This is a genomic window from Nocardia sp. NPDC050793, assembly GCF_040654065.1.
In the GTDB taxonomy this organism is placed as follows: domain Bacteria; phylum Actinomycetota; class Actinomycetes; order Mycobacteriales; family Mycobacteriaceae; genus Nocardia.
The window spans coordinates 573717-631387 of record NZ_JBFAHG010000004.1; the positions used below are offsets into that span (position 1 = coordinate 573717).

A 57671-nucleotide genomic window follows, 5' to 3' on the forward strand; every position below is an offset into this window, starting at 1 on the left:
CAGGGTTCGGCGGACACCGGCCGTTCGGCGCAGGGATGGAACGAGCCCGTGCCCCCGCGGTCGACGCGGCGCGTGCCGCGGCCGATCACGATCGCGCTGCCGGACCGGGTGCGGGGGCGGATCGCGCCCACCGGGCAGGGGCAGGGAAACGGCCCGCAACCGCCCGAACCACGCCCTCCGCCATAGCTTTTCGCTATGGATGTCGCCTGGCGTACCCCGCCTCCTCGGGCACCCTTGGACCGTGCGACTGCTGCTAAGGTTTCGATGTTTTCCGTGGTCGGGTAAGCGCTGACCGCGCGTTCTTATGCTGTACGCCTGTTCCCGGCGGGTCCCGGTGCAGGCGGGAATTGGAGCAGACATGCTGGCCAGCGGTGAGGCTTTCGCCGGCTATGTCATCGAACGGCAATTGGGTCGCGGTGGCATGGGTTCGGTGTACCTGGCGAAACATCCGCGGCTGCCGCGGATGACGGCGCTGAAGCTGTTGAACCGGGAATTGTTCTTCGACAAGGAGGTGCGGGCGCGGTTCGAACGGGAGGCGGACCTGGTCGCCCGGCTCGACCACCCCGGCATCGTCACGGTCTACGACCGCGGTCTGGAAGACGAGCAGCTGTGGATCTCGATGCAGTACATCGACGGCATCGACGCCGCCTCGGTGGATCCGAAGACGCTGCCGCCCGCGCGCGCCGTGCAGATCGTCAAGGAGACCGCCGACGCGCTGGACTACGCGCACGGCATGGGCGTGCTGCACCGCGACGTGAAGCCTGCGAACATCCTGCTGGCCCGCTCCACCGGCGGCCGCGGCGAACGCGTGTACCTCACCGACTTCGGCATCGCCCGGCTCCGTGACGACACCGGCCACCTCACCCAGACCGGCACTTTCACCGCCACCCTTGCCTACGCCTCGCCCGAGCAGCTCACCGGCGCGGCGCTCGATCACCGTTCCGATCAGTACTCGCTGGCGTGCGCGCTGTTCTGGCTGTTCACCGGCAGCGGTCCGTTCGCGGCCACCAACCCGGCCCAGGTCATTCAGGGTCATCTCCAGTCGGCGCCGCCCGCGCTGAGCAGCGTGCGCCAAGGGCTGCCGTTCGCACTGGACGGCGTGCTGGCCAGGGCGATGGCCAAGCGGCCCGACGATCGTTTCGCCAGCTGTTCGGAGTTCGCCGCGGCGGCGCAGGCCGCGCTGTCGGGGCAGAGTGTGCCGTCGATGCCGCTGGCCGGCGGTCCGCGCCCGGTCACCGGTCCGCCGCAACAGATCTCGGGTCCGCATCCGGTCACCGGCGGTCCGATTCCGGTGACCGGCGGGCAGTACCAGGTCGGCCCGACGACCAGCGGTGCGCAGCCGCTGACCGGTCAGCCGATGACCACGCCGCAGGGCCCAGTGCCCACCGCGACCGGCCCGCACCAGCAGACCGGCCCCGCGGCGCAGTACCCGCAGCAGTCCGGCGGGTACGGATTCGCGTCGCCGCCAGGACCGCCGATGGGCGGGGGGCACGCGATGGGCGGTGGATACCAGCCGCCGCGCAAGTCCAACACCGGACTGATCGCCGCGCTGGCCGTCGGCGTGGTGGTGCTGATCGTCGTGGTCATCGGTATCGGCGTCGTGGTGAGCAGTAGTTCGTCCTCCGGTGGCGGCGACACCACGACTGCGTCGCCGACGAGCACCTCGACCGGCAAGCGCCCGGTGACCGCCGACGCCGCCGCGATCAGCAACGAGTTCCCGGGGATGGTTCCGGCGGACGAGGACGGCGACATCGGCTACAACGGCGCCACCTGCGGCGCCTACTCGCCGGACCGGCCCTCGGTACCCACCGACGGCACACCGGATTTCGGCAACTGGGCCTACCAGTGGGACTGCTTCGGCGGCGGCAACAACGACGACCCGTTCTTCACCATCTACGTCTACAAGTCGGCCGCCGACGTGCAGGCGGCGCTGAACAACCTGCCGTCGAACGCCAGCAAGTCGACCGACAGCAACGGCGGAAAGTCCTACACCAACTACAAATTCGACAACAGCGGCCCGAAGGTGGTCACCGTCTTCACCGGCGATCCGGATCGTGCGCAGTTCCTGATGTACACCGACGGCATCGTCGGCAGCATCGACGAGGTGCTGCGCTGGTGGCGGTCGGCGCCGCTGAACTGACGCATGCTGGACAACGGCGCGGTTTTCGCCGGGTACACCGTCGAACGCCTGCTCGGGCGCGGGGGCATGGGTTCGGTGTACCTGGCGCGGCATCCGCGATTGCCGCGATGGACGGCGTTGAAGCTGCTCAATCGAGAGCTGTTCTTCGACACCGAGATTCGAGCCCGGTTCGAGCGGGAGGCCGATCTGGTCGCCCAGCTCGACCACCCGAACATCGTCACCGTGTTCGACCGCGGGGTCGAAGGCGAGCAGCTGTGGATCTCCATGCAGTACGTCGACGGTGTCGACGCGGCGTCGCTGGACGCCCGCGCGCTGCCGCCGCAGCGCGCGGTGCAGATCGTCACCGAGACCGCAAAGGCGCTGGACTTCGCGCACGGCAAGGGCGTGCTGCACCGGGATGTGAAGCCCGCCAACATCCTGTTGGAGCGGGCCGAGGGCGGGTTGGAGCGGGTGTTCCTCACCGACTTCGGCATCGCCCGCTTCCGAGACGACACCGGAAAGCTGACCCAGACCGGAACGTTCACCGCCACACTGGCTTTCGCCTCGCCTGAACAACTCTCCGGAGCGGTGCTCGATCACCGCTCGGATCAGTATTCGCTGGCGTGCAGCCTGTTTCGGATGCTGACCGGAACAGTGCCGTTCGAGGCGAGCAACCCGGTCGCGGTCATCCAGGGGCACATGCAACAGCCGCCGCCGCGGTTGAGCGCCGTCCGGCCGGGCCTGCCGCCTGCGCTGGACGCGGTACTGTTGCGCGCCCTCGCCAAGCGCCCTGACGACCGCTTCGACTCGTGCACGGAGTTCGCCGAGGCGGCGCGGCGGGCGTTCGGCGGACCCGCGTCCGGTCCTTTTCCGCTGGCGGACAACGGTTTCGGCGACGGCTCGGGCGCCTGGCCGCAGGCGACACCTCCGCCGAGTCCGGCCCCGCCGACCACGCCCGGATACCCGGCTCCGCCCGTGGCCTCGGGACCCGCGCCCGTCTCTGGTCCCGGGTATCGCACGCACGGACCCGGAACTTCGCCCTCGCCCGGCGTGCCGGACGAGCAGGGGTCCTGGCAGGAATATCCGCCGCGCTCCGCGTTCGGTCCGGGTGAAGCCGGAGCGGACGCCTACGGTGCAGTTGCAGGCGCCCGGCGGCCCTCACCCGCGCACAGCGGTGCGATCCACGCCCCGGGTTCCGCTGGTGCGCAGCCGCATTCGAACCACGCCGGGCGACCGCACGACCGCCGCGGACGCGCACCGTCCCGCCGATCGCGCCGCACGCCGGTGATCGGCGTCGCCGTGGGCGCCGCCCTCGCGATTCTCGCCGTCACCGCGGTGGTCGCCGACCGTGGGGCGGAGCCGGGCAGCTCCGCCGCACCGACGAGCACCGTCGAACCGTCGCCGTCGACGCAACGCCCCGCGAAGACCACCGCGGCGCCCACCACCTCGGAGAAATACGACGAGTCCGACTCTCTCGTGGACGACATCGCGTCGATCAGCAAGGCATTCCCCGGCATGACCCCCGAGGTCGACAAGGACGACGTCGTGCACACCGGCCCCGGTCACAACGGAGCCACCTGCTTCGCCAAACCGGAGGGTTCGGCGAACGCGATGGACGCGGGCGCACCGGATTTCGGCACCTGGACCGCGTACTGGTACTGCTTCGGCGGCCCGAACAAGGCCAGCTACGAGCTGTTCGTCTACCGCTCGCCCGAGGACGTGCAGGCCGCCGTCGGTTCGCTGCCCGGCCACGTCCGCTCCACCGCCGAGCACGGCCGCGAGACCTATACGAACTACCTGCTCCACGGCCATCCCGCCGCCAAGCGCCCCCGCATGATCACCGTATTCACTGGCTCCGAAAAGCGGGAGAGCTTCCTGATGTACAGCGTCGGGTTCATCGCCACCCAGGAGGAATTCATGGATTGGTGGCGCACCGCACCGCTGAGTTGAACGCGCCGGATCCCGGACTTGCCTCTCCATCAAGGGGAGACGCCAGGCTGTCGGACATGGACGACGACACGCTTCTCCCGATCGGCGCGGTGGCGCGACGAACCGGCCTGACGGTCAAGACCATCCGCTTCTACGCCGATCGAGGAATCGTCGCGCCGTCCGCCATCGGCCCGAACGGCTTCCGCCGCTACGACTCCGACGCCATCGCCCGCCTGGAACTGGTCCGCACCTTGCGCGCCCTCGGCCTCGACCTGGACACCGTGCGCCAGGTGCTGGCGCGGGAACGCACCGTGCCCGAGGTGGCGGCGGCCCACGCCGACGCGCTCGACCTCCAGATCCGGATCCTGCGGCAGCGGCGGGCGGTGTTGCGCGCGGTCGCGCAGCGGGCCACCGACACCGAGGAGATGAACACCATGCACCGACTGGCCACGCTCACCGACGCCGAGCGCCGCAGGATCGTCCACGACTTCGTCGACGACGCCTTCGGCGGTGTCGACGCGAATCCCGAGCTCGTCGAACTGCTCCGCGCGACGGTGCCCGACCTGCCGGAAGATCCCACGCCCGAACAGGTTCGAGCATGGATGGAATTGGCCGAACTGGTCCAGGACGCGGATTTCCGCGCGGCCGTGCGGCGGATGGCCGAGTACCAGGCTCGCGAGCGCGCGAACGGCGACACCACCGGCCTCCACCACGAACTGACCGAGGCCGTGCGCGACCAGGTCGGGGCGGCGCTTGCCGCGGGCACGGCTCCGGACGCGCCCGGGGCGGCCGAGGTGGTCGACGAGCTGACCGCGCGCTACGCCCGCACCTTCGGCCGCGCCGACGACGCCGACCTGCGCTGCTGGCTGCTGGAGCGGCTGACGGTCGCCAACGACGCACGGGTGGAGCGGTATTGGCGGCTCGTGGCCGCCGTCAACGGGTGGCCCGCACCGCAGGAACTCGCCGAGATCTTCGACTGGTTCACCGCGGCGCTGAGAGCGGCACGGGCGACTCGCCGCTAGCGGAGCGGTATCCGAGACTTGTCGCGAGCGGAGCTGTATTGGCGACGCGCCGTCAGCGGGCAGCCCGCCCGCGCGGGACCGGACCCGGTGCGGTGCGCGGCTCACGAAAGCGGGCCGCGCACGACGGGTTCTAGAGCACCGCTTCGATGGCCGAAACCACCGCCGGGTCTTCGGGTTTCACGGTCGGGCGGAACCGCGCCGCCACCTTGCCGTCCCGGTCGATGAGGAACTTCTCGAAGTTCCACTGGATGTCGCCTGCCGCGCCCTCGGCGTCGGCGGTTTCGACAAGCTCCTGGTACAGCGGGTGCCGGTTCTCGCCGTTCACCTCGGTCTTCTCCAGCAGCGGGAAGTCGACGCCGTAGGTGGTGGAGCAGAACTCCTGGATCTCCTCGGCCGAACCGGGTTCCTGGCCCATGAACTGGTTGCACGGCACGCCGATCACGGTGAACCCGCGCTGGCCGTAGGTCCGCTGCAGCTCGACCAGCGCCGAGTACTGCGGCGTCAGACCGCATTTGGACGCCACATTGACCAGCAGCACCGCTTGGTCACCGGCCAGCTCGGCCAGCGTCGTCGGCGCACCGATCAGGGTCTGTAGCGGAATATCCCGAATGCTCACTCGTCTCGCACCTGCCAATTCTGTGATTCGGTGGGTCCACCCCGAGCGCCACGCTACCGGATCGGCGCGGCGGACGAGCCAGGGCGAAAGGGCCGTCCGGCGCGGCCCGGTCCGGTTCAGCGCAGCCGTGTTCGCCGCATCAGCCGCAGCGTGGCCAGGGTGGTCTTGACCTGCATCGCGTAGGGCAGCCGGGCGCGGGCGGCCAAGACCTGGACTTTCACCACGCCGATGTTCACCGTGTCGGTGTACTTCAGCAAGCCCTGGTCGCCGTGCCGGGTTCCGACGCCGGACTGCTTCACGCCGCCGGACGGTGTGGCCTTGGCGGAGTAGGTGGCGACGAAGCCGTCGTTGATATTGATGTTGCCCGACTCGAGCCGGTCCGCGATCCGCCTGCCCCTGGCCAGGTCGGTTGTCCACACGCTGGCATTGAGCCCATAGTCCGTGTCGTTGGCGAGGCGGACGGCCTCGGCGTCGTCGCGGAACGGATAGACGCTCACCACCGGCCCGAAGGTCTCCGCCGTCGCGTGGACCATGTCGGGGGTGACGCCGGTCAGCACGGTCGGCTCGTAGAAGGATGGCCCGATGTCGGGGCGCGCGCGGCCACCGGTGTGCACGGTCGCGCCCTTCGCGCGCGCGTCGTCCACGTGTTCGGCCACCCTGGCCAGCTGGTCGGCCGAGACCAGGGAGCCGAATTCCGGCGCGTAGTCGTAGGCGGCGCCGATCTTCGACCCGAGCTCCTCGGCCGCCGCGACCAGGCGGCGCAGGAATTCGTCGTGGATCCGCTCGTGCACGTAGATCCGCTCGATGTGCATACACGCCTGGCCGGAGTTGCCGAACACCGCGAAGACCGCGCCCGCGATCGCGTCGTCGAGATTCGCGTCGTCCAGCACGATCATCGGATTCTTGCCGCCGAGCTCGAGGCTGCATCCGATGAGGTGGCGACCTGCCTGCTCGCCGACCAGCCGCCCGGTAGCGGTGGAACCGGTGAACATGACGAAATCGGAGCCGCCGATCAGCGTCGGACCCACGTCGGGTCCGGTGCCGCAGACGACCTGGAACAGCCCGCGCGGCAAGCCCGCCCGATACAGCAGTTCGACGCCGAACAGCGCGCACAGCGCGGTCTTGTTGTCTGGCTTGAGCACTACGGCGTTGCCCGCGATGAGGGCCGGCACCGAATCGGAGAGCGCGATGGCGAAGGGGAAGTTCCACGGCGCGATCACCGCGACCGCGCCTTTGGGTCGGTGCTCCTCGAACGAGGCGGTCACCAGGGGGATCGGTCCGCCGCGCCGCCGTGGCCGCAGCACCCGGCGCGCGGTCTTCAGGTAGTGGCTGATCACCATCGGCACGTCGCAGGATTCCTCGAGCGCCATGCGCCGGGTCTTGCCGCAGCCGATCTGGACGAGGTCGGCGATCGTCTCGCCCTCCCGCAGGAACAGCTCGTGTGCCCGCTCGAACACCGCGAGCCTGCGGAGCAGCGGCCAGCTCGCCCATTCCCGCTGCGCCTCACGGGCGGTGGCGAAGGCCTCGGTGATGTCCTCGGGCCGGGATTGCGGCAGGTCGCCGACGTGGGCGCCGGTGTAGACCTCGGTCATCGGAAACGGCGGACGGGCATCCGCGCCGGACCCGGCGGCGACCATGCCGGTCAGGCGTGCGATCAGTTCCGCCGTGATCCGGGGCGGCAGAGTCGCCGTCGACTCGTCCGTGGCGTGGATTGTGCTCATGGGTGTCTCCAAGGCGTGCGATTGCGACGCGCGCCCGCGGTGCGCCGGGCGCGTCCCTCGGTATGAAATTAGAACACGTTCTTATTGTCTCACCTAGAGTTCTCGGTGATCGGTCGACGGCGCTGGTTTCTGGCGCGGCACCGCTAGAGGTTGGGCTCCGTGGCGCCGGGTATCGGACGGAGCGGCGCCTCCGGCTGCACCTCGACGAGCACCAGGTGCGCCCCGCGCGGCGCCGTCACCACGGCAAGCACCGCCGCCGCGAGATCGCCGGCCCGCAGCATGTGCGGGTGCCTGGCGAAACCCCACACCTTCCAGTCCTCGAGCAACGGTCCGACGACCTCCGGTGTCGAGTTCATGCCCATGTTGGTCAGCGTGGGGCCTGGCCGCACCACCGAGGCGCGAATCCCGCTGCCCTCCAATTCCATTCGCAACTGCACCGCCATCGCCTCCAGCCCGGCCTTGGCCGCGCTGTAGGCGCCGGTGCGGGGCCGGGGCTCGGGCGCGCAGTCGGACCCGATGAGCACCACGTCACCGCGCCGCCTGGCGAGCATGCCTGGCACTACGCGGTGCACCAGTCGCTGCGCGCCGACCAGGTGCACCTCGACCTGGTGCAGGAATCGTTCCGGATCCATCTCCTGCACCAGCGAGAATTCGATATCGCCCGCGCCGGACACCAGGATCTCGGCGGGACCGAGTTCCCGCTCGGCGGCGGTGACGAACTCGTCGACCGAGTCCGCGTCGGTGACGTCGAGCCGGTGGGCGAAGGCCGCGCCGCCGTCGGCGCGGATCTTGGCCGCCAGCTCCTCGCAAAGGTCGACGCGCCGCGCGCCTAGGGCGACCGGATGGCCCAGCTCGGCGAGCGCGAGTGCGGTCGCGGCGCCGATTCCGGAGGAGGCGCCCGCGATCAGCGAGGGCCTGCGGGCGGGGTGGGGTTCGTAACGGGGCATCTACCTCTCCACGGTCAGGGGAAGCGCGGCGAAGCCGCGGACATTGGTCGAGTGCACGCGCACGATTCCGCTGTCGACGACGCGATAGGCGGGCACCCTTGCGGCGAATTCACGAAGCGCCACAACGGCTTCCAGGCGCGCCAGGTGCGCGCCGAGGCAGAAGTGCACGCCCGCACCGAAACTGGCGAGCTTGCCCTTGTCCGGCCGGTCGATCCGGTAGGTGTCGGCGTCGTCGAAGGCCGCGGAATCGCGGTTGGCCGAACCGATCAGCAGCAGCACCTTCGCGCCCGCCGGGATCGTCGCCGCGTGGTAGTCGAGATCGACGACGGCGGTGCGCGCCACGATCTGGCTGGAGGTGTCGTAGCGCAGCGTCTCCTCCACCCAGTCCGGCACCAGGCCGGGGTCGGCCACCACCTTCGCGTACTCGCCGGGATATCGCGCCGCCCAGTACAGCGCGTTGCCGAGCAGTTTGGTGGTGGTCTCGTTGCCCGCGACCACCATCAGGAACATGAAGCCGATGATCTCCTGATCGCTGAGCCGATCGCCGTCGATGACGGCGTCCAGCAGCGCGGAGACGAGATCGTCGCCGGGTGCGCGGCGGCGCTCGGCGACCAGGTCGGTGTAGTAGCCGAACAGCTTGATCGAGGCGTCCACCGCGGGCATCGGCACGTCGAGCACGCCGTCTTCGCGGTGTACGACGAGATCGGCGAGGCGGCGGATCTCGGCGCGGTCCTGCTCCGGGACGCCCATCAGCTCCGAGATCACGTCCATCGGCAGCTTGCCCGCGAAATCCTCGATCCACTCCATGCTTTCGCGTACCAGTGCGGGTTCCAGGTAGCTGAGGGTGATTTCGCGGATGCGGTCTTCCATTTCTGCCACCCGGCGCGGGGTGAAGCCCTTGTAGACCAGCTTGCGCATCCGCATGTGCCGGGGGTCGTCCATGGCGAGGAAGGACATCACCCGGTGCGCGTGCGGGCCCCACGCGGCCGGGTCGAGCGAAACGCCGTTCGCGCTGGAGAGCCGGGTCGCGTCGCGGAACCCGGCGGTCACGTCGGCGTGCCGGGAGAGCGCCCAGAAATCCAGGTCGGGATTGTGGTAGAGCGGTGCCTCGGTCCGCAGCCTCCGGTAGGTGGGGTACGGATCGTCGTGGAAGCGGTAGTCGTACGGGTCGAAGGTCAGCGGTTCCAGCGAGGCTGCCGTCATGGTGATCTCCGATTGATCCGTAACGAGTTCTCACGCTGGACAGCGCTGAGCACCGTCCGCGAAGACACATAGCTGGACATGTGTCTGGACAGTACCAGCGCTCGAATATCGAGACAACGGATCGGCGGTATTCGCGATCTGTTCTCACGGCGATTCGGTCGTCGATAGTGAAACATGTTCTTGCAAGCCGGAGTGTGACTGGACTATATTCCGTACACCTGTCCGGACAGTATCGGAGCAACCATGAGCAGTCTCCTGCCCGCCGACGGTGCGCGCCTGTTGATCGACGGCAAACTCCGCCAGGGCGGCGACGGCGTGTTCGAGACGGTGAACCCCGCGACCGAGGAAGTCGTCGGCCTCGCCGCGAACGCGAACGCCGCCGATATGGACGCCGCGATCGCCGCCGCGCGCACCGCCTTCGACGACACCGAGTGGTCCCGCGACCACGCCTTCCGCGCTCGGTGCCTGGAACAGCTGCGGGTCGCGTTGCAGGGCGAGGTCGAGGCACTGCGCGAGATCACCGTCGCCGAGGCGGGCGCGCCCGTCATGCTCACCAAAGGCCCGCAATTGGAGGGGCCGATCGCGGATCTGGCATTCGCGGCCGGGCTGGCCGAGAACTACGAGTGGGAAACGGATCTCGGCGTCGCCGAGCCGATGGGCATCAAGACGCGCCGGACGCTGCGCCGCGAACCGGTCGGCGTCGTCGGCGCCATCATCCCGTGGAACTTCCCGCACCAGATCGGTTTCGCCAAACTGGGTCCCGCGCTCGCGGCCGGAAACACGGCGGTGCTCAAGCCCGCGCCCGATACTCCGTGGTGCGCGGCGGCGGTCGGCGCGATCATCGCCGAACAGACCGACATACCGCCCGGCGTGGTCAACATCGTGACCTCGTCCGATCACGGTCTCGGCGCCCATCTTTCGGTGGATCCGCGGGTGGATCTGATCAGCTTCACCGGCTCGACGCAGACCGGCAGGCTGGTGATGGCCGCCGCCGCGCCGACGCTGAAGAAGACCTTCCTCGAGCTGGGCGGCAAGTCCGCGTTCATCGTGCTCGATGACGCCGATATCGCCGCAGCCGTTGGCGTCGCGGCATTTTCGGTGTGCGTCCACGCCGGACAGGGGTGCGCGCTCACCACCCGGCTGCTGGTGCCGCGCGCGTCCTACGACGAGGCGGTGCAGGTGGCCGCGGCCACCATGGGACGGCTGAAGCCGGGCGATCCCACCGAACCCGGCACCGTCTGCGGGCCGCTCATCTCGCGTCGCCAACGCGATCGGGTGCTCGGCTACCTGGATACGGCGCGGGCCGAGGGCGGGCGGATCGTGGTCGGCGGCGGTCGGCCGGAGGGGCGGGAGCGCGGCTGGTTCGTCGAGCCGACGCTGATCGCCGACCTGCCCAACAGTGCGACCGTCGCGCGCGAGGAGATCTTCGGGCCGGTGCTGGTGATCATTCCGCACGACGGCGACGACGACGCCATCCGCATCGCCAACGATTCCCCCTACGGGTTGTCGGGTTCGGTGTGGGGCGTCGACCCGGAACGAATCCGGCGCGTCACCGAGGGGGTGCGGACCGGGACGCTCAGCGTCAACGGCGGCGTGTGGTACTCCGCCGACGCGCCGTTCGGCGGTTACAAGCAGTCCGGCATCGGCCGCGAGATGGGCGTGGCCGGCTTCGAGGAATACCTGGAAACCAAGCTGATCGCCACCGCGGGCTGAAACCCGCTGGACGGCAATCCGATCGGCACAGATGTGGAGGAGCCGACCCCATGGGACGATTCACAGGAAGATCCGTCATCGTCACCGGCGCCGCTCAGGGCATCGGCGCGGTGTACGCCAAAGCGCTGGCCGATGAGGGCGCCAAAGTCGTTGTGGCCGACCGCAATGTCGAGCGCGGCAAGACCGTCGCCGCCGAGATCGCGGCGGCGGGCGGCACCGCCGTGTTCGGCGAGGTCGACGTCGCCGATCCCGAATCCGCCTCGGCGCTGGCCGAATTCACCGTCGGCGAGTTCGGCGCGATCAACCACCTGGTCAACAACGCCGCCATCTACGGCGAGATGAAACTCGACCTGCTGCTCACCGTGCCGTGGGACTACTACAAGAAGTTCATGTCGGTGAACATGGACGGCGCGCTCAACATGACCAGGGCGGTGTTCCAGCACCTGGTGCGCGCGGGCGGCGGCTCGATCGTCAACCAGTCGTCCACCGCCGCCTGGGTGTACTCCGGCTTCTACGGCCTGGCCAAGGTCGGCGTCAACGGACTCACCCAGCAATTGGCCTTCGAATTGGGCGCATCGAAGATCCGGATCAACGCCATCGCGCCGGGACCCATCGACACCGAGGCGACCAAGACGGTGACACCGGGCGTCATCGTGGACGACATGATCAAGCGGCTGCCGCTCAAACGCATGGGCACGCCGGAGGATCTCGTCGGCGCCTGCCTGTACCTGCTCTCCGACGACGCGGCGTGGGTCACCGGGCAGATCTTCAACGTCGACGGCGGACAGATCTTCCGCTCATGAACGCACCGCTACGCGTCGGATTCATCGGCCTCGGCAACATGGGCGCGCCGATGGCCCAGCGGTTGCTGTCCTGGCCGGGTGGGCTCACGGTGTGCGACACCAGGCCCGAGGCGGTACGCCCGTTCGCCGAAGCCGGTGCGGCGGTGGCGGATTCGATCACCGATATCGCCGCGGCGGCCGACATCGTCTGCGTCGCGGTGCTCGACGACGCGCAAGTGCGCGCCGTGGTCACCGAGCTGTCGGGCACCGCCGCGCGGGGGACCGTGATCGCGGTGCATTCCACAATCGCCGACCGGACCGCCGAGGACCTGGCGGTCAGCTGCGCCGAACACGGCATCGACCTCATCGACGCACCCGTCAGCGGCGGCGGACCCGGTGCCACAATGGGTCGGCTCGCGGTCATGATCGGCGGTAGCGCGACGGCGTTCGAGCGGGTGCGCGAGCCCTTCGGTTGTTTCGCCGATCTCGTCGTGCACGCGGGCGAGGTGGGCGCGGGGACGCGAATGAAGCTGGCGCGCAACCTCTTGCACTTCGTCGCGTTCAGCGCGGCGAGCGAGGCGCAACGGCTGGCCGAGGCCGCGGGACTCGACATCATCACCCTGGGCAAGATCGTCCGGCACTCCGACGCGGTGACCGGCGGCCCCGGCGCCATCATGCTGCGCGACCGCACCGCGCCGATCGAGCCGGACGACTTCTGGCTGCCCATCCTGCGCCACGTGCGCGACCTCGGCGAGAAGGACCTCGGTCTTGCGCTGGAACTCGGCGACCGGCTGGATCTCGACTTGCCGCTGGCCCGCCTGGCGCTGGAGCGCCTCGGTCCCGGTCTCGGCGTCGGCGACAACACCTTCGAAAGGCAGAATCCATGACCGACAACGGATCCGACACCGTCCGGCAGCGCGGGCTGGCCAAGATGGCCGAGGTCTACGGCACCGAATTCCAGGAGTACCCCGGCGACCACTTCGCGATGACCGCCGATCACCTCTTCGCGAACGTGTGGTCGCGTCCCGGCCTCACCGTGCGCGACCGCCGCCTGCTGCTGCTCGGCGCGCTGACCGCGCAGGGGTTGATGGACACCGCGGGCATCCAGATCGGCGCCGCGTTGCGCAACGCGGAGCTCACCGAGGAGCAGCTGCACGAGATCGCGCTGTTCCTGTGCCACTACGTGGGTTGGCCGAACGGCACCAAACTCGACCTGCTGGTGGGAACAATCGTGGCACAGCAGAAGAAGGCCGCCAGAGCCGAGCGCGCCGCCGCCGACCAGCCCGAGAACTCTTGACAGCCCGAGGAAGCGAAGCCATGACCGACGCCAAGTCCATCCGTCCACTGCGTGCCAGCCAAGTCTCCGAATGGGGGCACGCCGCCGATGTCGTCGTCGCGGGGTACGGCATCGCCGGCGTGTGCGCCGCCATCGAGGCCGCGCGGGCCGGAGCCGAGGTGCTGATCCTGGAACGCTCCGGCGGCTGGGGCGGCGCGGCGGCGATGGCGGGCGGGTTCATCTACCTCGGCGGCGGCACGCCGCTGCAACGGGCACTCGGCTTCGAGGACAGCCCGGAGAACATGGAGAAGTTCCTGCTCGCCGCGCTCGGCCCCGGCGTCGACGCGGCCAAGATCGCCGACTACTGCCGCAACAGCGTCGAGCACTACAACTGGCTGGTCGCCTGCGGCGTGCCGTTCCGCGAGGCGTTCTGGGGCGAGCCAGGCTGGGAGCCGCCGCACGACGAGGGCCTGATGTACTCCGGCGGCGAGAACGCCGCGCCGTTCAACACCCTGGCCACACCCGCGCCGCGCGGACACGTTCCGCAGTACGCCGACAAGCGGATCGGGCAGCGCAGCGGCGGCTACATGCTCATGAAGCCGCTCGCCGAGACCGCCGAAAGCCTCGGCGTGCGAGTCGAATACGACACCCGCATCCGGCGGCTGATCGTGGACGACGACGATCGGGTGGTCGGCGTGGTCGCCGCGCATTTCGGCAAGGAGGTCGCGGTGCGCGCCGAGCGGGGCGTCGTGCTCGCCACGGGCAGCTTCGCCTATGCCGCGCAGATGGTGGAGGGGTACGCGCCGCGCCTGATCGGCAGGCCGGCCGCCGCGATCGAGGAGCACGACGGCATCGGTATCAGGGTGGCGCAGGCGCTCGGCGCCGACCTGGCCCACATGGACGCCACCGAGGTCGCCTTCTTCGGCGACCCGCAGCTGCTGGTGCGCGGCATCCTGGTGAACGGGCGCGGCCAGCGCTACATCCCGGAGGACACTTATCCGGGCCGGATCGGGCAGGCCACGCTGATCCAGCAGGAGAACCAGGCGTACCTGGTGATCGACGAGGCGTCCTATGAGGAGGCGCTGAAGACGGTGACGTCGACGCCGTTCTTCCGGCAGCCGCCGACCTGGGCGGCGGAATCGGTCGCCGAGTTGGAGGCGGAGATGGGACTTCCGGAGAGGGCGCTGCAATCCACGGTCGAGACCTACAACCGGCACGCGGCCGAGGGCAAGGATCCGCTGCTCGGCAAGAAGCCGGAATGGGTGCGCCCGATCGGCACCCCGTTGGCGGCCTTCGACATGCGCAACTTCACGGCGGGGTTCACCCTCGGCGGTCTGCGCACCGATCTGGACTCGCGGGTGCTGCACGTCTCCGGTGAGCCGATCGCCGGGCTGTATGCCGCTGGGCGCTGCACCTCGGGGTTGTGCGCGGGTGGGTATGTCAGCGGGGCCTCGCTCGGCGACGGCAGCTTCTACGGCCGCCGGGCCGGGGTGGCAGCCGCCAAGAATTGAACAGAGGCTGATAGTGTCTGGACACATGTCCGAAGGTGATTCCATCATGCTGGAGGCGACCCGGCGTCGCCTCAGCGGGAAACAGGCCGACACTGTCGACAAGCTCACCAAGGCGGCCGTGGAGGTGCTGGCCCGCGAGGGCTTCGCCGGCATGACCATCCGGTTGGTCGCCGCGGCCGCCGGGGTAGGCACCGCCACGGCCTACACCTATTTCTCCTCCAAGGAACACCTGGTCGCGGAGATCTTCTGGCGTCGCCTGATCGCCTCGCCGTCCCCGGCAAGCGAATCCGACGACCCGCACGCTCGCGTCGTCGCCGAGCTGCGCAACATCGCCATGCTCGTCGCCGACGAACAGGAACTCTCCGGCGCCGTCACCAGCGCCCTGCTCGGCCGCGACCCCGACGTCGCGCACCTGCGCGACCGCATCGGCGCCGAGATCCGCAAACGCGTCCTGCGGGCCCTCGGCCCCGACGCCGACCCCGACGTCGTCGAATCCCTCGAACTCCTCTACGCGGGCGCCCTCGTCCGCGCGGGCATGGGCTACGCCTCGTACTCCGAAATCGCCGACCGCATAGAGAAATCCGCCCTTTTGATCCTGAAATAGGCGTATCTCCGCCTTCGTTCCGGCCACGCGCGGTTTCGGACGGACTTCGTCCGGCTGCGTCGACTGGGCTGGCCCCGAGAGCGACGCCGAGGTACCGGTTGATCGTTCGATGGAGGCAGAGATGGCGAAGACTTTCCTCTATGATCCGGATCGCTCGTCCTATCTCCTCTACAGTGCGAGCACCAGCAGTTTCGACGAGCTGAAGAGTGGTGGCGGTCCGCGCCGCTGCGTTGGGCCGCGGGCAGGGCATACGACCCGGGTATTCGGGGGAATCCCTGATGGCGCAGGGCGGGGTTCGCAGACAGACTGGAGGGCATGACTTCGCAAGCTGTGGGGGCCGATACCGCCGAGACGGTGGCTCCGTCCGAAATCGCGGCGCGGGCCGTCGACCTGTCCAAGGTGTACGGGTCGGGTGATACCCGGGTCAAGGCGCTGGACGGCGTCTCGGTGGAGTTTGCGAGACGGGAGTTCACCGCGATCATGGGGCCCTCCGGCTCCGGCAAATCGACCCTGATGCACTGCCTGGCCGGGTTGGACAGCGCCAGCTCCGGCACCGTGCGCATCGGCGAGACCGATCTGACCGACCTCACCGACAAGCAGATGACCCGCCTGCGCCGCGACCGCATCGGCTTCGTCTTCCAGGCGTTCAACCTGGTGCCCACGCTCACCGCGCTGGAGAACATCACGCTGCCGCTGGACATCGCGGGCCGCAAGGCCGACGAGGACTGGCTCGACACGGTGATCAAGCGGCTCGGTATCGGCGACCGGCTCGACCACCGGCCCAGCGAACTGTCCGGCGGCCAGCAGCAGCGAGTGGCCTGCGCGCGGGCCCTGGCGGGCAAGCCCGAGATCATCTTCGGCGACGAGCCGACCGGCAACCTGGATTCGCGCGCCTCGGAAGAGGTGCTGTCCATCCTGCGCGCCGCGGTGGACGAGTTCGGTCAGACGGTCGTCATCGTCACCCACGAGCCGCACGCGGCGTCCTTCGCCGACCGGGTGATCTTCCTCGGCGACGGCCGTATCGTGTCCGAACTGCGCGATCCCACCGCGCAATCGGTGCTGGACCGGATGAAGTCGCTGGAGCAGGCGTGAATACGACGTCGGGCAGCCCGATGCGGAAGGTCGCGCTGCGCAACCTTGCCGCGCACAAGGTCCGGCTGGCGTTGACGCTGCTCTCGGTCGTGCTCGGCACCGCCTTCATAGCCGGATCGTTCGTCTTCACCGACACTTTGCAGCGCACGTTCGACGGCTTGTTCGCCAGCCAGGCCAAGGGCGTCGACGTGCGGGTGAGCCCGAAGGAGCAGCAGTCCTTCGGCGTTCCGCTCGGCGTGGTGGACATGGTCTCGCAGATGGAGGGCGTGCGCGCGGTCGCGCCGAGCGTGGATGGTCCGCTGGTGGTGCTCGACCCGGAGGGTAAGAAGCCGGTGCAGACCGGCGGCGTGCCGAGCTGGGGCCAGTCCTACATTCCGCCGGAGCGCGCGGTCGCCGAGCCGGAGACCTTTCTCGAGGGCGTGCCGCCTGCCGCCGCGGGCGAGGTCGCACTCAACAGCGGCGGCGCGGAGCGCGCCGGGTTGAAGGTCGGTGACAAGACCAAGGTCCTGATCCCGTCGCAGAGCACCCAGCAGCGTCCGGTGATCGACGTGACCGTCACCGGCATCTACGAGGTGCCCTCCGACACCGGCGGTTTCATCGGCGTGCTGTTCTCCGACGCGCAGGCCCGCCAGCTGTTCACCGACGGCTCGCACGTGGCCTTCATCGATATCGCGGCGGAAGGCTCGGGCGACGAGCTGCGCGACCGTATCGCCGCGGCGCTGCCCGGCTTCAAGGTGCAGAACGGCGAACAGGTACGCGAGGACCTGAAAGCCCAGGTCTCCCAAGCGTTGAACTTCATCAACTACTTCCTGCTCGCGTTCGGCGCGATCGCGCTGATCGTCGGCACGTTCATCATCTACAACACCTTCTCGATGATCGTCGCGCAGCGGCTGCGCGAGCTGGCGCTGCTGCGCGCGGTCGGCGCGAGCAGCGGGCAGGTCGGCGGCTCGGTCGTGGCCGAGGCGCTGGTCATCGGCCTGCTCGGTAGCGCGATCGGTCTTGCGGCGGGCATCGGCCTCGCGTTCGGACTCTCCGCGGTGCTCAACGCCTTCGACCTCGGCCTGCCCACCGGTTCCATGGCGGTGCTGCCGCGCACGGCGGTGGTCGCGCTGGTCGTCGGTGTCGTCGTCACCGTGATCAGCGCCTACGCCCCCGCCCGCAGGGCGGCGAAAATCCCGCCGGTGGAAGCCATGCGGGAGGAATACGCGTCCGCGGGAGAGTCGTTGCGGGTCCGCACCGCGTTCGGCGCGGCGCTCGGGGTGCTCGGCGTGGTGCTGGTGGCGCTCGGCGCCCGCTCGACCGGTGGCAGCGCGGCCTCGACTGTCGGTGTCGGCGCGCTGGCGCTGATCCTGGCCGTGCTGCTCGCCGCGCCCGCGATCTCCCGCCCGGTAGTCGGCGGCCTCGGGGTGCTGATCCGTCCGTTCGGGCCGATCGGCCGGATGGCGCGCAACAACGCCATGCGCAACCCGCGCCGCACGGCCGCGACGGCTTTCGCCCTCACCCTCGGCCTGATGCTGGTGTCGGCCATCGGCATGCTCGGGTCGTCGGCCAAGGCCAGCATCGGGGTGCTGGTCGACAAGGGCGTCGAGTCCGAGTACGTGCTCACGGGCCCGCAGCAGTCGCTGATCGGTTTACCGCTGGGGGTGCCCGACGCGGTGCGCGCCGCGGTGCCGGAGGCGGACGAGGTGGTCGGCTTCCGCGGCGTGGCCGTGCAGGCCGGTGGCGATCGGATGCAGGGCGTCGCGCCCGACGGACCGATCGACCGGGCACTGAACTACGAAGTTCTCGACGGCACCGACACGCTCGGCGAGCGCGCCATCATGGTCTCGAAAGACAAGGCGTCCGAACATGGTTGGCGAGCGGGTCAGCAGATCGAGCTGACCACGCTGGACCGGAACCAGAAGGTCCCCGTCACCATCGCGGGCGTCTACAAGAACACGCCGCTGCTCGCCGACCTTGTGGTGCCGCCCCCGATCTTCGAAGAGGTGACCCCGCCCGCGTTCAGGAACAACTTCTACGTGCTCGTCACCGCGAAGCCTGGCGTCGACCTGGCGGCGATGCGCACCGACCTGGAGAAGGCGACCGATCAGTTCGCGGTGGTCCAAGTGCAGGACCGCGAACAGTTCAAGGGCGCGCAGGGCCAACAGATCAACACCCTGCTCGCCATCCTGTACGGCCTGCTCGCGCTGGCCGTGGTGATCGCGATCCTCGGCATCATCAACACGCTGGCGCTCTCGGTGGTGGAGCGGCGCAGGGAGATCGGCATGCTGCGCGCCGTCGGCACCATGCGCTCGCAGGTGCGCCGCACCATCTATCTGGAGTCGATGCTGATCGCGGTGTTCGGCGCGATCGTCGGGGTGATCCTCGGCATCGGTCTCGGCGTCGGATTCCTGCGCACACTGCGGGATTTGGGCATCGACCAGATCGACATCCCTTGGGGCCAGCTGACTTCGGTGCTGATCTCCTCGGCGGTAGTCGGCGTACTGGCCGCCCTGTGGCCGGGCATCCGGGCCGCGCGCACCCCGCCGCTGGCCGCCATCGCGGACATCTAGCCCGGCTTCCGAGCCAGGCGCGTCCCGCAGATTGCGGCACGGTTGCTACCGCCAAGGCGAGTAGTCGATTACTCGCGCGCCGCGCGCCGCCGCGCCGCATGCTTTCGGTATGTCCAGGGTCTTCCTGAGTCATTCGAGCCGGGACACGCGGCAAGCGGTCGCGCTGAAGGCGTGGCTCGTCGAGGCGGATCCGGGTCTCGCCGACGAGATCTTCCTCGATCTGGATCGGCGCACCGGGATCCCCGCGGGTGTCCGCTGGAAGGACGCTCTGCGGCGAGCGAACGAGCGCTGCGAGGCGGTCATCTGCTTGGTTTCCGACCACTGGGATGCCTCGCACGAGTGCAAGGCCGAGTATCGATATGCCGAATCCCTGGGTAAGCCGATCTTCGCGGTTCGACTGCAGCCGCTGAAGGGCCGGGACATCACCAGTGAATGGCAGCGGTGTGATCTGTTCGGTGCGGGGCCGCAGACGTCGATCTCCGTCGACGACGGTCCGCCGGTCGAGTTCCGCACCGAAGGCCTGCTGCGCCTGCGCGACGGCCTGTGGGCGGCGGGCATCGGAGCGGATACGTTCGCCTGGCCGCCGCCCGACGACCCGGAACGGGCGCCCTACCGCGGCTGGCAGCCGCTCGAAGCGGTGGACGCCGCGGTGTACTTCGGCCGCGACGCCCAGATCGGCCGGGCGCTCACTGCCATACGAGCGCTTCGGAACTCGGGTGTCGGTCAGCTGTTCGTCGTGCTCGGGCCGTCGGGGGTGGGGAAGTCGTCGTTCCTGCGCGCGGGTTTGTTGCCGCGCCTGCAGCGCGACGATCGCCACTACCTGCCCGCCGGAATCGTGCGGCCGCAGCGCTATGCCCTGACCGGCGACAGCGGCCTCGCGCAATCGATTCACCGGCTGCGCGTTGGTCTGGGACTGCACCAGCCGGGTCTGGGTGTCATCAAGGCCGGCATCCGCGACGTGGCACGGGTGCGGGCCTGGCTGGCCGAGGCCCAGCGCGCCGCGCAAGAGCGGATCGTCGACCCCACCGGCAAGGAGCTGCCGACTCTCGTGCTTCCCGTCGACCAGGCCGAGGAGCTGTTCGGTGTCGATGCCGACGAGGAAGCCAGGGCGTTGCTCACCATCGTGGGCGAGCTGCTCGACTCGCGCATCGCGATGTCGATCGTCGTCATCGCGACCATCCGGGCCGACAGGTACGAGCCGCTGCAGACCGCGTCGGAACTGGCCGATGTCGAGGCCCGCTTGTTCGACGACCTGAAACCCATGCCGCAGGCGCAGTTCAAGGAAGTCATCTGCGGTCCTGTGCGGCGGGCGCGGCAAGCGGGCAGCCGGCTGGCCTTTGCCCCGGAGCTCGTGGACCGGCTGCTCGACGACTGGTCTCACGGCGCGGACACCCTGCCGCTGCTCTCGCTGACCCTCGCACGCCTGTACCAGGACTACGGCGATGGCGAAATAACTCTCGCCGAGTACGAGGCTATGGGCGGCTTGCGCCGCGTCGTGCAGAGCGAGGTGGACGAGCTGCTCGCCGCCGATCCCGCGGTACGGCAGCAGCAACTCGCGGTGCTGCGGACGGCGTTCGTGCCGTGGCTGGCTACCGTCAACCAGGACAACGACCAGCCGATGCGCCGGGTCGCGCGCTGGTTCGATCTGCCCGCGCCCAGTCGTCCGTTGCTGGAGAGTTTTATTACCCGGCGGCTGCTCGTTCGGGACGAGCGCGACGGTGAGATCGTTGTCGAGGTCGCCCTGGAAAGCCTGCTTCGGCAGTGGGACGCACTCGCCGAATGGTTGCGGATCGAAGCCGCCGACCTGAAGGACGCTGACAATCTGGAGCGCGCCGCGCTCGCGTGGGATCGCAACGCGCGCAACGACGAGTGGCTGCTGGCGGGCAGCAGGCTCGCAGACGCCGAATCGCTGGCCGCCAAACCGGGATTCCGGGACCGGCTCGACCACGTGCGGGAGTTCCTCTCGGCCGCACGCGACCGTGAGGACCGACTGCTCGCCGAGGAACGGGAGCACCGCGAGGCGGAGCTGAGGGCGGCCCGGGACCGGCAGGAAGCGGCGGAGGCATTGGCAGCGGCGGAAAGTCGCGCGAAGGAGGATGCGGAGCGGTATGCCCGAGTGTTGCGCAAACGGTCGAGGATTCTGCGGGCGGCGTTGATCGTGGTGGTAGTCGTGGCGGTGGTGGCGGCGGTCGGATTCGTGCGGGCGCTGCGAGCGGAGGATCGGGCACGCTCGAATGCCCGAGATACGTCGGCGACGGCGTTGGCCGCGCAATCTCAGCTCATGCTGTCCGAATCGTGGCCGGGCATGAGCGACGATGTGTTCGGAATGCAGATGGCCTTGGCCGCCAGCAGCTTTCCGTCGAAGTCCGATGCCCGCTTCGCCGTGCTCAACGCGATCCATCAGACCCGCAACGTCACCAAGATCTACGGCTTGAATGACGTCACTACACCCAGCGTGCAGATCAGCCCGGATGGCAAGCGGATCGCCGCCGCTCGGGGCGACGCGATCGAGCTGGTGGATGCCGGAACATGGCGGCGAATCGGCGCACTCATGACCGGCCACAAGCTCGAAGTGAACGAGCTCGCGTTCAGCCCGGACAGCAGGCGCATCGTGTCCGTAGGCCGCGACGGGACGGTCCGGCTTTGGGATGCCGAAACGCAACGCCCGATCGGCGAGCCCATGCGTGGGCACATTGGGGGAGTGACGAGTGTTGCGTTCAGCGCCGACGGAAGCGTGCTCGTCTCAGGAGGCATCGACAAGACAGTGCGGTTGTGGGATGCCGAGAGGCAGCGACCGATCGGCGAGCCGATGACCGGATCCGAGAAAGAGGTTGCCTCGGTCGCAGCCGGTGGCGACGGTCTGATCGCCTCGAGTGGCCTGGACGGCGCGATCCGCCTGTGGGACCGCGCATCGCGGCAGCCGGTCGGTGCGATCCCGACCGGCCAGTTCAACGTGAGCAGCATCGCATTCAGCCCGGACGGCACCCTCCTCGCCTCGGCGGGCTCTGACGCGACGATCCAGCTCTGGGATTGGCGCACCCGCCTGCCGATCGGCGAACCGCTCCGCGGACATACCGCGGTGATCGAGCAGGTGACGTTCAGCCACGACGGTGCTCGAATCGCCTCCGCGAGCGATGACAAGACGGTTCGGACGTGGGATGTGGCGTCCGGTCGCCCGGTCGGTGAAACGCTGCGTGGCCACGAATCCGCGGTCACCAGCGTCGCGTTTCATCCCGACGGGCGCCGGATCATTTCCGGCGGTCTCGATTCCACCGTGCGGGAATGGATTGGGTATACGGGTACCGTGCATCGTGAAGGCCCGGTGACCAGCGTTGAGATCAGCCCGGATGGCAGGCGCATCATGTCGAGCGTGGTGGACGGAACGATCAGCCAGTCGGAGATCGATACCGGCAAGCAGGTAGGTCCAGTTGTCCACGGCGACGTCCTCGGGGGCGCCGCTTACCGCGCCGACGGCAGGCAACTCGTGTCGATCACCAAGAGCCATCTGCGAATGTGGGATGCGAATACCGGTGTGCCGGCGAGTGCGCCGATTCCTTTCCCACCCGAGACGAAAGTGGCTCTCACCGACGGTGACCGCACAGCGGTGTCGTTTACGGAATCGTCCGGCCAGCTGTGGAACCTGCCGTCGATGCAGCCGATCGGCGTGCCGCTGGACGAGGCCGAGGGGGTCATGTCCGCGAAGCTCAGCGACAATGGGAAGGTACTGGCGGCCGGGGGCCGGGACTGGGTGGTGCGGTTGTGGGACGCGACGACGGGCCTGCGGATCGGGAAGCCGATGGAGGGCGCGGGGTGGGTCTCCGCTATCGCCTTCAGCCCGGATGGTCGTCGGCTCGCCGTCGGGTACTTCGACAGCTCGGTGCGGTTGTGGAACGTGGACACCGGGGAACAGATCGGTGATCCGATGAGGCACGACGGCTGGGTGACGGATGTCGAGTTCAGTCCGGACGGAACGATACTGGCGACCGGCAGCGTGGACGGAAATGTCCGGCTGTGGGATGCGGAATCACAGCGGCAGATCGGCCCCGCGATGATCGGGCACGCAGGAATGATCTCGGACGTCGACTTCACACCGGACGGCACACGGATCTCGAGCGCGAGTGCCGACAAGACGATCAGAATGTGGCCGGTGTCGACGTTCGATCGTGACAAGCTGTGCGCCAAGATGACCTACAACATGAGCCGGGAGACGTGGAACAAGTGGGTCTCGCCCGACATCGACTATGAAAAGGTTTGTCCTGACCTCCCCATCGCGGGTGAAGAAGGTTCGTGAACCACTGCCCGCGGAGGGTCCATCCAAGGGCCTGCCAGAGCGGCCGCCCGCTATCCCGGATAGCGGGCGTACCAATCGAACGGGGGCTCGCCGTGCGCGTTGCGCGGTGGGTTCGGTCCGAACTCGGTGCAGTAGTCGGCCGCCAGCCGCTCGATGACGGGCGCGGCGTCCAGCCCGGCACTCCAGTGGCCGGGGATGGCGGCGCGGCCGTGGCGGGCGCCGAGGATGCTGCCACACAGCGCGCCTGTGGCGTCACTGTCGCCGGAATGGTTGACGGCCAACAGGACTCCGTTGCCGAAGATCTTCTCCGGCGTCCCGCCGACGGACTGCGCGCACAGCGCCGCGTACACCGCGATGCCGAGCGCTTCCGGCGCGATCCAGCCGCGACCGAGCGCGTCGAAGTCCTCCGGCTGCGGCATGGTCTGCGTCCGGCGCGCCGTGGCGGCGGCCAAGTCGACGGCCGCGGTGAGCGCCGTCGAGGTCTCCTCGTGGTGCTCGTGGCGGGCCAGCTCGGCGCGGACCCGGTCTAGCGCGGCGTCGAGTTCCGCGCCGCGTCCGAGCAGATAGATCAGCGCGGCGACCGCACCGGCGGGCAGCCAGCCGCTCGGATGTCCGTGGGTGAGTGCCGCTGCGTCGCAACCCAATTCGAAGACATGCTCGAGCGCGTCGCCCGCCCGGTCGACGGCGTAGCCGAAGCCGCACGGCGCCGCCCGCACGGTCGCGGCGCAGCCCTTGGAATCGTTGATCGGCTCGGTCCTGGTCCCCAGCGGACGGGCGGGCTCGCGCCGCGCCGCCGCCTTCTGCAACGCGGAGGTGGCGGTGTGCGCGGTGCCGCGATGACCCATCAATTCCGGATGCGCGCCCAGCGCGCTGTGCGGGCGGAACTTCTGCTCGGGAATGGTGACGCCCTGACCCTGCAACCAGACCAGGAAACCCTGCTGCATCATGCCGAGCGTCGCGCCGCCGATGCCGCGCGACCGCGCCCGCACCGAGCCTTTCACGAGGGCCTCCACCGTGAACAGCGTCAGCTGTGTCTCTTCGGAGATCCTGCCCTCGTAGGTGTCCGGCGCGCCGGTGACGCCGTGCGGCCCGTAGCGCTGCCGAATGTGGTGCAGCAGCATGTTTTCCACCGGTGCTCCGAGCGCGTCGCCGATGGCGGAGCCGAGCAGGCAGCCGTGCACCACGTCGTCCTGGGTGTGCAGCTGCCTGCGATACGCGGTCGCGTGCATGGTCACGGCGGGTGGCGTCGCGGGCCGCGCGGGCGGTTCGGTCGGCGCGAGGGCGGCCGGTCGCGCGGGCGTCGAATGTGGAGACCGATTCGATGCGGGCCGGGCGTGCGTGTCCGGCGCTGCGGTGGAACCCTTGTCGCGCAGCGCGCGCACGACCGCCTCGGCGAATTCCCCGCACGAATCGAATCGGTCGTTCGGATCCTTGGCCATCGCCCTGGCGAGCGCCGCGTCCAGTCCCGCGGGCAGGTCCGGCCGCGCCGCGCGCGGCGACGGTATCGGACCGTGCATGTGCCCGTAGAGCACCGCGGGGAGATTCGGTGCGTCGTAAGGCCCTGCGCCGGTGAGCAATCGGAACAGCGTGCAAGCCAGCGCGTACTGATCGCAGCGGTGGTCCAGCGGCGAGTTGGTCAGCTGTTCGGGCGCGGCGTAGGCGAGGGTCGCGGTCAGATTCCCGGTGCGGGTGAGTCCCGCGGTGTCGTCGAGCAGTTTGGCGATGCCGAAGTCGGTCAGCAGCACGCGTTCGTCGAAGCCCGCGCCGACCCCCGCCGAGCGGGAAAGCAGGATGTTGGCGGGCTTGACGTCCCGGTGCAGCACGCTGCGGGCATGCGCGTAATCCAGTGCGCCCGCGGTCTGGACGACGATCTGCGCGGCGCGCTCCAGTGACATCGCGCTCGGCGCCACCGCGGCGCTGTCGTGGCCGTCCACGAACTGCATCGAGATCCACAGCCGCTCGTCCTCGATGCCGCGGTCGTAGACGGTGATGATGTTCGGATGGTCCAGCTGCGCGACCAGATCCGCCTCCCGCTCGAACCGCCGCCGGATCTCGTCGTCGTCGAACATCTCCCGATGCAACAGCTTCAGCGCGGTCGTCTTCGGCAGCCGAGGATGGCGCGCGGCGTACACCGCCCCCATGCCGCCGCGCCCGAGTTCGCGCTCGATCACGTAGCCGGCGAACACCTCACCACGGCGCAACATGCGTGCTCCCCTCCAGCGTGCCGAGACTCGACGCGAGTGTAGAACGGTCTCACGGCTTTCCCGCGTTCACATCCGCCCATGACTGGACATCACCGCGATCCAACGCCACCGCGAGCAGGTCGGGAAAGCGGTCGGGGGTGCAGGCGAAGGCCGGAACGCCCAGTGCGGCAAGCGCGGCGGCGTTGTCGTGGTCGAAAGCCGGTGCGCCGTCGTCGGAGAGCGCGAGCAGGACCAGTACTTGCGCGCCCGCGTCCTTCATGGCGTGCACACGGCGCAGCATCTCCGCGCGGATGCCGCCCTCGTACAGATCGGAGATGAGCACGAACAGTGTGTCGGCGGGACGGGCTATCAGCGTCTGGCAGTAAGCGAGCGCCCGGTTGATGTCGGTGCCGCCGCCGAGCTGGGTGCCGAACAGCACGTCGACCGGGTCGGTGAGCAGGTCGGTGAGGTCGACCACCTCGGTGTCGAAGACGACCAGCGACGTGCGCAGCGCCCGCATCGTCGCGAGCACCGCACCGAACACCGAGGCGTACACGACACTCGCCGCCATCGACCCGGATTGGTCGATGGCCAGCACGACGTCGCGGCGCACCGTCTGGGTGTTGCGGCCGTAGCCGACCAACCGCTCCGGGACGACCGTGCGGTGCTCGGGCAGATAGTTCGCCAGGTTCTTGCGAATGGTGCGGTCCCAGTCGATATCTCGCGCCCGCGGCCTGCTGATCCGCGCCGCCCGGTTCAGCGCGCCGGAGACGGCGGTGCGTGTGTGGGTCGCGATGCGCTGCTCGATCTCGCGCACCACCTGTTCGACCACGGTGCGCGCGGTGGCCTTGGTGGTCTCCGGCATCACCCGGTTGAGGCTCAGCAGCGTGCCGACCAGGTGCACGTCGGGCTCGACGGCGGCGAGCAGTTCGGGCTCCAGCAGCAGTTCGGTGAGTTGCAGGCGGTCGATGGCGTCGCGCTGCATCACCTCGACCACGCTGGACGGGAAGTAGGTGCGGATGTCGCCGAGCCAGCGCGCCACCCGCGGCGCCGAACTGCCGAGGCTGCCGGACCGTTTCCCGGACGTGGGTTCGTCGCCGGTGTTGTAGAGAGCGCCGAGGGCGCGGTCGACGGCGACGTCGTCCGCGCCGCCGAGTCCCCCGAGCTCGGGCTCGGCCGCCGTGCCGAGGACCAAGCGCCAACGGCGGGAAGGGTTTTCGTCGGGGTGGCTCATGGCATGGCTCCTTGCCGACACGCAGGATGGATCGCTGTGCGGATCGACTCGCGCCGCGGGTAGCTCGGCGTCGGCGCGCAAGCTCCTGCTGTCTTCGTCGCGCACAGCGATGCGGTGGTCGCGTGGTGCGCCCGGGTGTAGTTCGGCGTCGGTCCGCGCGGTCCGGCCTTGTTTGTCGCGTACGGCCACTCCGCGGCGGTGTCGTGGCGCGATGCGTGCGGAATCATTCTCCGACCCCAAGGATCTCGGCGGCGGTTCGCATGGCGCGGCGTCCACGTTCGACGTCCACGCCCGCCCGCTCGGCCGTCGTCGTTCGTGCGGTGTCGCCGACCGCGCGGCCGATGGCGCGGCGTTCGCCGGATTCGAAGGCGCCGAAGGTGCGGCGCAGCACCGGCAGCGTCTCCAGGAACTGGTCGTCGTCGAGTCCGCGCAGCCAATCATCGATGCGCCGCAACAACTCTCGGTCGTGCACGAGCAGCAGACCGCGGCCGCCGAGGAAACCGTCGATCCACGCGGCCTTCGAGGCCGGGGTAGCGCCGACCGACAGCGCGGCCGAAAGGCGGCGGCCGGAATCGGCGTCGTCGATGATGCCCGCGTCGCTGAGCAGCCGCACCGCCCGGCCGACGAGCGCGCCGTGCACGTCCTCGCGGTCGGCCAGCTTGCCAAGCGCGGCCAGCCAGGTCTCGGTGGCCCACGCGTCGTCGCGGGTGTGGATCGCCAGGTGCGCGGCGTCCAACTGGGTGCGCAGTTCGCCTGCGGCGTCGGCGTCGAGGCCGGTCACCGCGCCGGGCAGACCCGCCGCGATGCGGACCAGCAGGCCGTCGGCCACGTGTGCGAGCGACTTGGTGTCGGTGCCGCGCACGTCGCCGTAGCGCAGCGTTCTGATCAGGCCGGGCAGCGCAGCGAGCAGGTGGGTGACGTCGTGGTCCAGCGCCGCGACACTCTCCAGGCGGGCGATCAGTCCGCCGGTCGCGCCACCCAGATCGGCCAGTAGCGCCAGCTCCAGCGCGCCCGCGAGATCGCCGAGGGTGCGGTCATGGCGCTGCGCGGTGTCGAGAATCTTGGCCTCGGCGGCGGTGCGCAGCGTGGTGCCCCAGCGTGACGCCTCGATGACGGCGACCGCGAACTCCGGACGCCAGCGCAGCGTCCAGGTTTCACGGAAGGTGCCGGTGCTGCGCACCTCCCCGGTGGTCGGCGCGCCCCATTCGATGCCGAGCAGGCGCAGCCGGTGCAACAGCCGCGACCGCTCCAGCTCGCGCTCCTTGCGCAGGTCCAGGTCGACGGTGCGCGCCGTCGGCTCCAGCTTCATCCGCAGCCTGCGCACCCTGGCCCGCAGGTCGGCGTCGAGCGGCACCGTCGGCGCGTTCTCCGGCACCGCGCCGAGCGCCTCCCCGACGACCAGTTCGGTGGTCACCACGTGCACCATGGTCTCGTCGCCGCCGCACATCACCGAGCGCACCGCCTCGGTGACCTCGGACAGCCCGGCCAGCGGTCGTTGCCGCAGCGCCGCAAGGGTTTCGGCGAGGCGGACCGCCTCGATGACGTGCGCGCTGGACACCGGGAGATCGTGCGCCCGCAGCACGCCGGCGACCTTGGTGAGCCAGCGCGCGATCGGCTGGTCGGCGGCGGTGAACAGGTGGTGGTACCAGCCGGGCGAATCGACGCCGGCGCCGTACCCGGAGGACGAGGCGAGGCGGGAATGGGTGTAGGGCACCCAGGTGACCGTGGCCTTCACCTTCGGCATGCCCTTGAGCAGCCGGGCATCGGGCGCGGCCGGTCCGAGTTTGCCCGCGAGCGCGGGCGCGTGCCAGGCGCCGCACACCACGGCGAGGCGACGCGAGCCGCCCTTGAGCGCCTTGCGCATGGTCTGGCGCATGTAGGCCTCGCGGCGCAGGGTGTGCGCGTCGATCGCGGTCGGGCTCGGTCGCCGGCGGCGCACCGTCGGCGGTGTATCGGCGCTGCCGAATTCGTCCTCGGGGCCTAAGGTTTCGGAATCCGGCAGCTGTTCGTCCGGCGGTGCGAGGCCGGGTGGCCGGTGGCCGCCGTCCGCGATGGGTGTCTCGCGCAGCGCGGCCATCGCTTCGGTGAGCGCGTCGAAAACGTCGATGTCGGTGCTGGATTCGACGACCGCGTCCCACCAGCGTTCGGCGTCGTCGTAACCGGCGGCGGACGCGAGATGCGCCAGCGGGTCGACGGTGTCGCCGGGCTCCGCCTCCGCCGCCAGCACCACGCTGCCCGGCAGGTCGCAGAAGCGCACGGGGACTTCGTGTTCGGCGGCATAGCGGAGCGCCTGCCATTCCGGCGAGAACAGCGCGTAGGGCCAGAACGCAGCGCGCGCGGGCTGATCGGGCACGTAGGCGAGCAGCGCGACAGGCGGGGTCATGCCCTCGGCCGTGACGAACCCGGTCAATGGATCGGCATCAGCGGGGCCCTCGATGAGGATGGTGTCGGGCCGGAAGTCCTCCAACGCCAAGCGAAGTGAGCGGGCCGAGCCGGAGCCATGGTGACGGATGCCGAAGACACGCGTCACCGCGCCGTCGGCAGCGGGTGCGCCGACTTCCACACCGGGCGAACGGTTTCCGGCACAGGGTGTGCCGCCACCGTCGTCTCCGGGTGCGCGATCGTTCGCTGGCTCGTGCATCACAGTCCCTAGCCGGTGACCTCGCGGCACGCCCGGTAGAAGTCGGCCCAGTCCGGACGTTCGCGGACGACGGCTTCCAGGTACTCCGTCCACACCGCGGCATCGGTCACCGGGTCCTTGACCACCGCGCCGAGCAGCGCGCCCGCGATGTCGGTGGCGCGCAGCACCCCGTCGCCGAAGTGCGCGGACAGCGCGATCCCGTTGGTCAGCACCGAGATCGCCTCCGCGGTGGACAGCGTCCCCGACGGTGACTTGAGCTTGGTGCGGTTGTCGGCCGTCATGCCGGAACGCAATTCGCGGAAGACCCGCACCACGCGGCGCACCTCCGCCGCGGCGGCGGGCACGTCCGGCAGCTCCAGCGCCGCGCCGAGCTGGGCGACCCGGCGCGTCACGATGGCGACCTCGTCCTCCTCGTCGGCGGGCAGCGGCAGCACCACCGTGTTGAAGCGGCGGCGCAGCGCTGAGGACAGCTCGTGCACGCCGCGGTCGCGGTCGTTGGCGGTGGCTATCACGTTGAAGCCCTTGGCGGCCTGTACTTCTCGGCCGAGCTCCGGTATCGGCAGCGTCTTCTCGGACAGCACGGTGATCAGCGCGTCCTGCACGTCGGACGGGATGCGGGTGAGCTCCTCGATCCTGGCCAGCGCGCCGGTGCGCATCGCGGTCAGCACCGGCGAGGGGACGAGGGCGGCGTCGCTCGGGCCCTCCGCGAGCAGCCTGGCGTAGTTCCAGCCGTAGCGGATGGACTCTTCCGCGGTGCCGGAGGTGCCCTGCACCAGCAGCGTTGACGAACCGGAGATGGCGGCCGAGAGATGTTCGGACACCCAGGTTTTGGCGGTGCCCGGCACACCGAGCAGCAGCAGGGCGCGGTCGGTGGCCAACGTCGCGACCGCGACCTCGATCAGGCGGCGCGGGCCGACGTACTTCGGGGTGATCACGGTGCCGTCGTCGAGCGTGCCGCCGAGCAGGTAGGTGACCACCGCCCAGGGCGAGAGCCGCCAGGAGGGCGGGCGCGGGCGGTCGTCGGCGTCGGCCAGCGCGCGCAGTTCCTCGGCGTAGGCCTGTTCGGCGTGCGGGCGCAGCAGGGTGCTGGCGTCGGTGCTGGTCACGGCAACTCCTCGAGCATGTCCGAGCGATTGGTGAGGTCGGTGGCGAGCTGGTCGAAGGCGCGGGCCCAGGCCACATCGTCGCAGCGCTGCGCGATCGACGCGACGGCGGCCGCCGCGTCGACGGGCAGGTGCACCGACGCCGCGGTGAGCAGGGATCGGTGCGCGGCGGGGCCCGTGCCGTGCCCGCCCGCACGCTGGGCGGCGATTCTGGCGCGTTCGAACAGCAGCAGGATCAGGTGCTGCGCCAGCGGCTGCGGCCACGGGTGCGGCATGGCGGGCAGCAGCGCCTCCAGCTCGGAGAGCCAGGCGCCGTCGAGGCGAAGCAGGTGCCGGACGCGCTCGTCCACCGGCAGCAGGGCGAACAGCTCGCGGCGGCGCAGCAGCGCGGTGTCGGAGGGCACGCCGTTGGCGAACAGCGCCGCGGCCCAGGCCGGATCCCGTTGCGCCAGTGTGGCATCCACCCAGCCGTCGAACAGCGGCTGCCGGAATCGCTCGTCCACCGTGACGCGCACCGCCCGCTCGGGTGCGCCGAGCGCGGTCGTCCAGTGCCGCAGCGGTGTCGCGGCGACCAGCTGGCGCAGGCGGCCCGCGGTGACGTCCGGGACACCGTTCCAGCGGTAGCTGAATTCGACGGCGCGATCGGTGATGCCGTCGCGGCGCACGTCGGCGTCCAGGGACTCGGGTAGCGCGACGCGCAGCGCCGCCGGATCGGCCTCGACGGCGATCCAGTCGAGAGCGCGGCGCAGCATGCGTTGCGCGAAGGCCGAATCGGGGAGCAGCGCGAGCAGTCCGGCTGCGGTTCGGCGCACCTCGGCGCGGCGGTCGTCCAACGCCGTCTCCAGCAGAGGCTCGTCGGCGGCCGCGATGCCGTCGGCGAGGACCGCGAGCAGTTCGGCCCTGGCCTGGCCGGGTTCGGTGTCCCAGGTGGCGGCCAGGGCCGCCCGCGCGGCGTCGGCGTCGCGGGCGCGCAGATGGGCGAGCCAGGCGCGCCGCCGTGGTGCGGCGCCGTAGCGCCAGATCTCATCGGATTCGGTGTCGAAGACCAACTCCGACAGCAGTTCTCGCCATTCCGGATGCCAGTGCGCGAGCCAACGGCCGCGTGCTCCTGCCAGCCGCAGCAGCGGTTCGCGCAGCGCGGTCTGCGCGCTCGCCGAGTCCAGCAGCTGCGCGGCCAGCGCGTCGGGCGCACGGAAATCGTGCGGTTCTGCGGCGGCGAACCATTCGGGCAGGAAACGGGACCGGTCGCGCAGCAGGTCGGCCAGTCGCCGCGCGGCGGCGCGGGGCAGCAGCGCGCGATCGTCGTCGGGTGCAGGCGGCGGCGCGGCGGCGTCCCGCGGTGCGACCCCGCCGCGGGCGAAAGTGTCTCGCAGCGCGGCGGATTCGAGGAGCAGGAAGGCCGGGTCGGTACGCAGGCGAGCGGCGGCGGACGCGGCGGGCGCCGGCAGCAGGGCGGGATCGAAGGCTCGGCGCGCGGTGCCGAGCAGCGCCGTCGAGATCAGGTCGTCGGTCTCGGTGCTCGGCGCCGGGGAGTCCTGGTACGGCGCGGGCTCGTTCTCGACGTCGATCATCTCGCCCAGCGCGAACGCCGAGACAGGGACGAGCCCGTCCGCCGTCCACTCGCCGAGCACGGTGACGGGATGCCCGCCGGAAATCGCCAGCAGCGTCCACGGCTGTTCCGCGGGGGCGAGCGGCAGTGCCGCGCCGTGCGCGTCGACCACCTGCCAGCCCGCGTCCGCGACGACCGGAACCACGTCGCGCAGCAGCACCGGCCAGGACCGCACCCACGGGTCAGCGCCGAGCGCCGTCGCATGCGCCTCGAGCGCCTCCCGGACGGAGCTGCCCGCCGTGCGGGGCTGGCTCAGTATCGTTTCGCCGTGCGTGCGGGACTCGTCTCGTTCGCCGACAAGAGCCGCGGGAAGGGATTCGCCGATACGGGCGGCGGGATGCGATGTGTCCACATCATTCGCCGCGGTAGCGCCGGGCAGCGTTGTGAAGGGTTCGTCGACGCCGCGGCGCTCGCCCCAGAGGGCGCGCAGGGGCGCCGCGCCGGGGTAGTAGTGCAGGTCCGCTGCCGTCATGCTCCCGAGGACGGGCGCGGTGGCCGGAAACGCGGGCGCGCCGAAGGCGTGGTCGACGAGCAGCGCCCAGCGGTGCGTCCGGCGGCCGTAGAGCCAGGTGCGGCGGGTGTAGAGCCGATCGTCCTCGGTGCTGCGCACGCCGAGGGTCATCCACTGGTCGCGGACGACCGGTTCGGCGCGCACCGATTCGGCCGGGTTGGGATAGCCGATGTGAGTGCGGACGCTGGCGCGCAGCGCGGGCGGCAAGTCCTCCAGGCGGCGGTGCGCCGCGACCAGCAAGTGCAGCTTGGCGTATTCGCGCAGCACCGGTTCGGGCCAGTCGGCGCGCGTCGCCATGATCAGCGGCAGCCTGCGCAGCGCGCCCGCGACACCGGGGGCCTGCGCGTCCACCATGCGCGCGGCGATCGACTCGAACGCGTGGTAGGAGCGATCGGCCTGAGCGAGTCCGGTGCGCACCTGATCGCCGAGCCAGATGTCGAGTTCCTCCAGTCCCGCGGTGACGCGCATCCGCCGCTGCTCCGCGGTGGCAGGGTTGGCCGTGCGGGCCGTCGCGGGCGGCGCGGAGCGGGCCGCTCGGGCAGCCAGCCATTCCGCCGCGAACTCGGCGACCTCGGCCGACGGCACGACGTCGCCCTGCGACCAGAGCAGCAGCAGCGACAGCGCGTGCTTGCACGGCGACTTGCGGCTCGGGCAGCTGCACGCGTACGCGGGGCCGGAGAGGTCGACGATCGTCGCGTACGGCTCAGGACCGCTGCCCCGGCACCGGCCCCACACGGCCTCGTCGCGGTACCCGGTGTCCCGCCAGCGGTCCGCGAGGCCGCGCGCCGCCGCGAGCGAGTTCGCGTCGGGCGCGAGCGCGCCGACCCGTTCCTCGGGCCACGGTGCGTTCATCGGGCAGCGTCCGAACGTCCGTGCGTCATCCTCGTCTCCCATTTCCTCTTGTTCGGATTTCTACCCCAGCCCACCGACAGCTCCGCAGGTACCCACGGCTTTCCACCGGAAAACGCTGTGCGGGCGACGGATTCGCGCGACGCTACGTCTTGCGCCGAATTCTGTTGTCTGGCATCCTGTTCTGTTCGGCTCCGACCGGGCCACCCATACCGGGTGAGACACCATCGAGCTGCCCGCCGGGGTTGGGCCGAGGGGTGGACATCGAGTCGCGGCCCAGCCGGCTCGATGGCCATATCCATCCCCGCGGGCAGGTTCGCATCTCCTTCTTCTCATCCACCGCCGGTGGGCGGATGCGGCTCGATCGGGTAGCGTTTCGCTCAGCTTTCGACGGTGACACCGCGCGCGAATGCGGGAGGGGCGCGCCGCGGTGCGGTGTGTAGGGGGTTTCAACGTGTGCCCGGAGCCCGCGGTCGACACGACGGCGGAGACCGTACCGCGCCTGACCGACGTGGTCGCGCGACGGTTGAACGAGGACCCGGCGGTCACTCCCGACGTGGCGCATGCCGTGCTGCGCGCGCTGGGCGCGGTCGATTCCCGCCTTCGGGCAACCGAATTCGACGACTCCGGCATCTTCCTTCGCGCGATCCGGGTGCGCGGCTTCCGCGGCATCGGCCCCGAGGTGACGTTGCGCGTGCCGCCCGGCCCCGGCCTGACCCTGGTGGTCGGTCGCAACGGCAGCGGCAAGTCCAGCTTCGCCGAGGCCGCCGAACTGGCGCTGACCGGAGGCAACCGCCGCTGGGAGGGCCGCTCGGCCGCGTGGCGCGAGGGCTGGCGCAACCTGCACGACGGCGACATCGCCCGCATCGAACTGGAATTGCTCACCGGCGGAGCCGATCCGGAGCTGGTCATCGCCAAAGAGTGGGCGCCGAAGGACGAACTTGCCGATGCGCGCTGGACCGAGCGGCGCAAGGACGGCGCGCCAGCGGATTTCGACGCGGGACGGTGGGCGTCGGTACTCGAGCTGTACCGGCCGTTCCTGTCCTACAGCGAGCTCGGCGCCCTGGTCGACGGCAAGCCGAGCGACCTGTTCGACGCGCTGCACCAGCTGCTCGGTCTCGACGAACTCACCCTGGCCCAGGAGCGGATTCGCGCGCGGAGGCTCGAATTGGAGCGCGCGGCACGGGATTCCCGACAGGAGCGGATCGACCTGCTCGCGGCCGTGGAGACGGTGGCCGACGACCGCGCGGTACGCATGGCCACCCTGCTGCGCCCGGCGCAACCCGACCTCACCGCGGTCGGCCGCGACATGCTCGGTGGCGCCGACGGGGGCGACGGCCCGGCGGGACTGCGCGCCATCGTCAGGCTCGCGCTGCCCACCGAGGCCGAAGTGGACGCGGTCGCCACCCGGTTGGAAGCCTGCGCGGCCACACTGGCGCGGGATTCCACCGCCGACGCCGAGGCCGACCTGCGGGTGCTGGAACTGCTGCGCCGCGCCCGGGAACACGCTGCGGCGAACGGGGATTGCGCATGCCCGGTCTGCGGACGGGGCAGGCTGGACGCGGAGTGGTCGCGCGGCGCGGACGTCTCGATCGCGCGGCTCAGCGCCCGGGTCGACGCGCTCACCACCGCCCGCGACGAGCTGCGCAACGCGGTGCGCGCCGCGCGGGCGCTGCCCGACCACGTACCGCCCGAACTGGACTTCGATCCGCGCAATCCGCCCACCGTCGACACCACCGCGGTGCGCGCGGCCTGGATGGAGTGGGCCGCGCTGAGCCGCGCCGAGTACGCCCCGGAGCTGCCGGATCGGTTGCGCTTGGCGCACACTCGGCTCGTCGACGAGCTCGAGCTGGTCCAGCAGGGCACCCGCAAGGAGCTCGAACGGCTCGACGAGGTGTGGGCGCCGCTGGTGCCGCGGATCGCCGCCTGGCTGGACGGTGCGCGCGAAGTGGCTATGCGCTCGGGCGAACTGCGCACGCTGAAACGCGCCGAGGATTGGCTGAAATCGGCGACGGCGGGCCTCCGCGACGAGCGCATGGCCCCGCTGGAGACCACCGCGCGCTGGGTCTGGCGCACCCTGCGCCAGCAGAGCAATGTGGAACTCGGCGCGATTCGCTTGCAGGGCAACGCGGGCACCGCGCGCCGGGTGCTGCTCGACGTCACCGTCGACGAGGTGGACGGCGCGGCGCTCGGCGTGATGAGCCAGGGTGAGCTGCACGCGCTCGGCCTCTCGCTGTTCCTGCCGCGGGCGACGGTGGAGGACAGCCCGTTTCGCTTCGTGATGATCGACGACCCGGTGCAGGCCATGGACCCGGCGAAGGTGGACGGGCTGGCCAGGGTGCTCGCGTTCGTCGCATGGACGCGGCAGGTGGTGGTGTTCACCCACGACGAGCGGTTGGCCGAGGCGGTGCGCCGGATGCAGCTGGATGCCTGCGTGCTGGAAGTGCAGCGGCGCGAACGATCGGTGATCGAGGTGCGCACGTCGAGCGATCCGGTGCGGCGCTACCTGGACGACGCGCGGTCGCTGGTGCGCACACCGCAGCTGCCGGAGGCGATCGCGGACGAGCTCGTCGCGACCTGCTGCCGGTCCGCGGTGGAGGCGGCCAGCCTGGCAAGGGCGCGGCGCGAGTTGCTGGCGCGCGGCATGAACCACCGCGAGGTGGAGCGGCATATCGAGGGCGCGCAGACCACGAGGGCCATGGTGGCGCTGGCGGTGATGGGCGTGCAGTACAACGTCGACAACCTCAACAAATACCTTGCGCGAGAAGGCAGATGGCTGGTCGGCGCGTTGCGCGACGTGACGGCGGGCGCGCACGTGCCCATCGATCGCGGCATGCGGGAGCTGATCGCGAACACCGAGCGGTTCATCGCCTGGATGGGCCGGTGAGCGAGCGCGTGCGGCCACTCGCGATGGGGGCGGGCGAGAGCGAGGCGTCGTCGTGAGCGAGCGTCAGCGCCCGCGTGGCCCGCGTCGGCGTCCGCCGGGCCGGTCGAAGCAGAGGGCGCCGCGGCCGACGGTGGCCGAGCGGCTGGACGCGGTGGACCGGTTGCTGGACGGCGAGGTGACCGCCGCGGGCGGGGTGTGGTCGCGGGCGACGGCCTGGATTCTGCGGCTGGCACTCGAACAGGCGGTGGACGAGTTGTGGGCGCGCCTCGCGCCGGAGCTGGCGCGCTGTCCGATGCGCGCCCAGCTGCTCGCGCTGCGCGTGTACACGGGTCCGGAGACCGGCGCGCAGGTCGCCGCGGTGTGGGCGGCGCTCTCCAGGGCCGCCCACCATCACGATTACGAACTCGCGCCGAGCGTCACCGAACTGCGGCGCTGGCGCGAGCAAACCGCCGCCATCGCGAGCGTGCTGGACAGGGTCGGCCGTGGGAATTCGGCCTGGGTGCGCACCGAGATCGCCTCGGACTGACAGCCGGTCGGCCCACGCAGGTGCGGGCTTGTTGTGCGAGGTGTGCGGACAGATTGTCCACACGCCCCTTTACGCCGATGTGCCGCAACGGATTTCGATTAGCGAACGAACGGAAACTGCCCGGAGCGCCAGTCATCGACGCGGCGCCGGATACTCGCTACCATCGGCAGGTCGTCGATCTCCCCCGGCGAGAACCACGCGACCTCGTGCGACTCGTCCGAGACGGCCAGCTCGCCGCCGACGGGCCGACCGAGCAGACAGATCGAAAATTCTTGGCGCACTTCGCCGTCGTCGTAGGCGAAGACATGACCCGGGTTCGTGTAGGTCCCCACAATGCCGGTGATCTCGATATCGATCCCCGTCTCTTCGCGCGTCTCCCGGATACCGCAGCCCGCCAGGGATTCGCCGAGTTCCATCTTGCCGCCGGGCAGCGCCCACATGTCGTTGTCGACCCGGCGCTGCAACAGCAGCTGGCCCGCGTCGTTGACCACCACAACAGATGCGGCGGGGACTAAACTGTTCGGCTCTGGCGCGTTCGGGTCGTCCTCGTAGTCACGTCGTCCCACTGTGCGTCTCCTCCCAGATGCTTCGCCCGCGGCTCCACAGCTCCTCCACGTGATCGTGGAAGCGGTCGAACATGCCCTCGTCCTGCTCGCGCCGGATGTGCAGCATCGGTGAGTCGTGGCCGACGCGGCGAGCAAGGATCGGGGTCACGATCATGTCGTTGTCGAATCGGAAGACCGACAGGTTGACGTGCCCGACTTCGTACCTGGCCTCGATGCCGTCGATCCCGCGAAGCTTTTGCAGCTCGCCGACGGTGACGGCGATGCGTGTGGCGAGGGTGAGCGGGACGCTCTCCTCGCGTTCTCGCTCGCGGGTCACTTCGCTGTTCGGGTCGCCGATCAGAAACCGGACCCGGCAACCCTGGGTCGCTTTGCGGCGCAGCAGGTTACCAAGGTTGGCGTGCTCCAGCCACAGGAAGTAGTTGGTGTAGCCCGCGAAGGTCAGCTCATGTTTCGACTTGGTGATGAGGCTGCGCCACAGCGCGGCCGGCGCGGCCGATCGGTACGGGAACACCGAATGAGTGTGTTCCTGCACGGCGTGCGTATGGACTTCGCCGCCTGCCTGACCGCCGCGCTCGTGTTCGTCAGCGAGCACCGTGCTCGCCACTACTTCGACGCTGTCACCGTCGATCCGCGCGCCGAGGGCTATCCACGTCTGCCGAACGAGAGGCTGTATCTCCAACCGTGATCGCCACTCGAGAGTCACGCCCCATCCGCTGTGAACGGACAGTGGCAACTCAACGATGAGCTATTTGGTACGGCATCAGTTCGTGGGTCCGCCGGAGCCCCCACTTGCTCGCACATGGTCTGGATGCGGCCCGGAGCGTGGGCAGTGCCGGGCGCTGGGCGCGCGTAGCGGAGAATTCGTGCATGGCTGAGTCGCAACCGTGTCCGTGCCGTCGCGGCGAACCGTTCGACGAGTGCTGCGGTCCGGCGCTGTCGGGTGCGCGGCCCCCAGCGACGGCCGAGGCGCTGATGCGTTCGCGCTACACCGCGTTCGCCGTCGGCGACGTCGATTACCTGCGGCGGTCCTGGCATTCTCGGACCAGGCCGAAGCGGCTCGAGCTGGATCCGGACCAGCGATGGTTGTTCCTGGAGATCGTGCGCACCGAGCGCGGCGGGCCGTTCGATGACAGGGGGACCGTGGAGTTCGTCGCGCACTACCGCGCCGAGGGCGGACGCGGTTCGCTGCACGAGGTCAGCCGGTTCGTGCGGGAGGACGGGGCGTGGGTCTACTTGGACGGCGTGATCGAGCCGTGAGTCCCTCGAGCCGCAAGCGGATTGCCTGACCGCGAGCCGCGAGCGGTGAGGCGTGGGCTCTGGCACCGGCCGCGGCCGAAAGCGCGAATACTGCTTCGCTTCGGTAGCGTCGACTTCTATGCCACGTGTCGCGATCGAGTACTGCACCCAATGCCGCTGGTTGCTGCGGGCGAGCTGGATGGCGCAGGAACTGCTGAGCACCTTCGCCACCGAGCTGGGCGAGGTCGCGCTGATTCCGGGCACGGGCGGGGTGTTCCGGATCACCGTCGACGGTGAACAGGTGTGGGAGCGCAAGGCCGACGGCGGGTTTCCTGACATCGCCGTGCTCAAGCAGCGGGTGCGCGACCGCGTCGCGCCCGAGCGTGACCTCGGTCATGTCGACCGGCGCGAGGCCGATCACACCGACTGAGCGGCGAGCGCGTCAGCCGCAGCAACCGCCGCCGCAGCAGCCGCCGCCGCTCGGCGGTGGCGTCGGAGCCTGCGGTGCGCCGCCGCCACCCCGTCCGACGGTGGCGAACGTGGTCAGCAGTTTGACCGTGTCGTCGTGGCCTTGCGGGCAGGCGGCCGGGTCCGACGACTGGGCCATCGGGCGATTCACCTCGAAGGTGTCACCGCAGCTGCGGCAGCGAAAGCTGTAATTCGGCACCGGCCAAGGGTAGCGCCCTGATCACGGTTGATGCCTGCTCCCGGTGGCGCCCGCGAAATCGCACGTACCCTCGAAAAGAGATCACGAGGTGCAGCCCCCGGGTGTGGCAAACCCGCAGCGCGCCGTCGGGTCCTGGGCAGGAGGTGCGCGACGATGAGCACTCGGTTCGAGATCGAACGCGGCTGGGATGCGGACGGCGCAGGGCCGATAGTCCGGACCAGCTCCGGCCGGGTGCGCGGTTTCCTGGACGGACCGATCGCCACCTGGCGCGGAATCCCGTACGGCGCACCGGTCACCGGGACGCGGCGGTTCCGGCCGCCGATCCCGCCGGAGTCCTGGGACGGCGTACGGGACTGCGCGAGGTTCGGTGCGATCGCCCCGCAGACGATGGGCGCCATGGTCCCGGTCGATTCGGAACTGCGGATGGGCGAGGACTGTCTCTGGCTGAACGTGTGGGCGCCCAGCGGTCACGTTGAAAAGCACAGCGACCACGCCCCCGAGCACCGCGGTCATGCGGACGAGCCGCGGCCGGTCATGGTCTGGCTGCACGGCGGCGCGTACTGTCTCGGCACCGCGGCCCAGACCATCTACGACGGCCGCAGGTTGGCCGAGACCGGCGACGTCGTCGTGGTCGGCGTCAACTACCGGCTCGGCGCGCTGGGATTCCTCGACCTGTCCTCGCTGTTCCACGGTTTCACCCCGAATCTCGGACTGCACGATCAACTCGCGGCGCTCGAATGGGTGCGCGACAACATCGCGGGGTTCGGTGGCGACCCCGACAACGTGACGCTGTTCGGCCAGTCCTCGGGCGCCGGATGCGTGACGGCGCTGCTCACCGCGCCGCGCGCGGCGGGGCTCTTCCACCGCGCCATCGCCCAGAGCCCGCCAGCCACAACAGTTTTCGGACAACAGCGCGCCGCCATCGTGGCGCGGCGCTACCTGGAACTGCTGGAGATGTCCCCGACGCAGGCCCTCGATCTGATCGACCTGCCCATCGAGCGGGTGGTGCAGGCAGCCGGGGTGCTGTTCGACGAGATTCCGCTCGAGGAGCCGGGGCGTCTGGCCGCCGCGCCGGTGGTGGACGGCGACCTGCTACCGGGCTATCCGATCGACCGATTCCAGCGCGGCCGTTCGCATCACGTGCCGCTCATCATCGGCACGAACAAGGACGAGGCCTCGCTGTTCCGGCTGTTCCGTTCGCCGATCATGCCGGTGACGCCGGACGCGGTGAACATCATGCTGCGCGACGCGGCGGCCGATCATCCGGATCTGTCGGCCGAGCGGATCGCCGAGATCACCTCGGCCTACCCCGATCTGGCCAAGACCCGCGGCGCGCTGGCCATGTCCACCGACGCGGGCTTCCGGATGCCGGCGCACTGGGTGGCCGACGCGCACGCGGGCCACTCGATGACCTGGGCCTACCGCTTCGACCACGCCACCCCGATGCTGCGCGCGGCCCGCGTCGGCGCCGGGCACGCCACCGAGTTACCTTACGTGTTCGGCAATTTCGGCACCCTGAACCACGACCCCACGTTCTGGCTCGGCGGTCGCAAGCAGGCGACGGAGGTGTCCGGACGGATGATGCGCCGTTGGCTTGCCTTCGCCAGGCACGGGGTGCCCGCCGCGCTGGACGGTTCCAAGCACTGGCCGCCCTACCGGTCGTCGACGCGCACCACGTTGCTCATCGACACGGTCGACCGCGTCGTCGACAATCCCGACCATCATCTGCACACCGCGTGGGGCGATCAGGCCGTCGGCTTCAGCTAGACCGAGCTGGGTTCGGGCTTCTTGGCCTCCGCGCGGCGGCCGAGGCGCACGGGCATCCGCTCGTATCCGTGCAGCGTGAACAGTTCCCTGCGCTGCGGCGGGCCGTCCAGCCGCAGATCGGGGAACCGCTCGAACAGCGCGCGCAGCGCGTGAACGCCTTCCATGCGGGCCAGGCTCGCGCCGAGGCACGCGTGGATGCCGTTGCTGAAAGAGAGATGATCCTTGGCGTTCGGCCGGGCGACGTCGAAGTGGTTCGGATCGGAGAAGGTTTTCGGATCGCGGTTGGCGCCCGCCAGCGAGAGCACCAGGGTGTGGCCCTTGCGCAGCTGCGCGCCGTCGAGTTCCACGTCGGTGAGCGCGGAGCGCGCGGTGGTCTGCACGGGGGAGTCGAAGCGAAGCACTTCCTCGATCGCGTTCGGCCACAGCTCCGGCTCGGCGCGCAGCCGGGCCAGCTGGTCGGGATGGGCGAGCAACTGCACGACGCCGTTGCCGATGAGGTTGACCGTGGTCTCGAAACCCGCGCCCATCAGCAGGCTCGCGGTGGCCTTCAACGCGTAGTCGTCCAGTTCGCCCGCGGTGACCAGGGTGCTGAGGATGTCGTCGCCGGGTTCCCGGCGCAACCGGGCGATGTGACCGTCGAAGTAGTGGTTCATCACCTCCATGGCCTGTACGGCGCGGCGGTGCGCGCGCCACGAGATGCCGACGTCGAGCAGCGGGGTCAGCTGGTCGCCCCAGGCGAGGAAGCGGGCCCGATCGGAATCGGGGAAGCCGAGCATTTCGGAGATGATCGCGATCGGCACCTGGGAGGCGAACGAGGCGATCAGGTCGGCGGACCCGTTGGGCGGCAGCGCGTCCAGCAGTTCCTCGGTGACCGTCTCGACCCGCTCGCGCAGCTTGGCGATGGCGCGCGGGGTGAACGCCGAGGCCACCGGCTTGCGCATGGCCGTGTGCTCGGGCGGATCGATCACCAGCATGGAAGGCGGCTCGACCGGGTTCGGCGGCATCGGCGAATGGTTCGCGAGCAGTTTCATGGGTTTGGGGATATCGAAGCTCTCGGTGTTGCGCACACCGAAGCGGGTGTCTCGCAGGATGCTTCGGCACAGCTCGTGGTCGACGGTGGCCCAGGACAGCGAGGTGCGCATGATCCTGCCGCGCCCGCGCATCTCCTCGAGCAGCGGATACGGATCGGCGATCCCGTCCGGCCCGCCCATCAGCCGAGCGAACGGCTCATCACGGCGCGCCTGCGTGCGCAAGACCAGCCTCGGCACGCCGTGCTGCGACAACCATCGAACCCAATACTGCGGCTTCATATCCCACCAACCCCGTCGTTGTGCGACACCTCCACCGTACGGCCCTGGCCGCAATTCTGGAACGTCCTCCGGTCGGATGGGTTCTCCTACCGTGGTAGGAGAACGCACACCCTTCGTGTGGCGCGGATGCACGGCTGCCGCCGGTGGGTCAGCACCTCGAGAAGCCGCCCGCGAGCCGCGGTCGGTCTCGCAGGGACGTGCCCGGCGCGACACTGCTTCCTCCGATGTCGATCATCCGGGGGAGTTCCCGACGCGGTGTCAGCCGACGTGGGCGGTGACGCGTTCGGAATCGATGCGGCGCTGGCGCTGGTCAGGGTCGGGATTGACGACCTGGACGAGTGAGGCGCCCGCGGTGAGCACGGCGACGAAGCCGTGGATCAGTTCGTCCGCGGTCTCCCACGGCGCGCTCGACAGCACCCGGTCGCCCTCCGCGAAACCTTGGCGCATGGCCGACTTCCGTGCGGCGGCGAGCACCTCGGTGACCAGCATGCCGTCCAGCGCGACGCCGGCGCCGCGCGGGAAGAACTGGTCGCCGTGCACGCGCACTGCGGTGGCGAAATCGGTGATGCCGACCGGCAGGTCCCTGATGGGCGCGCCGAGCGGATCCAGCGACAGGGCGGCGACCTCGGCGACGCCGTCGGCGTCATCGATGCGGTCGGCCGTCACCAGCGCCAGGTCGGCGTCGGGATCGGGATTCAGCACCACCTCGGTGCCCGCCCACCAGCAACCGAGCAGCACGGCGGCGGTCTGCCAGTGCGCGGGTAGCAGTACCGCGACCCGCGCGCCCGGGCTCAGGCCGAATTCGTCGCGGAGCAGGTTGGCCGTCTTGGCGGCCCAGTTCGCCAGCGTCAGCCCGGACAGCTCGATCCGGGCGCCGGTGGCGTCGTCGTAGTAGGTGACGCGCGGGCCCGCGGGTTCGCGGGCGAGGATCGGGTCGAGCACTGCCTCGGTGAGGGTCAGCGCCTGGTTCTTGTCACGCATCAGTGGCTTCACGATTCAGTTCACGCATTTCGGTCCATTCTGGCCTGCGTCGATCGGTGGGGCGGGCGGAACCGGCGTCGCGGACGTCGACGTTCCGGAGAAGTCGAACATGGAGCTCGCGGCCGAGCCCGGCCCAGAATAGTCGCTTGCCAGCACGACGCTCACCGAGTCCGGCGACATCGACGGGTCCGCGACCACCGTGAGCTTGCCGAGGGCTTCGGCGACCGCCTTGGCCTTCGGATCCGCGCTGTCCGCCGCGAGCACCCGGCTGCCGGTGACACTCTCACCGGAATAGTTGCCCACCCGGCCGGCCTGGAAACCCTTGGCCGTCAAGGCTTGCGACACCTGACCCGCCAGCCCTGCGACACCGCCCGCGTTGAGGACGTTCACGGTGACCGCCGCCGGGTTCACCGCGGGCGGCGCCGACACCTCCTCGGTCTGCTCGCCGACCAGCGAGGCGACATAGGACTTGACCGCCTTGGGATCCACCCGCACCACCGACTCGCCGTCGCTGGTCATGCCGTTCAGATCGGTCACCGGGATGGTTTCGAACTGCACCTGACCGCCGGAAAGATCCTGGAGTTGCTGGAGGAAGGCCACCACGTCCCAGTCCTCGTCGAGCACCACGGTGCGTCCGACCGCCTCGCTGAGCTGGTTCAGCCGTGCCGGATTGGCGAGCGTCTTCCTGCTGAGCATCTGACCGACCAGCTGGGCCATGAACACCTGCTGGCGCACGATCCGGTCCAGGTCGCCGCGTTGCAGATTGTGGCGCTGGCGCACGAAACTCAGTGCCTGCGGCCCGTCGAGCCGCTGGCGGCCCGCGGGGAAGTCAGCACCCGACATCCACTCGTCGACCGGGTTGTTCAGGCACACCTCGACGCCGCCCACCGCCTCGGTGATCAGCACGAAACCGAGCAGGCTGACCTCGGCGTAGTGGTCGACGGTGATGCCGGTGAGGTTGGCGACGGTTTTGATCAGCGCCTGCCGTCCGGCCTTGGTCGACTGCCGCTCGGCTTCGGCCTGCGGGACGCCCTGCTCGATCAGCTTCTCCCGCTCGGTCTCCTTGATCGTGCCGTACGCCGAATTGATCTTGCCGTTGCCGATGCCGGGGATATCGACGTAGGAATCGCGGGGCAGCGAGATGGCGGTCGCGGACCGGCCGTCGTTGGGCACCCGGACCAGCACGACGGTGTCGGTGTTGGTGCCGACCTCGTCGCCCGCGTGCAGCAGGGCCCGCTCGGCGTTGGTGAGCGGATTGCCGTGCGCGTCGGTGCGGCTGTCCACGCCGACCAGCAGGATGTCGACCGCGCCGTCGCGGCCGCCGCCGAGACCGAGATCGCCGATGCGCTCGATGTTGGCGATCAGCGAATCGACGCTGTGCCAGGCGAACCCGGTGATGACGAGCACCACGGTCGCCACGGCCGCGACGAAGGCGTGCACAAGGCCCCACGAACCGGCGTCGGCGTCCGCGCCGGCGAGTCGCGATGGCACCGGTGTCCTCCTCCGCTGCAACTGCGCATCCTCTCGACAAGCCCCTGTATGCACCCCGACCGCCCCCGCGTCCGCCGCCCCCGGAGACGTCGCTCAAGGCTAACCAACGGTTACCCCGCGCGGCCGTACCCGCAGGTGTCACGGCGTGCCAGACTTGCGCCCGTGACCGCAGCCGTACCGCCCGCCGCCACCGCACGTCTCGTCGTCATCGGGGCCGCGGGCCAAGTCGGCAGGGAGCTGTTGCGCCTGGCCCCGAACGCCCGCGGTTACCGCCGCGCCGACCTCGACATCACCGACGCCGACGCGGTGCGCGACGTGATCGCCCCCGGTGACGTGGTGCTCAACTGCGCGGCCTACACCGCGGTGGACAAGGCCGAGTCGGAACCCGAGGCCGCCTTCGCGGGCAACGAGACCGGCCCGGCCGTGCTCGCCGCGGCCTGCGCGCGTGCCGATGCCCGGCTCATCCATCTCTCCACCGACTATGTGTTCCCGGGTACCCAGCGCGCGCCGTACGACACGGGCGACCCGACCGGTCCGGCCACCGTGTACGGGCGATCCAAGCTGGCGGGGGAACGGGCCGTGCTGGATTCGGCTCCGCACGCGCACGTGGTGCGGACGGCGTGGGTGTATACGGGGCGCGACAACGACTTCGTGGCGACCATGCTGCGCCTGGAACGCGAGCGTGAGACCGTCGACGTGGTGAACGACCAGATCGGGTCGCCGACCTACGCCGCCGATCTCGCCGCGGGCCTGCTCGAGCTCGTCGCGCGGCCCGGCGCGCCTCGGCTGCTGCACGCGACCAACGCGGGCGTGGCGAGCTGGTTCGACTTGGCGAGAGCGGTGTTCGAGGAGGTCGGCGCCGATCCGGAGCGGGTGCGGCCGTGCGATTCCACGGCGTTCCCGAGACCGGCTCGGCGCCCGGCCTATTCGGTGCTGTCCGACCGGTCCTGGGTGACGGCCGGCCTTGCGCCGCTGCGGGACTGGCGCAGCGCGCTGCACGACGCGCTGCGTGCCGTGCGGGCCTGAACCCGGCGAGAAACGATCGCCCCGTGGCCTTTTCGATCGAGGCGGCGAGCCGTCCGTGCGGGCGATCGAAGACCGATCGGTCTGGCGCCGGGTTCGCACCGGAGGACGCGCGCTCGCGACGTTCCGACTACGCTTTGCCGTCGTGAGTGATTCCGATTCCGCGGCCCCCGGTCGCCTTGCCGTCGTCACGGTGACTTATTCACCCGGCGAGCACCTCGAGCACTTCATCACAACCCTCGCCCACGCCACCAGCGAGAAACCGCAGGTGATCCTGGCCGACAACGGGTCGGTCGACGGTGTGCCCGAGCTGGTGGCCGAGGCCAACTCGCACGTGCGGCTGCTGCGCACCGGCGGCAACATCGGATACGGCGGCGCGATCAACCGCGCCGTGGCCGAGATCGACCCTGGCATCGAATTCGTCGTCATCGCGAATCCCGACGTTCGCTGGGGCACCGACTCCATCGACAAACTGCTGGAGGCCGCCGAGCGCTGGCCGAGGGCGGGCGCTCTCGGGCCCATGGTGCTGGAGCCGGACGGCAGCGTGTACCCGTCGGCGCGCTCGGTGCCCGGTCTCCTCGACGGGGCAGGTCACGCCATCCTCGGCACCGTCTGGCCGGGCAACCCGTGGACCCGCCGCTACCGGCAGGAGAACGAGGAGATCTCCGAGCGCGGCGTCGGCTGGCTGTCCGGCTCGTGCCTGCTGGTGCGCCGCGCCGCCTTCGACTCGATCGACGGCTTCGACTCCCGCTACTTCATGTACATGGAGGACGTCGACTTCGGCGACCGTATGGGCAAGGCGGGCTGGCACAATGTGTTCGTGCCCACGGCCGAGGTCACCCACGCCAAGGGCCACGCCGCGGGGCGCCACCCCGAGGTGATGCTGCCCGCGCATCACGCCAGTGCGTACCGCTTCCAGGCCGACCGGCATCCGCACTGGTGGCAGGCGCCGCTGCGGCTCGCGTTGCGCGCCGGACTTGCGATTCGCTCCCGGATTGCGGTTCGATCTGCGCTGCGTGAGTTGGCCAGGGAGCGCGGCCAACAGGCGTAGGAGCACGGTCGACGAGCGCGAATCGCGGCCACCGGGCGCAGTGCGCCACGGTGACGGCCGCGGAACGCGGTCGCCTCGGACCGATGCCCGGCTCGGAACGATCCACTGTGAACAGGGGAACTTTGATGGCAGGACATCCAGGCACCGACGCCGTGATTCTGGTCGGCGGCCAGGGCACGCGGTTGCGCCCGCTGACCCTCTCGGCACCCAAGCCGATGCTGCCGACGGCGGGCCTGCCGTTCCTCACCCACCTGCTCGCGCGCATCGCCGAGGCCGGGATCACCCACGTCGTGCTCGGCACCTCCTTCAAGGCGGAGGTGTTCGAGGAGCACTTCGGCGACGGCGCCGAGCTCGGTCTGGAACTCGAGTACGTCACCGAGACCGAACCGCTCGGCACCGGCGGCGGAATCCGTAACGTGCTGCCCAAGCTGCGCGCCGACAACGTGATGGTCTTCAACGGTGACGTGCTCGGCGGCACCGATCTCGGCGCGATCCTGGACACCCACGAGTCGACCAACGCCGACGTGACGCTGCACCTGGTGCGCGTCTCCGATCCGCGCGCGTTCGGCTGTGTGCCCACCGACGAGAACGGCAGGGTCACCGCGTTCCTGGAGAAGACCCAGGATCCGCCGACCGATCAGATCAACGCGGGCTGTTACGTCTTCCGCCGCGAATACATCGAGAAGATCCCCTCCGGGCGTCCGGTGTCGGTGGAGCGCGAGGTCTTCCCCGCGCTGCTCGCCGAGGGCGCGCGGGTGCAGGGCCACGTCGACTCGTCGTACTGGCGTGACATGGGCACCCCCGAGGACTTCGTGCGCGGCTCGGCCGACCTGGTCCGCGGCATCGCCCCCTCGCCCGCGCTGCCCGGCCAGCGCGGTGAATCCCTGGTCCACCCCGGCGCGGGCGTCGCACCCGGCGCGCTGCTCATCGGCGGCACCGTCGTCGGCCGCGGCGCGGAGATCGGCGCGGGCGCCCGCCTCGACGGCGCGGTGATCTTCGACGGCGCCGTCGTCGAAGCGGGCGCGACCGTCGAACGCTCCATCATCGGCTTCGGCGCCCGCATCGGCCCCCGCGCCCTGGTCCGCGACGGCGTCATCGGCGACGGCGCGAACGTCGGCGCCCGCTGTGAACTCCTCCGCGGCGCCCGCGTCTGGCCGGGCGTGGAAATCCCGGACGGCGGCATCCGCTTCTCCACCGACGTCTGACGGCGGTCCACCGCCGTCAGTCGGGGCGTTTCCAGACGTAGCGGGTCTTGGGCCGGCCCGCGCGGCCGTAGTCGGAGCGGCGGACGACGAGGCCGTCGTCGGCGAGCTTCTCCAGGTAGCGCCATGCGGTGATGCGGGAGACGCCGATGCCGGTCGCGGTGTCGGCTGCGGTGATGCCGTCCCTGGCGGTGCGCACGATCCGGGATATCTCCTCGAGTGTTTGCGGGGCAACGCCTTTCGGGGTGTTGGCGCGCTGGTCGGGGGTGCGCAGGGCGCTCAGGGCGCGGTCGATGTCGAGCTGGGTCAGCGCGGACTCGCCCGCTGGCAGCGCGGTGCGGAATTCCCGGTAGCGCTCCAGCTTGTCGGAGAACGCGGCGAAGGTGAACGGCTTCAACAGGTAGAGGACCACGCCGCTGGCGACGGCGGTGCGCACCATGGCCAGGTCGCGGGCCGAGGTGATCGCGATGACGTCCGGGCTCGGCGCGAGGCCGCTGAGCGCGGCGGCGACGTCGAGTCCGCTGGTGTCGGGCAGACCGATGTCCATCAGCACCAGGTCGACGGGTGCGCCCTCGGCGGCGGCCGCGGCGGTCGCCCGCATCGCCTCCCGTCCGGTGTGCGCGACACCGACCGGGATGAAGCCGGGGATGCGTTCGACGTAGGCGCGATGCGCCTCGGCGATCAAGGGCTCGTCCTCGACGATCAATACTCGGATCACGATGCGTCCTTTCCCGGCCCACGCGGAATGGTCACCGTCACCGCGCTTTCCGGCTCGCGGCGGGCGTCGATCGTCCCGCCGTGCCTGGTGACGACCCGGTGCACCAGCGCGAGGCCGATCCCGTGGTGGTCGTCCTTCGTGGTGTATCCCCGCTCGGCCGCGCGCGCGAACGTCTGCGCCGACATGCCGGGCCCGCTGTCGGCGACCCGCAAGAACATATCCGAATCGTCTTGGCGCACAGCAACTTCGACCCACGCGCCTGCGCTGCCCGCGGCGGCGTCGATGGCGTTGTCGATCAGGTTGCCGACCAGCGTGACCGCCTCGCGTGCCGAGAGCGGCGCGGTGGCGTCGAGCGCGGTGTCCGCCGAGATCGTCAGCTCCACATCGCGTTCGGCGGCCTGATTCACCTTGCCGAGCAGCAGCGCGGCCAGCGCCGGATCGCCGACCGCGCCCATCATCCGGTCGATGAGCGATTGGGAGAGCCGCAATTCGGCGGTCGCGAATTCGACCGCCGCGCGATACCGGCCGAGCTCAACCATGGTGACCACGGTATGCAATCGGTTGGCCGACTCGTGCGCCTGGGCGCGCAGCGATTCGGCGAAACCGCGCACCGAGTCGAGTTCGCCCAGCACACCGCGCAATTCGGTGTGATCGCGGATGGTCATGACGGTGCCGAGCGAGCGGCCCTGCGAGGTGACGACGTCCTGGTTGACCAGCAGAATCCGGTCGTTGGTCACGTGCATCTCGTCGCGGACAACGCCCCAGAACATGCGTCGCATGGAGACCGGCAGATCCCCCCGGTGCACGACGCCCTCCGGCAGGTCGAGCAGGCGCCGCGCCTCGTCGTTGACGACCTCGGCCTGCTCGCCCGCGCCGAAGACCACCAGGCCCTCGTGGATCGAATGCAGCACCGCGTCGTGGTGTTCGTACATGACGCGCAGTTCGTCGGGCGCGAGGCCGTGGGTCTGGCGGCGCAACCGGCGACTCAGCAGGAACGAACCGAGCGCGGCGACCGCCAGACCCGCACCGGCGACGCCGAGGATCTTCGGTAGCTGCGCGGCGACCTGATCGCCGATGCGCGCCCGCGTGACGCCCGCGGACACCAGCGCCACGATCCGGTCGTCGTCGTACACCGGGGTCACGGCGCGGATGGACGGTCCGAGCGTGCCGGTGAAGGTCTCGGTGAACGTCTCCCCGGCCAGCGCCCTGTCGATGGTGCCGCTGAACGGCTGGCCGATGCGTTCGGGATTGGTGTGGGTGAACCGCGTCCGGTCCGGCGCCATCACCACGATGAAGTCCATGCCGGTCTGCATCCGGATTCGCTCGGTCACCGGTTGCAGCTGCGCGGTGGGGTCGGCGGAGAGCACCGCCGCGCGGGTGGACGGGGCGTGCGCCAGGCTCACCGCCACGTCGGTGACCTCGTGCTCGGTGGTCACGTCGCTGGTGTGCCGCGCGTCGATCACCGCGAGCACCGCCGCGATGGCGATCATCAGCGCGAGCACCACGAGTTGCAGGACGAATGCCTGGCCCGCGAGCGAGAGCCGAAGGCCGGATGGCCGCCCCTCGCTGCGAGCCATCGGGTTGGACCCGGCGGCGTCTGGGAAGCGACGACGTCGCACGAGCTACCTCCACTGAACGTTATGCACCAAACAGTGACCCGCGTCACGTGGGTCGTCATCATTTTGCACACGCGGTCGGTAAGGCCCGCATTCCGGTACCACTCGGAGGACATGATTCGCCATGAGCGACACACCTCGCGCGTTGCGGCGCGACCGCACCCACTGGCTGTATCTGGCGGTCATCGCCGCTGTCGGCGCAGGCATCCTCGTCGGCTGGCTGGCGCCGGACGTCGGCATCTCGCTGGCTCCGCTCGGCACCATGTTCGTGGACCTGATCAAGATGATGATCGCGCCGGTCATCTTCTGCACCATCGTGCTCGGTATCGGTTCGGTGCGCACCGCGGCCACCGTCGGCAAGGTCGGCGGGATGGCGCTCGGCTACTTCCTGGTCATGTCGACCATCGCGCTCGGCATCGGCCTGCTGGTCGGCAACCTGCTGGAGCCGGGCAGCGGGATGAACATCGCCAAGACCGCGGGCGCGGGCGCGAAGTACGCCGACCAGGCGCACGGCGCAGGCGGGACCTGGGACTTCATCAATGGCATCATCCCGACCACGCTGGTCTCCTCGCTCACCGAGGGCAGCGTGCTGCAGGCTCTGTTCGTCGCGCTGCTGGTCGGCTTCGCGGTGCAGGCCATGGGCAGCGCGGGTGAGCCGATCCTGCGCGCGGTGACGCTGGTGCAGAAGCTGGTGTTCCGCGTTCTGTCGATGATCCTGTGGCTGGCCCCGATCGGCGCGTTCGGCGCGATCGCGAACGTGGTCGGCAAGACCGGCCTCGACGCGGTGGTCCAGCTCGCCACCTTGATGATCGCGTTCTACCTGACCTGTCTGGTGTTCGTCTTCGGTGTGCTCGGCGTGCTGGTGCGCGTGGTGTCCGGTGTGTCCATCCTGAAGCTGGTCCGGTACCTGGCGCGTGAGTACCTGCTGATCGTCGGCACCTCGTCCTCGGAATCGGCGCTGCCGCGGTTGATCGCGAAGATGGAGCACCTCGGCGTCGAGCGGACCACGGTCGGCGTCGTCGTGCCGACCGGATACTCGTTCAACCTGGACGGCACCGCCATCTACTTGACCATGGCCTCGATCTTCATCGCCGACGCGATGGGCAAGCCGCTCAGCATCCCCGAACAGCTCGGCCTGCTGCTGTTCATGATCGTCGCCTCCAAGGGCGCGGCGGGCGTCACCGGCGCGGGCCTGGCCACTCTCGCCGGTGGATTGCAGAGCCATCGGCCGGAGCTGCTCGACGGTGTCGGCCTGATCGTCGGCATCGACCGCTTCATGTCCGAGGCTCGCGCGCTGACCAACTTCTCCGGCAACGCGGTCGCGACCGTCCTGATCGGCACCTGGACCAAGACCATCGACGTGGACCAGGTTCGGCTTGTGCTCGACCGCAAGCTGCCCTTCGACGAGCGCACCATGATCGACGAGCACGCCGCGCCGGAGTCCGCCGAACCTGCCGAGAAGAGCCTGGTCACGGCCTGACCCTCGAGTCGTCCCGGCCAACGCCGGGGCCGAGGGCGGCATCGCTCCATCCACCCCTTCCGCATGGTGCCGCCCTGGCGATCGACGAAGGGCCCGCATACCCCGCGGGCCCTTCGTTCGTCGTTCCGTTTTCAGCCGCGGTTGGTTTCGGTGTGGCTCAGACCGCCCATTTCCCCGGGTTGAGGTGGTACTGGACGAGTGCGGTGGCGTGACCGTGGCCCATACCGTGCTCGGCCTTCAGCCACTCGACCTGCGGCTTGTGCCCATCGACGCCGCAGTCGCGCAGCAGGGCGAACCATTCGTCGATGCCGCGACCGTACTTGGCCTCGATGGCGGGGAAGTAGGACGCGGGGCCGTGCGGCTTGGTCGTCATGGTTCGTTCTCCTGTGCTCACGGTGTGTTCACAGAAGCAGACGGCGCTCGGTCGCGGAACTCATCGCGCAGACGTGGCCTATGTCGCGGATCACACCGCGGCGGCGATGCGGTCGTCCTTCGCGACCGAACGTTCGCGGATCAGCAGCGCGCCGGTGAGCGCAACGAGCGCGGCGGTGAGTCCGTGGATGCCGAAGGCCGCGCCCGCCGAGCCGTCCCAGCGCAGCACGGTGAGCATGTCGCCGAACGGGATAAGAGCGATCACCAACGTGGCGATGCCGAGCGCGTACCGCTGCTCGGCGGCGAGCAGGGCCAGGATGACCAGCCCGGACGCGGTGTCGCGCACGCCCTTGAGGTTCATGAAGGCGGCGGCCTCGCCGTCCGGCCAAGCGGGCAGGCCGAAGCCGGGGGCGACGGACGCGGGCGCGATCAGGTAGCTGAGGCCGACGTACAGGATGAATGCCGCGCCGATCAGGGACAGGACGGTGGCGATGCGGGAGATGGTCACGGGTTTGCTCCTCGGTGATGCTATGAATCCTAGCGGCGCTAGATCTGAGGCAACGGTAAACGAGCTTCGATAGATTGTCTAGCGGTGCTAGAATTTGCTCATGAGCACCCAGACTCGCAAGGAACGCGAACGGGCCGAACGCCATCGGCGCATCATCGACACCGCCCGCGAGCTCGCCGAGTCCCAAGGCTGGGAATCGGTCACGGTGCGCAGGCTCGCCGACCGAATCGAATACAGCCAGCCCGTGCTCTACAGCCACTTCGCAGGCAAGACCGCCATCGTCACGGCGGTCGCCGAACAGGGCTTCGCCGAACTCGCCACCGCGTTGCGCGCCGCGCATGCCACCGCCGAGACCCCGGCGGCGGCGCTGGAATCGGTGGCAAGGGCCTACCTCGACTTCGCGGACGCCAACCCCGCGCTCTACGACGCGATGTTCCTGATGAAGACCGACCTGACCTTCGGACCGGAGGCGCCGCAGGCGCTGCGCGACGGCTGGGGCGAGCTGGAACGCCTGTTCCGCCCGTTCGTCGACGAACCCGATCTCGGTGCGCGCACCGAAGTGGCCTGGAGTTCGATCCACGGCATGGCCACTCTCGCGCGCGGCGGCAGGCTGTTGCCGCAGTTGTGGGAAGCGCGCTTGCGGATCCTGATCGACGAATGGCTGGCCGGAGTAGGGGCTGTCGAGCGCGGGTAGCGTGGGGCCATGGCTGATGTTGTGGTGGTCGGCTCGGGACCCAACGGCTTGGCCGCGGCGGTAATTCTCGCGTCGGCAGGACTGTCCGTCGAGGTGTACGAGGCCGAGACCACCGCTGGCGGCGGCGCGCGTACCGCGGAGCTGACGTTGCCCGGGTTCCACCACGACGTGTGCTCCGGCGCGCACCCGATGGCGTTGGCGTCGCCCTTCTTTCGCGCCTTCGATCTGAGCGCGCGCGGGGTCGACCTACTCGTCCCCGAGGTGTCCTACGCGCATCCGCTGGACGGCGGCCGGGCCGGGCTGGCTTGGCTGGATCTCGACCGCACCGTCGCCGATCTTGGCCGCGACGGCGATGCCTGGCGGCGGCTGTTCGAACCGCTGGTACGGAATTGGCGGAGCGTGGTCGACCTGACCATGGCCGACTTGCGCCGTCTGCCTCAGGATCTGCCCACCGCGGTGCGCTTCGGCCTGCGGCTCGCCGAACAGGGCTCGCCGCTGTGGAACGCGCGGTTTCACGAGGACATCGCGCCGGCGCTGCTGACCGGCGCGGCGACCCACGCGATCACCTCGCCCCGCGCCCTGCCCGCGGTGGGCGCGGGCCTGCTGCTCGCCACGCTCGGCCACGCGGGCGGCTGGGTGATTCCGCGCGGAGGTAGCCAGGCCATCCCCGACGCGCTCATCGCCGAACTCGAAGAACTCGGCGGCCGGCTGCACGTCGGCCACCGGGTGGACTCGCTGGACGAGTTCGCCGGTGCGCGCGCCGTCCTGCTGGACGTGGCGCCCGCGGGCCTGCTTCGCCTGGCCGCGGGCAGGCTGCCAACGCGATATGTCGAGCGGCTCCTGCGATTCCGCTACGGCGGCGCGGCGTGCAAGGTCGACTTCGCGCTCTCCGGTCCGGTGCCGTGGCGGGCCGAGGGGTGCGAGCGCGCGGGCACCCTGCATCTGATCGGCAGCCGCGCCGAGGCGATGGCCGCCGAGGGCGCGGTCGCCGCGGGCCGCCACGCCGAGCGTCCGTATGTGCTCGCCATCCAGCCGGGCGTCGTCGATCCCGGCCGCGCGCCCGGTGACGCGCAGACCTTCTACACCTACGCCCACGTGCCGAACGGTTCCGATCGCGACATCAGCGACGCGGTCATCGCCCAGGTGGAGCGTTTCGCGCCCGGCTTCCGCGATCTGATCCTCGCCACGAACGTGATCACCGCCGCGGAAATGCCGGCGCACAACGCCAACTACGTCGGCGGCGACATCTCGGCGGGCGCGATGACCTTGCGCCAGACCGCGTTTCGCCCCGCACCACGCTGGAACCCCTACGCCACCCCGCTATCCGGTGTCTACCTGTGTTCCTCGGCCACCCCACCCGGCCCTGGCGTGCACGGTATGAACGGCATGCACGCCGCCCGCCACGTGCTGCGCCACGAATTCGACATCCGCACCGACCCTCTCGACCTGCTACGCGAGCGCCAGCCCCAGCACCGCTGAGCTCGAATTACGACACGGGTTGCGTGCGATACAGATCGGGCTCCACGTAGATGATGTGCGCGGCGGGTACGGCCCTGCGCACCCGCGCCTCGGCGGCGTCGATGGCCGCAGCGATGGTCGCGATGTCCAGACCCGGCGTGATCGCCACCTTGGCCGCCACCAGAATCTCCTCCGGACCCAGGTACTGGGTCTTGAGGTGGATGACGCGATCGATGCGCTCGCCGTCGACCAGGCTCTCCCGGATCGCCCTGTCCTCTTCGGCGGTCGCGCCCTCACCGATCAGCAGGCTCTGCATCTCGATGATGAGGATGATCGCGATGACACCCAGCAGCGCGCCGATGCACAGCGTGCCGATGCCGTCCCAGATCGGGTCGTCGGTGACCATGGTCAGGCCGACGCCGAGGAAGGCCAGGATCAGACCGACCAGCGCGCCGGTGTCCTCCAACAGCACAACGGGCAGCTCCGGACTGCGCGAGTTGCGGATGAACCGCCACCAGCTGGCTCCGCCCTTGAGCGGGCGGGATTCGCGGATGGCGGTGATGAAGCTGAAGGTCTCCAGGCCGATGGCGATCAACAGGATGACGATCGCGACGATCGGCGAGCTGAGCTCCTCGGGATGCTGGACCTTGTGGATGCCCTCGTAGATGGCGTAGATCGAGCCGAGCGTGAACAGCACGAGTGCCACGATGAACGAGTAGAAGTAGCGGTTCCGCCCGTATCCGAACGGATGCAGTTCGTCGGCTTCCTGTTCGGCGCGGCGCTGGCCGAACAGCAGCAGGCCCTGATTGGAGGTGTCGGCCACCGAGTGCACCGCCTCGGCCAGCATCGAAGCCGAACCCGTGATCGCCGCGCCGACGAACTTCGCCACCGCGATCCCCGCGTTCGCCGTCAACGCGGCCAGAATCGCCTTCTTGCCACCGCCAGCAGACATGTCCTGAAGGTCCTCTCTCGTTTCGCCGATCACGGCTAACTTAGCGTGTTCGCCGATCTTCGGCCGAGCGCCTGCCGCGTCGCTCAGTTGCCCGCGCCGAGGCAGGCGCAGAAAACCTGGGCCGGTCCGTCCACCGCTTGGGCGCGAATATCGCTGTCGGCTGCCGAGATCCAGGCCGCGGCGCCGCGCCCGACGAGCAGCTCGGTGCCGTGCTGCAGCAGCCGCACGGTGCCCGCCGTGCACAGCACGATGCCGGGCCCCGCCGAGGTGAGCGGCACCTGTCCGGAGCCTTCGGTGAGATCGAAGCGGCGCAGCGCGAATTCGGGCGCCGGCGTGCGATACCGCACCGAGCCGTCGCCCGCCGGTTCCGGCAGCACGATGGGAAGATCGATCGGCTCGAAATCCAGTACACGCAACAACTCCGGCACGTCGACGTGCTTGGGGGTGAGCCCGCCACGCAGCACGTTGTCGGAGTTGGCCATGATCTCCACGCCGAGCCCGCGCAGATAGGCGTGCAGGTTTCCCGCGTCGAGGAACAACCCCTGGCCCGGCTCCAGCGTGACCCGGTTCAGCAGCAGCGCGGCGAGCACACCGGCATCGCCGGGGTATGCCTCCGCGAGTTCGAGCGCCGTGCGCGCCTCGCGGGTGAAGGCGCGCTTGCCCTTTCCGGACAGGTAGCGCACGCAGCCGTCGAGCACCGCGGGCAGCAGTGTGGCGAGCACCGGCTGTGGCAGCGTGATCCAGGTGGTGAACAGCGTCCGCAGACCCGCCGAATCCGGTTGGGAGGCAAGCATCTCCGTGTACGACTCGAGCTGGGGCACCGCCAGCGCGCGGAACAGTTCGACGGTGCGGTGCGGCTCGCGGAACCCGGCCAGCGCCTCGAAGCGATCCAGCGCGACCACCAGTTCCGGCTTGTGGTTCTCGTCGCGATAGTTGCGCATCGGCGAATCCAGCGGCACCCGCGCACGGTTCTCCCGCTCGAATCCGGCGCGCGCCTGCGTCGCCGACGGGTGCGCCTGCAACGACAGGGGCTCCTCGGCCGCCAGGATCTTCAGCAGGAACGGCAGCTTGCCGCCGAATTCCGGCGCGGCGGAGCCCAGTTCGCGATGCGGGTTCGCGGCGACGAACTCGAGCAGCGATGTGGTGCCGATGGCCGTCTTCACGTGCGCGGGATCGGCGGGATGCGCGCCGAACCAGAGTTCGGCCTCCGGGTGTGCCGAGGGGACCGGCCTGCCGCACAGCCTAGCGAGCGCGGTGCGCGAACCCCATGCGTAGGAACGCAGTGCACCAACGAGTTCGTGCACTAGTAGCGTCCCCCGTCGTACTGTTCGCCTGCGAAGCTGCCGGAAGACTCGGCGGACGCGCCGCGCGAGCCGAGCAGCCGCAGGTAGGCCGCGGCCATCTCCAGGCGCAACGCGAGGACAGCGAGCTGTTCGAGTTCGGTGCCGCGCCCGGACGCGGCGGGCGTCTCGTTCCGTGCCGGGGCGGCTGGATCGGTCAGGCTGTTCTGCAGCAGGTCGACATCGGCGTTCACCAGATCCGCGTCGACGAGACCGGAACCGCCGCCACCGCCGAACACCGCGACCCGGCGCCGCGCGGCGGCCTGGTCGGGATCGGCGCTCAGCACGAACACCCGGATCCGCTCCACCGGCGCGGGT

General features: G+C 70.0%; 46 protein-coding genes (1 of these 46 only partly in view). 24 read left to right on the forward strand and 22 right to left on the reverse strand.

Going from position 1 to position 57671, the window contains the following annotated elements:
* Positions 1–358 precede the first annotated feature (358 nt).
* Genes AB0H50_RS17305 through AB0H50_RS17315 form a run of 3 tightly spaced genes read left to right on the forward strand, consistent with a single transcriptional unit; the run spans position 359 to position 5070 of the window.
* Entirely contained in the window at positions 359–2140 is a 1782-nt protein-coding gene (locus AB0H50_RS17305; protein ID WP_357453009.1) for a protein kinase, read from the forward strand.
* A gap of 3 nt (positions 2141–2143) precedes the next feature.
* A complete protein-coding gene (locus AB0H50_RS17310) occupies positions 2144–4069 on the forward strand; it encodes a protein kinase (protein ID WP_357453012.1) in 1926 nt (641 codons plus the stop codon).
* 56 nt (positions 4070–4125) lie between these two features.
* Entirely contained in the window at positions 4126–5070 is a 945-nt protein-coding gene (locus AB0H50_RS17315) for a MerR family transcriptional regulator (RefSeq protein WP_357453016.1), read from the forward strand.
* 130 nt (positions 5071–5200) lie between these two features.
* Here the strand turns inward: AB0H50_RS17315 and AB0H50_RS17320 are convergent, their stop codons facing one another.
* The 4 genes from AB0H50_RS17320 to AB0H50_RS17335 all read right to left on the reverse strand — a co-directional run bounded on the left by AB0H50_RS17320 (position 5201) and on the right by AB0H50_RS17335 (position 9557).
* Positions 5201–5686 carry a glutathione peroxidase gene (locus AB0H50_RS17320; protein WP_357453019.1) on the reverse strand — a complete coding sequence of 162 codons (486 nt, stop codon included), beginning with the start codon at positions 5684–5686 and terminating at the stop codon, positions 5201–5203.
* Positions 5687–5802: 116 nt separating this feature from the next.
* Entirely contained in the window at positions 5803–7407 is a 1605-nt protein-coding gene (locus AB0H50_RS17325) for a succinic semialdehyde dehydrogenase (protein WP_357453021.1), read from the reverse strand.
* A gap of 143 nt (positions 7408–7550) precedes the next feature.
* Positions 7551–8354 carry an SDR family oxidoreductase gene (locus AB0H50_RS17330; RefSeq protein ID WP_357453024.1) on the reverse strand — a complete coding sequence of 268 codons (804 nt, stop codon included), beginning with the start codon at positions 8352–8354 and terminating at the stop codon, positions 7551–7553.
* Positions 8355–9557, reverse strand: a complete 1203-nt coding sequence (locus tag AB0H50_RS17335) for a cytochrome P450 (protein ID WP_357453027.1) — start codon at positions 9555–9557, stop codon at positions 8355–8357. It lies immediately after the preceding gene.
* 243 nt (positions 9558–9800) lie between these two features.
* On the opposite strand from AB0H50_RS17335, the gene AB0H50_RS17340 reads away from it, so the two are divergent.
* The 9 genes from AB0H50_RS17340 to AB0H50_RS17380 all read left to right on the forward strand — a co-directional run bounded on the left by AB0H50_RS17340 (position 9801) and on the right by AB0H50_RS17380 (position 23378).
* Positions 9801–11270, forward strand: coding sequence for an aldehyde dehydrogenase (locus tag AB0H50_RS17340; RefSeq protein WP_357453030.1), 1470 nt, complete (start codon positions 9801–9803; stop codon positions 11268–11270).
* A 50-nt stretch (positions 11271–11320) separates the two neighbouring features.
* Positions 11321–12073, forward strand: coding sequence for an SDR family oxidoreductase (locus AB0H50_RS17345; protein ID WP_357453033.1), 753 nt, complete (start codon positions 11321–11323; stop codon positions 12071–12073).
* On the forward strand, positions 12070–12939 hold the full coding sequence (locus AB0H50_RS17350) for an NAD(P)-dependent oxidoreductase (protein ID WP_357453036.1): 870 nt from the start codon (positions 12070–12072) through the stop codon (positions 12937–12939). Before AB0H50_RS17345 ends, AB0H50_RS17350 begins: the two co-directional genes overlap by 4 nt.
* Positions 12936–13349 carry a carboxymuconolactone decarboxylase family protein gene (locus AB0H50_RS17355; RefSeq protein WP_357453038.1) on the forward strand — a complete coding sequence of 138 codons (414 nt, stop codon included), beginning with the start codon at positions 12936–12938 and terminating at the stop codon, positions 13347–13349. The genes AB0H50_RS17350 and AB0H50_RS17355 overlap by 4 nt, the downstream gene beginning before the upstream one ends.
* A 20-nt stretch (positions 13350–13369) precedes the next feature.
* Positions 13370–14839, forward strand: coding sequence for an FAD-dependent oxidoreductase (locus tag AB0H50_RS17360; protein ID WP_357453041.1), 1470 nt, complete (start codon positions 13370–13372; stop codon positions 14837–14839).
* A gap of 25 nt (positions 14840–14864) precedes the next feature.
* Entirely contained in the window at positions 14865–15443 is a 579-nt protein-coding gene (locus AB0H50_RS17365; protein WP_357453044.1) for a TetR family transcriptional regulator, read from the forward strand.
* A gap of 315 nt (positions 15444–15758) precedes the next feature.
* A complete protein-coding gene (locus tag AB0H50_RS17370; protein ID WP_357453047.1) occupies positions 15759–16535 on the forward strand; it encodes an ABC transporter ATP-binding protein in 777 nt (258 codons plus the stop codon).
* Between the two features lie 20 nt (positions 16536–16555).
* A complete protein-coding gene (locus tag AB0H50_RS17375) occupies positions 16556–19087 on the forward strand; it encodes an FtsX-like permease family protein (RefSeq protein WP_357453473.1) in 2532 nt (843 codons plus the stop codon).
* Between the two features lie 109 nt (positions 19088–19196).
* Positions 19197–23378: a TIR domain-containing protein gene (locus AB0H50_RS17380; RefSeq protein WP_357453050.1), complete on the forward strand. Its 4182-nt coding sequence runs from the start codon at positions 19197–19199 to the stop codon at positions 23376–23378.
* A 50-nt stretch (positions 23379–23428) separates the two neighbouring features.
* On the opposite strand, the gene AB0H50_RS17385 is transcribed toward AB0H50_RS17380, so the two are convergent.
* The 5 genes from AB0H50_RS17385 to AB0H50_RS17405 all read right to left on the reverse strand — a co-directional run bounded on the left by AB0H50_RS17385 (position 23429) and on the right by AB0H50_RS17405 (position 33511).
* Complete coding sequence (locus tag AB0H50_RS17385; protein WP_357453053.1) at positions 23429–25582, reverse strand: ADP-ribosylglycohydrolase family protein; 2154 nt, start codon at positions 25580–25582, stop codon at positions 23429–23431.
* A 49-nt stretch (positions 25583–25631) separates the two neighbouring features.
* Positions 25632–26795 carry a VWA domain-containing protein gene (locus AB0H50_RS17390; protein WP_357453056.1) on the reverse strand — a complete coding sequence of 388 codons (1164 nt, stop codon included), beginning with the start codon at positions 26793–26795 and terminating at the stop codon, positions 25632–25634.
* A 223-nt stretch (positions 26796–27018) separates the two neighbouring features.
* A complete protein-coding gene (locus AB0H50_RS17395; RefSeq protein WP_357453059.1) occupies positions 27019–29358 on the reverse strand; it encodes a DUF5682 family protein in 2340 nt (779 codons plus the stop codon).
* Between the two features lie 86 nt (positions 29359–29444).
* Positions 29445–30542, reverse strand: coding sequence for an AAA family ATPase (locus AB0H50_RS17400; protein WP_357453062.1), 1098 nt, complete (start codon positions 30540–30542; stop codon positions 29445–29447).
* Complete coding sequence (locus tag AB0H50_RS17405) at positions 30539–33511, reverse strand: DUF5691 domain-containing protein (RefSeq protein ID WP_357453064.1); 2973 nt, start codon at positions 33509–33511, stop codon at positions 30539–30541. Before AB0H50_RS17405 ends, AB0H50_RS17400 begins: the two co-directional genes overlap by 4 nt.
* Before the next feature lie 451 nt (positions 33512–33962).
* On the opposite strand from AB0H50_RS17405, the gene AB0H50_RS17410 reads away from it, so the two are divergent.
* Together AB0H50_RS17410 and AB0H50_RS17415 are read left to right on the forward strand one after the other, a co-directional pair.
* A complete protein-coding gene (locus tag AB0H50_RS17410) occupies positions 33963–36395 on the forward strand; it encodes an AAA family ATPase (RefSeq protein WP_357453066.1) in 2433 nt (810 codons plus the stop codon).
* Positions 36396–36447: 52 nt separating this feature from the next.
* Positions 36448–36921, forward strand: a complete 474-nt coding sequence (locus AB0H50_RS17415) for a hypothetical protein (RefSeq protein ID WP_357453071.1) — start codon at positions 36448–36450, stop codon at positions 36919–36921.
* A 98-nt stretch (positions 36922–37019) separates the two neighbouring features.
* Here AB0H50_RS17415 and AB0H50_RS17420 read toward each other — a convergent pair whose 3' ends face one another.
* Entirely contained in the window at positions 37020–37487 is a 468-nt protein-coding gene (locus AB0H50_RS17420; protein WP_357453073.1) for an NUDIX domain-containing protein, read from the reverse strand.
* Entirely contained in the window at positions 37474–37998 is a 525-nt protein-coding gene (locus AB0H50_RS17425) for a DUF5919 domain-containing protein (protein ID WP_357453076.1), read from the reverse strand. Before AB0H50_RS17425 ends, AB0H50_RS17420 begins: the two co-directional genes overlap by 14 nt.
* A gap of 3 nt (positions 37999–38001) precedes the next feature.
* Here AB0H50_RS17425 and AB0H50_RS17430 point away from each other — a divergent pair, with 3 nt between their 5' ends.
* From AB0H50_RS17430 to AB0H50_RS17440, 3 genes are all read left to right on the forward strand, one after another.
* The gene (locus AB0H50_RS17430; RefSeq protein ID WP_357453079.1) at positions 38002–38172 is read left to right on the forward strand and encodes a hypothetical protein; all 171 of its coding nucleotides are present in this window, start codon (positions 38002–38004) and stop codon (positions 38170–38172) included.
* Between the two features lie 182 nt (positions 38173–38354).
* Positions 38355–38744 carry a YchJ family protein gene (locus tag AB0H50_RS17435; protein ID WP_357453082.1) on the forward strand — a complete coding sequence of 130 codons (390 nt, stop codon included), beginning with the start codon at positions 38355–38357 and terminating at the stop codon, positions 38742–38744.
* Between the two features lie 118 nt (positions 38745–38862).
* Positions 38863–39153 carry a SelT/SelW/SelH family protein gene (locus tag AB0H50_RS17440; RefSeq protein WP_357453085.1) on the forward strand — a complete coding sequence of 97 codons (291 nt, stop codon included), beginning with the start codon at positions 38863–38865 and terminating at the stop codon, positions 39151–39153.
* Between the two features lie 12 nt (positions 39154–39165).
* Here the strand turns inward: AB0H50_RS17440 and AB0H50_RS17445 are convergent, their stop codons facing one another.
* Positions 39166–39390, reverse strand: a complete 225-nt coding sequence (locus AB0H50_RS17445) for a zinc ribbon domain-containing protein (RefSeq protein WP_357453088.1) — start codon at positions 39388–39390, stop codon at positions 39166–39168.
* 153 nt (positions 39391–39543) lie between these two features.
* On the opposite strand from AB0H50_RS17445, the gene AB0H50_RS17450 reads away from it, so the two are divergent.
* A complete protein-coding gene (locus tag AB0H50_RS17450; protein ID WP_357453091.1) occupies positions 39544–41157 on the forward strand; it encodes a carboxylesterase/lipase family protein in 1614 nt (537 codons plus the stop codon).
* Here the strand turns inward: AB0H50_RS17450 and AB0H50_RS17455 are convergent.
* The 3 genes from AB0H50_RS17455 to AB0H50_RS17465 form a co-directional block, all read right to left on the reverse strand.
* Positions 41154–42467 carry a cytochrome P450 gene (locus AB0H50_RS17455; RefSeq protein WP_357453094.1) on the reverse strand — a complete coding sequence of 438 codons (1314 nt, stop codon included), beginning with the start codon at positions 42465–42467 and terminating at the stop codon, positions 41154–41156. The genes AB0H50_RS17450 and AB0H50_RS17455 overlap by 4 nt on opposite strands.
* 258 nt (positions 42468–42725) lie before the next feature.
* Positions 42726–43448: a TIGR03089 family protein gene (locus tag AB0H50_RS17460; RefSeq protein ID WP_357453097.1), complete on the reverse strand. Its 723-nt coding sequence runs from the start codon at positions 43446–43448 to the stop codon at positions 42726–42728.
* Between the two features lie 15 nt (positions 43449–43463).
* Complete coding sequence (locus AB0H50_RS17465) at positions 43464–44888, reverse strand: LCP family protein (RefSeq protein WP_357453476.1); 1425 nt, start codon at positions 44886–44888, stop codon at positions 43464–43466.
* A 213-nt stretch (positions 44889–45101) separates the two neighbouring features.
* On the opposite strand from AB0H50_RS17465, the gene rfbD reads away from it, so the two are divergent.
* From rfbD to AB0H50_RS17480, 3 genes are all read left to right on the forward strand, one after another.
* Entirely contained in the window at positions 45102–45965 is an 864-nt protein-coding gene (gene rfbD / locus AB0H50_RS17470) for a dTDP-4-dehydrorhamnose reductase (RefSeq protein WP_357453100.1), read from the forward strand.
* Between the two features lie 142 nt (positions 45966–46107).
* Positions 46108–47013, forward strand: a complete 906-nt coding sequence (locus AB0H50_RS17475) for a glycosyltransferase family 2 protein (RefSeq protein ID WP_357453103.1) — start codon at positions 46108–46110, stop codon at positions 47011–47013.
* 125 nt (positions 47014–47138) lie between these two features.
* Positions 47139–48218, forward strand: coding sequence for an NDP-sugar synthase (locus AB0H50_RS17480; RefSeq protein ID WP_355001751.1), 1080 nt, complete (start codon positions 47139–47141; stop codon positions 48216–48218).
* A 16-nt stretch (positions 48219–48234) separates the two neighbouring features.
* On the opposite strand, the gene AB0H50_RS17485 is transcribed toward AB0H50_RS17480, so the two are convergent.
* Together AB0H50_RS17485 and AB0H50_RS17490 are read right to left on the reverse strand one after the other, a co-directional pair.
* Complete coding sequence (locus AB0H50_RS17485; protein WP_357453106.1) at positions 48235–48933, reverse strand: response regulator; 699 nt, start codon at positions 48931–48933, stop codon at positions 48235–48237.
* On the reverse strand, positions 48930–50510 hold the full coding sequence (locus AB0H50_RS17490; RefSeq protein ID WP_357453478.1) for a sensor histidine kinase: 1581 nt from the start codon (positions 50508–50510) through the stop codon (positions 48930–48932). The genes AB0H50_RS17485 and AB0H50_RS17490 overlap by 4 nt, the downstream gene beginning before the upstream one ends.
* 163 nt (positions 50511–50673) lie before the next feature.
* Between AB0H50_RS17490 and AB0H50_RS17495 the strand changes: the two genes are divergently transcribed.
* Positions 50674–52029, forward strand: coding sequence for a cation:dicarboxylase symporter family transporter (locus tag AB0H50_RS17495; protein WP_357453109.1), 1356 nt, complete (start codon positions 50674–50676; stop codon positions 52027–52029).
* Positions 52030–52186: 157 nt separating this feature from the next.
* On the opposite strand, the gene AB0H50_RS17500 is transcribed toward AB0H50_RS17495, so the two are convergent.
* Positions 52187–52402 carry a DUF4287 domain-containing protein gene (locus AB0H50_RS17500; protein ID WP_357453112.1) on the reverse strand — a complete coding sequence of 72 codons (216 nt, stop codon included), beginning with the start codon at positions 52400–52402 and terminating at the stop codon, positions 52187–52189.
* 90 nt (positions 52403–52492) lie between these two features.
* Positions 52493–52909, reverse strand: a complete 417-nt coding sequence (locus AB0H50_RS17505; protein WP_357453115.1) for a DUF4267 domain-containing protein — start codon at positions 52907–52909, stop codon at positions 52493–52495.
* 100 nt (positions 52910–53009) lie between these two features.
* On the opposite strand from AB0H50_RS17505, the gene AB0H50_RS17510 reads away from it, so the two are divergent.
* Together AB0H50_RS17510 and AB0H50_RS17515 are read left to right on the forward strand one after the other, a co-directional pair.
* Positions 53010–53603 (forward strand): TetR/AcrR family transcriptional regulator, encoded by a 594-nt coding sequence (locus AB0H50_RS17510; protein WP_357453118.1) that lies wholly within the window; start codon positions 53010–53012, stop codon positions 53601–53603.
* Positions 53604–53612: 9 nt separating this feature from the next.
* Positions 53613–55082 (forward strand): NAD(P)/FAD-dependent oxidoreductase, encoded by a 1470-nt coding sequence (locus AB0H50_RS17515; RefSeq protein ID WP_357453121.1) that lies wholly within the window; start codon positions 53613–53615, stop codon positions 55080–55082.
* A 7-nt stretch (positions 55083–55089) separates the two neighbouring features.
* On the opposite strand, the gene AB0H50_RS17520 is transcribed toward AB0H50_RS17515, so the two are convergent.
* The 3 genes from AB0H50_RS17520 to AB0H50_RS17530 all read right to left on the reverse strand — a co-directional run.
* Positions 55090–56013 carry a cation diffusion facilitator family transporter gene (locus AB0H50_RS17520; protein WP_357453123.1) on the reverse strand — a complete coding sequence of 308 codons (924 nt, stop codon included), beginning with the start codon at positions 56011–56013 and terminating at the stop codon, positions 55090–55092.
* 83 nt (positions 56014–56096) lie between these two features.
* Complete coding sequence (gene manA, locus AB0H50_RS17525; RefSeq protein WP_357453126.1) at positions 56097–57317, reverse strand: mannose-6-phosphate isomerase, class I; 1221 nt, start codon at positions 57315–57317, stop codon at positions 56097–56099.
* A protein-coding gene (locus AB0H50_RS17530) for a tobH protein (RefSeq protein WP_357453128.1) crosses the window boundary here: on the reverse strand, positions 57317–57671 show its final stretch. 866 nt of this gene lie beyond the right edge of the window; the window shows 355 of its 1221 coding nt (coding positions 867–1221); its start codon lies beyond the right edge, outside the window — the gene reads right to left on this strand; the stop codon is at positions 57317–57319. Before AB0H50_RS17530 ends, manA begins: the two co-directional genes overlap by 1 nt.

Excerpts from the sequence above, each read along its gene's own strand:
- AB0H50_RS17350 (WP_357453036.1), top strand. The coding sequence starts at position 12,070 with ATGAACGCACCGCTACGCGTCGGATTCATCGGCCTCGGCAACATGGGC.
- AB0H50_RS17480 (WP_355001751.1), top strand. The coding sequence starts at position 47,139 with ATGGCAGGACATCCAGGCACCGACGCCGTGATTCTGGTCGGCGGCCAG.
- AB0H50_RS17455 (WP_357453094.1), bottom strand. The coding sequence starts at position 42,467 with ATGAAGCCGCAGTATTGGGTTCGATGGTTGTCGCAGCACGGCGTGCCG.
- AB0H50_RS17375 (WP_357453473.1), top strand. The coding sequence starts at position 16,556 with ATGCGGAAGGTCGCGCTGCGCAACCTTGCCGCGCACAAGGTCCGGCTG.
- AB0H50_RS17325 (WP_357453021.1), bottom strand. The coding sequence starts at position 7,407 with ATGAGCACAATCCACGCCACGGACGAGTCGACGGCGACTCTGCCGCCC.
- AB0H50_RS17335 (WP_357453027.1), bottom strand. The coding sequence starts at position 9,557 with ATGACGGCAGCCTCGCTGGAACCGCTGACCTTCGACCCGTACGACTAC.
- AB0H50_RS17315 (WP_357453016.1), top strand. The coding sequence starts at position 4,126 with ATGGACGACGACACGCTTCTCCCGATCGGCGCGGTGGCGCGACGAACC.
- AB0H50_RS17330 (WP_357453024.1), bottom strand. The coding sequence starts at position 8,354 with ATGCCCCGTTACGAACCCCACCCCGCCCGCAGGCCCTCGCTGATCGCG.
- AB0H50_RS17495 (WP_357453109.1), top strand. The coding sequence starts at position 50,674 with ATGAGCGACACACCTCGCGCGTTGCGGCGCGACCGCACCCACTGGCTG.
- AB0H50_RS17355 (WP_357453038.1), top strand. The coding sequence starts at position 12,936 with ATGACCGACAACGGATCCGACACCGTCCGGCAGCGCGGGCTGGCCAAG.
- AB0H50_RS17430 (WP_357453079.1), top strand. The coding sequence starts at position 38,002 with ATGAGTGTGTTCCTGCACGGCGTGCGTATGGACTTCGCCGCCTGCCTG.
- AB0H50_RS17305 (WP_357453009.1), top strand. The coding sequence starts at position 359 with ATGCTGGCCAGCGGTGAGGCTTTCGCCGGCTATGTCATCGAACGGCAA.
- AB0H50_RS17380 (WP_357453050.1), top strand. The coding sequence starts at position 19,197 with ATGTCCAGGGTCTTCCTGAGTCATTCGAGCCGGGACACGCGGCAAGCG.
- AB0H50_RS17385 (WP_357453053.1), bottom strand. The coding sequence starts at position 25,582 with ATGTTGCGCCGTGGTGAGGTGTTCGCCGGCTACGTGATCGAGCGCGAA.
- AB0H50_RS17345 (WP_357453033.1), top strand. The coding sequence starts at position 11,321 with ATGGGACGATTCACAGGAAGATCCGTCATCGTCACCGGCGCCGCTCAG.
- AB0H50_RS17500 (WP_357453112.1), bottom strand. The coding sequence starts at position 52,402 with ATGACGACCAAGCCGCACGGCCCCGCGTCCTACTTCCCCGCCATCGAG.
- AB0H50_RS17515 (WP_357453121.1), top strand. The coding sequence starts at position 53,613 with ATGGCTGATGTTGTGGTGGTCGGCTCGGGACCCAACGGCTTGGCCGCG.
- AB0H50_RS17365 (WP_357453044.1), top strand. The coding sequence starts at position 14,865 with ATGTCCGAAGGTGATTCCATCATGCTGGAGGCGACCCGGCGTCGCCTC.
- AB0H50_RS17310 (WP_357453012.1), top strand. The coding sequence starts at position 2,144 with ATGCTGGACAACGGCGCGGTTTTCGCCGGGTACACCGTCGAACGCCTG.
- AB0H50_RS17490 (WP_357453478.1), bottom strand. The coding sequence starts at position 50,510 with ATGGCTCGCAGCGAGGGGCGGCCATCCGGCCTTCGGCTCTCGCTCGCG.
- AB0H50_RS17450 (WP_357453091.1), top strand. The coding sequence starts at position 39,544 with ATGAGCACTCGGTTCGAGATCGAACGCGGCTGGGATGCGGACGGCGCA.
- AB0H50_RS17405 (WP_357453064.1), bottom strand. The coding sequence starts at position 33,511 with ATGAACGCACCGTGGCCCGAGGAACGGGTCGGCGCGCTCGCGCCCGAC.
- AB0H50_RS17435 (WP_357453082.1), top strand. The coding sequence starts at position 38,355 with ATGGCTGAGTCGCAACCGTGTCCGTGCCGTCGCGGCGAACCGTTCGAC.
- AB0H50_RS17440 (WP_357453085.1), top strand. The coding sequence starts at position 38,863 with ATGCCACGTGTCGCGATCGAGTACTGCACCCAATGCCGCTGGTTGCTG.
- AB0H50_RS17370 (WP_357453047.1), top strand. The coding sequence starts at position 15,759 with ATGACTTCGCAAGCTGTGGGGGCCGATACCGCCGAGACGGTGGCTCCG.
- AB0H50_RS17510 (WP_357453118.1), top strand. The coding sequence starts at position 53,010 with ATGAGCACCCAGACTCGCAAGGAACGCGAACGGGCCGAACGCCATCGG.
- AB0H50_RS17340 (WP_357453030.1), top strand. The coding sequence starts at position 9,801 with ATGAGCAGTCTCCTGCCCGCCGACGGTGCGCGCCTGTTGATCGACGGC.
- AB0H50_RS17520 (WP_357453123.1), bottom strand. The coding sequence starts at position 56,013 with ATGTCTGCTGGCGGTGGCAAGAAGGCGATTCTGGCCGCGTTGACGGCG.
- AB0H50_RS17390 (WP_357453056.1), bottom strand. The coding sequence starts at position 26,795 with ATGAGCCACCCCGACGAAAACCCTTCCCGCCGTTGGCGCTTGGTCCTC.
- AB0H50_RS17460 (WP_357453097.1), bottom strand. The coding sequence starts at position 43,448 with ATGCGTGACAAGAACCAGGCGCTGACCCTCACCGAGGCAGTGCTCGAC.
- AB0H50_RS17360 (WP_357453041.1), top strand. The coding sequence starts at position 13,370 with ATGACCGACGCCAAGTCCATCCGTCCACTGCGTGCCAGCCAAGTCTCC.